Source organism: Kineococcus arenarius subsp. arenarius (assembly GCF_050871845.1).
Taxonomy (GTDB): domain Bacteria; phylum Actinomycetota; class Actinomycetes; order Actinomycetales; family Kineococcaceae; genus Kineococcus.
The window spans coordinates 1-43,321 of sequence record NZ_JBJLSE010000028.1 but is presented as its reverse complement, the minus strand read 5'-3'; the positions used below and the strand labels follow the sequence as shown (position 1 = coordinate 43,321).

The 43,321-nt window shown below is 77.1% G+C and carries 36 protein-coding genes and 1 tRNA gene; 24 read left to right on the top strand and 13 right to left on the bottom strand.

Annotation, left to right across the window (positions count from 1 at the left end; genetic code table 11):
- Positions 1 to 152 precede the first annotated feature (152 nt).
- The 5 genes from ACRYM0_RS09295 to ACRYM0_RS09275 all read left to right on the top strand — a co-directional run bounded on the left by ACRYM0_RS09295 (position 153) and on the right by ACRYM0_RS09275 (position 6,531).
- Positions 153 to 623 (top strand): 5-formyltetrahydrofolate cyclo-ligase, encoded by a 471-nt coding sequence (locus tag ACRYM0_RS09295; RefSeq protein ID WP_432504338.1) that lies wholly within the window; start codon positions 153 to 155, stop codon positions 621 to 623.
- A 35-nt stretch (positions 624 to 658) separates the two neighbouring features.
- Entirely contained in the window at positions 659 to 2,179 is a 1,521-nt protein-coding gene (locus ACRYM0_RS09290; protein ID WP_432504336.1) for a potassium/proton antiporter, read from the top strand.
- A 31-nt stretch (positions 2,180 to 2,210) separates the two neighbouring features.
- Positions 2,211 to 5,300 (top strand): phosphodiester glycosidase family protein, encoded by a 3,090-nt coding sequence (locus tag ACRYM0_RS09285; protein ID WP_432504334.1) that lies wholly within the window; start codon positions 2,211 to 2,213, stop codon positions 5,298 to 5,300.
- Positions 5,301 to 5,386: 86 nt separating this feature from the next.
- Positions 5,387 to 5,740, top strand: coding sequence for an FmdB family zinc ribbon protein (locus ACRYM0_RS09280; protein WP_432504332.1), 354 nt, complete (start codon positions 5,387 to 5,389; stop codon positions 5,738 to 5,740).
- A gap of 128 nt (positions 5,741 to 5,868) precedes the next feature.
- Entirely contained in the window at positions 5,869 to 6,531 is a 663-nt protein-coding gene (locus ACRYM0_RS09275; RefSeq protein WP_432504330.1) for an SAF domain-containing protein, read from the top strand.
- Positions 6,532 to 6,551: 20 nt separating this feature from the next.
- Here the strand turns inward: ACRYM0_RS09275 and ACRYM0_RS09270 are convergent, their stop codons facing one another.
- From ACRYM0_RS09270 to ACRYM0_RS09255, 4 genes are all read right to left on the bottom strand, one after another.
- Positions 6,552 to 8,093 carry a putative bifunctional diguanylate cyclase/phosphodiesterase gene (locus ACRYM0_RS09270; protein WP_432504328.1) on the bottom strand — a complete coding sequence of 514 codons (1,542 nt, stop codon included), beginning with the start codon at positions 8,091 to 8,093 and terminating at the stop codon, positions 6,552 to 6,554.
- A gap of 227 nt (positions 8,094 to 8,320) precedes the next feature.
- On the bottom strand, positions 8,321 to 8,521 hold the full coding sequence (locus tag ACRYM0_RS09265) for a hypothetical protein (protein WP_432504326.1): 201 nt from the start codon (positions 8,519 to 8,521) through the stop codon (positions 8,321 to 8,323).
- Positions 8,518 to 12,357 carry a hypothetical protein gene (locus tag ACRYM0_RS09260; protein WP_432504324.1) on the bottom strand — a complete coding sequence of 1,280 codons (3,840 nt, stop codon included), beginning with the start codon at positions 12,355 to 12,357 and terminating at the stop codon, positions 8,518 to 8,520. Before ACRYM0_RS09260 ends, ACRYM0_RS09265 begins: the two co-directional genes overlap by 4 nt.
- Positions 12,358 to 12,428: 71 nt before the next feature.
- Positions 12,429 to 14,084, bottom strand: coding sequence for a PP2C family protein-serine/threonine phosphatase (locus ACRYM0_RS09255; protein ID WP_432504322.1), 1,656 nt, complete (start codon positions 14,082 to 14,084; stop codon positions 12,429 to 12,431).
- 162 nt (positions 14,085 to 14,246) lie between these two features.
- Here ACRYM0_RS09255 and ACRYM0_RS09250 point away from each other — a divergent pair, with 162 nt between their 5' ends.
- Together ACRYM0_RS09250 and ACRYM0_RS09245 are read left to right on the top strand one after the other, a co-directional pair.
- A complete protein-coding gene (locus ACRYM0_RS09250) occupies positions 14,247 to 15,095 on the top strand; it encodes a histidine phosphatase family protein (RefSeq protein ID WP_432504320.1) in 849 nt (282 codons plus the stop codon).
- Positions 15,092 to 15,997 carry an NAD(P)H-hydrate dehydratase gene (locus ACRYM0_RS09245; protein WP_432504318.1) on the top strand — a complete coding sequence of 302 codons (906 nt, stop codon included), beginning with the start codon at positions 15,092 to 15,094 and terminating at the stop codon, positions 15,995 to 15,997. Before ACRYM0_RS09250 ends, ACRYM0_RS09245 begins: the two co-directional genes overlap by 4 nt.
- 48 nt (positions 15,998 to 16,045) lie before the next feature.
- On the opposite strand, the gene ACRYM0_RS09240 is transcribed toward ACRYM0_RS09245, so the two are convergent.
- The gene (locus ACRYM0_RS09240) at positions 16,046 to 16,459 is read right to left on the bottom strand and encodes a hypothetical protein (protein WP_432504316.1); all 414 of its coding nucleotides are present in this window, start codon (positions 16,457 to 16,459) and stop codon (positions 16,046 to 16,048) included.
- Positions 16,460 to 16,791: 332 nt separating this feature from the next.
- Between ACRYM0_RS09240 and ACRYM0_RS09235 the strand changes: the two genes are divergently transcribed.
- Entirely contained in the window at positions 16,792 to 18,018 is a 1,227-nt protein-coding gene (locus ACRYM0_RS09235; protein WP_432504314.1) for an acyltransferase family protein, read from the top strand.
- Between the two features lie 34 nt (positions 18,019 to 18,052).
- A tRNA-Arg gene (locus ACRYM0_RS09230) sits at positions 18,053 to 18,128 on the top strand.
- Between the two features lie 13 nt (positions 18,129 to 18,141).
- On the opposite strand, the gene ACRYM0_RS09225 is transcribed toward ACRYM0_RS09230, so the two are convergent.
- A complete protein-coding gene (locus ACRYM0_RS09225) occupies positions 18,142 to 19,320 on the bottom strand; it encodes a tyrosine-type recombinase/integrase (RefSeq protein WP_459115315.1) in 1,179 nt (392 codons plus the stop codon).
- Positions 19,265 to 19,885 carry a helix-turn-helix domain-containing protein gene (locus tag ACRYM0_RS09220; protein ID WP_432504309.1) on the bottom strand — a complete coding sequence of 207 codons (621 nt, stop codon included), beginning with the start codon at positions 19,883 to 19,885 and terminating at the stop codon, positions 19,265 to 19,267. The genes ACRYM0_RS09225 and ACRYM0_RS09220 overlap by 56 nt, the downstream gene beginning before the upstream one ends.
- A 112-nt stretch (positions 19,886 to 19,997) precedes the next feature.
- On the opposite strand from ACRYM0_RS09220, the gene ACRYM0_RS09215 reads away from it, so the two are divergent.
- The 6 genes from ACRYM0_RS09215 (at position 19,998) to ACRYM0_RS09190 (ending at position 24,876) form a co-directional block, all read left to right on the top strand.
- Complete coding sequence (locus ACRYM0_RS09215) at positions 19,998 to 20,225, top strand: helix-turn-helix transcriptional regulator (protein WP_432504307.1); 228 nt, start codon at positions 19,998 to 20,000, stop codon at positions 20,223 to 20,225.
- Positions 20,226 to 20,280: 55 nt separating this feature from the next.
- Positions 20,281 to 20,577 (top strand): hypothetical protein, encoded by a 297-nt coding sequence (locus tag ACRYM0_RS09210; RefSeq protein WP_432504305.1) that lies wholly within the window; start codon positions 20,281 to 20,283, stop codon positions 20,575 to 20,577.
- Positions 20,574 to 20,945, top strand: coding sequence for a hypothetical protein (locus ACRYM0_RS09205; protein WP_432504303.1), 372 nt, complete (start codon positions 20,574 to 20,576; stop codon positions 20,943 to 20,945). Before ACRYM0_RS09210 ends, ACRYM0_RS09205 begins: the two co-directional genes overlap by 4 nt.
- A complete protein-coding gene (locus ACRYM0_RS09200) occupies positions 20,942 to 23,218 on the top strand; it encodes an AAA family ATPase (RefSeq protein ID WP_432504301.1) in 2,277 nt (758 codons plus the stop codon). Before ACRYM0_RS09205 ends, ACRYM0_RS09200 begins: the two co-directional genes overlap by 4 nt.
- Positions 23,219 to 23,664: 446 nt before the next feature.
- Entirely contained in the window at positions 23,665 to 24,048 is a 384-nt protein-coding gene (locus ACRYM0_RS09195) for a hypothetical protein (RefSeq protein ID WP_432504299.1), read from the top strand.
- 330 nt (positions 24,049 to 24,378) lie between these two features.
- Positions 24,379 to 24,876 carry a phage terminase small subunit gene (locus ACRYM0_RS09190; RefSeq protein ID WP_459115314.1) on the top strand — a complete coding sequence of 166 codons (498 nt, stop codon included), beginning with the start codon at positions 24,379 to 24,381 and terminating at the stop codon, positions 24,874 to 24,876.
- Positions 24,877 to 24,921: 45 nt separating this feature from the next.
- Here the strand turns inward: ACRYM0_RS09190 and ACRYM0_RS09185 are convergent, their stop codons facing one another.
- Complete coding sequence (locus ACRYM0_RS09185; RefSeq protein ID WP_432504295.1) at positions 24,922 to 25,734, bottom strand: hypothetical protein; 813 nt, start codon at positions 25,732 to 25,734, stop codon at positions 24,922 to 24,924.
- 991 nt (positions 25,735 to 26,725) lie between these two features.
- Here ACRYM0_RS09185 and ACRYM0_RS09180 point away from each other — a divergent pair.
- Positions 26,726 to 27,898: a hypothetical protein gene (locus ACRYM0_RS09180; RefSeq protein WP_432504292.1), complete on the top strand. Its 1,173-nt coding sequence runs from the start codon at positions 26,726 to 26,728 to the stop codon at positions 27,896 to 27,898.
- A gap of 10 nt (positions 27,899 to 27,908) precedes the next feature.
- Here the strand turns inward: ACRYM0_RS09180 and ACRYM0_RS09175 are convergent, their stop codons facing one another.
- Positions 27,909 to 29,450: an LGFP repeat-containing protein gene (locus ACRYM0_RS09175; protein ID WP_432504289.1), complete on the bottom strand. Its 1,542-nt coding sequence runs from the start codon at positions 29,448 to 29,450 to the stop codon at positions 27,909 to 27,911.
- 272 nt (positions 29,451 to 29,722) lie between these two features.
- Here ACRYM0_RS09175 and ACRYM0_RS09170 point away from each other — a divergent pair, with 272 nt between their 5' ends.
- The 4 genes from ACRYM0_RS09170 (at position 29,723) to ACRYM0_RS09155 (ending at position 34,498) form a co-directional block, all read left to right on the top strand.
- A complete protein-coding gene (locus tag ACRYM0_RS09170; protein WP_432504287.1) occupies positions 29,723 to 30,610 on the top strand; it encodes a Gmad2 immunoglobulin-like domain-containing protein in 888 nt (295 codons plus the stop codon).
- Between the two features lie 105 nt (positions 30,611 to 30,715).
- Positions 30,716 to 31,867: a glycerophosphodiester phosphodiesterase gene (locus tag ACRYM0_RS09165; RefSeq protein ID WP_432504284.1), complete on the top strand. Its 1,152-nt coding sequence runs from the start codon at positions 30,716 to 30,718 to the stop codon at positions 31,865 to 31,867.
- Positions 31,868 to 32,225: 358 nt separating this feature from the next.
- Positions 32,226 to 34,100: an MMPL family transporter gene (locus ACRYM0_RS09160; RefSeq protein WP_432504283.1), complete on the top strand. Its 1,875-nt coding sequence runs from the start codon at positions 32,226 to 32,228 to the stop codon at positions 34,098 to 34,100.
- Entirely contained in the window at positions 34,100 to 34,498 is a 399-nt protein-coding gene (locus ACRYM0_RS09155) for a hypothetical protein (RefSeq protein WP_432504281.1), read from the top strand. The genes ACRYM0_RS09160 and ACRYM0_RS09155 overlap by 1 nt, the downstream gene beginning before the upstream one ends.
- A gap of 11 nt (positions 34,499 to 34,509) precedes the next feature.
- Here the strand turns inward: ACRYM0_RS09155 and ACRYM0_RS09150 are convergent, their stop codons facing one another.
- The gene (locus ACRYM0_RS09150) at positions 34,510 to 35,769 is read right to left on the bottom strand and encodes an APC family permease (RefSeq protein ID WP_432504279.1); all 1,260 of its coding nucleotides are present in this window, start codon (positions 35,767 to 35,769) and stop codon (positions 34,510 to 34,512) included.
- A gap of 72 nt (positions 35,770 to 35,841) precedes the next feature.
- Between ACRYM0_RS09150 and ACRYM0_RS09145 the strand changes: the two genes are divergently transcribed.
- Positions 35,842 to 36,420 (top strand): GNAT family N-acetyltransferase, encoded by a 579-nt coding sequence (locus ACRYM0_RS09145; protein ID WP_432504277.1) that lies wholly within the window; start codon positions 35,842 to 35,844, stop codon positions 36,418 to 36,420.
- Here the strand turns inward: ACRYM0_RS09145 and ACRYM0_RS09140 are convergent.
- Both ACRYM0_RS09140 and aztD read right to left on the bottom strand, forming a co-directional pair.
- A complete protein-coding gene (locus ACRYM0_RS09140; RefSeq protein ID WP_432504275.1) occupies positions 36,360 to 37,292 on the bottom strand; it encodes a metal ABC transporter substrate-binding protein in 933 nt (310 codons plus the stop codon). The two genes, ACRYM0_RS09145 and ACRYM0_RS09140, sit on opposite strands and share 61 nt — an antisense overlap.
- On the bottom strand, positions 37,289 to 38,599 hold the full coding sequence (aztD, locus tag ACRYM0_RS09135) for a zinc metallochaperone AztD (protein ID WP_432504273.1): 1,311 nt from the start codon (positions 38,597 to 38,599) through the stop codon (positions 37,289 to 37,291). Before aztD ends, ACRYM0_RS09140 begins: the two co-directional genes overlap by 4 nt.
- A gap of 83 nt (positions 38,600 to 38,682) precedes the next feature.
- Between aztD and ACRYM0_RS09130 the strand changes: the two genes are divergently transcribed.
- Together ACRYM0_RS09130 and ACRYM0_RS09125 are read left to right on the top strand one after the other, a co-directional pair.
- Positions 38,683 to 39,405 carry a metal ABC transporter ATP-binding protein gene (locus tag ACRYM0_RS09130; RefSeq protein WP_432504271.1) on the top strand — a complete coding sequence of 241 codons (723 nt, stop codon included), beginning with the start codon at positions 38,683 to 38,685 and terminating at the stop codon, positions 39,403 to 39,405.
- The gene (locus tag ACRYM0_RS09125; RefSeq protein ID WP_432504269.1) at positions 39,398 to 40,243 is read left to right on the top strand and encodes a metal ABC transporter permease; all 846 of its coding nucleotides are present in this window, start codon (positions 39,398 to 39,400) and stop codon (positions 40,241 to 40,243) included. The genes ACRYM0_RS09130 and ACRYM0_RS09125 overlap by 8 nt, the downstream gene beginning before the upstream one ends.
- A gap of 69 nt (positions 40,244 to 40,312) precedes the next feature.
- On the opposite strand, the gene ACRYM0_RS09120 is transcribed toward ACRYM0_RS09125, so the two are convergent.
- Complete coding sequence (locus ACRYM0_RS09120; RefSeq protein ID WP_432504266.1) at positions 40,313 to 42,601, bottom strand: peptidase M6; 2,289 nt, start codon at positions 42,599 to 42,601, stop codon at positions 40,313 to 40,315.
- 116 nt (positions 42,602 to 42,717) lie between these two features.
- Here ACRYM0_RS09120 and ACRYM0_RS09115 point away from each other — a divergent pair, with 116 nt between their 5' ends.
- Entirely contained in the window at positions 42,718 to 43,251 is a 534-nt protein-coding gene (locus ACRYM0_RS09115; RefSeq protein ID WP_432504264.1) for a low molecular weight protein-tyrosine-phosphatase, read from the top strand.
- Positions 43,252 to 43,321: the final 70 nt, after the last annotated feature.

The window sequence follows — 43,321 nt, the reverse complement described above, 5'->3', positions numbered from 1 at the left end:
CCCCCCCCCCCCCCCCCCCCCCCCCCCCCCCCCCCCCCCCCCCCCCCCCCCCCCCGCCCCCGCGCCCCCCCCCCCCGCGCCCCCCCCCCCCCCCCCCCCCCCCCCGCCGCCGCGGTCGCGCAGACTCCGAGGCCACCGACGTCGACGCCGCCCTGGCCCGCACCCTGCTCACCTGCCCCCTCGTCGCCGGCGCGCGGCGCGTGGCGTGCTACGCCTCCCGCCCCGGCGAGCCGGGCACCCGTTCGGTGCTGGCCGAGCTGCGGCGCCACGGCGTGGAGGTGCTGCTGCCCGTGCTGCTGCCCGACGACGACCTGGACTGGGAGGTGCGGGCCGTGCGGCCCGGCCCCGCCGGGTCGGGGCCGCTGGGGCCGGGCGCCATCGCCACCGCCGACGTCGTCGTGGTGCCCGCGCTCGCCGTGGACACCGCCGGGCGCCGGCTCGGGCAGGGCGGCGGCAGCTACGACCGCGCGCTGCAGCGGGTGCCGCGGCGCGTGCCGGTGATCGCGCTCGTGCACGACGACGAGCTGTTCGACGCCGCCGTCAGCCCGCTGCCGGTGCTGCCGCACGACCGGCCCGTGCACGCCGTCGTCACCCCCACGCACTGGATGCCGCTGCTGACCTGACGCGGCCCGCCCGGCGCGGCCCGGTACCGTGCCGCATGACCGTCGGGGAACTCAGCACCGTCCTGCTGGTCTCCTCCGCGGTGCTGCTGCTGGCGGTGCTGGCGGTGCGCCTGTCGGCCCGCACCGGGCTGCCCTCCCTGCTGCTGTACCTGGGCCTGGGGCTGCTGCTGGGCGAGGACGGCGTGGGCATCCACTTCTCCGACGCCGAGCTGGCGCAGGTGCTCGGCTACTGCGCGCTCGTGCTCATCCTCGCCGAGGGTGGCCTGACGACCCGCTGGGACACGATCCGGGGGGTGCTGGCCCCGGCGGCGGTGCTGTCGACCGTGGGCACCGCGGTGTCCACGGCGGTGGTGGGCGTGGGCGCGCACCTCCTGCTGGGGACGTCGTGGCCGGTCTCGCTGCTGATCGGCGCGGTGGTCTCCTCCACGGACGCGGCAGCGGTGTTCTCGGTGCTGCGCTCCCTGCCCCTGCCGCGACGGCTGACGGGACTGCTGGAGGCGGAGTCCGGGCTCAACGACGCGCCCGTGGTCATCGCGGTGCTGACGCTGACGGAGATCGCGGGCGGCGGGGACTCGCCGGCCTGGTGGGCCGCCGCGGGTGAGGCGGTGCTGCAGCTGGCCGTCGGCACCGCCGTCGGCGTCGGCGGCGGGCTCGCCGGCTCGTGGCTGCTGCGCCGCAGCGCGCTGCCGAGCTCGGGGCTGTACCCGGTGGCGGTGCTGGCCCTCACCGTGGGCGCCTACGCCGCGGCCGACCTGCTGCACGGCTCCGGGTTCCTGGCCACGTACCTGTGCGGCCTGGTGCTGGGCAACTCCCGGCTGCCGCACCGGCACGCCACCCGGGGCGTGGCCGAGTCCGCCGGCTGGCTGGCGCAGATCGGGCTGTTCGTCGCGCTGGGCCTGCTGGCGACCCCCTCGCGGCTGCCGGGGGTGGTGGTCGACGCGCTGCTGGTGGGGCTCGTGCTGACGGTGCTGGGGCGCCCGGCGTCCGTGCTGGTGAGCCTGCTGCCGTTCCGCGGGGCGCAGCGGGTGCGGCGGGCGGAGCTGGTGTTCCTGTCCTGGGCGGGGCTGCGCGGGGCGGTGCCCGTCGTGCTGGCGACCGTGCCGGCGGTGGCGGGGGTCAGCGGCACGGAGCGGCTCTTCGACGTGGTGCTCGTGCTGGTCGTCGTGTTCACCCTGGTCCAGGCGCCCACCCTGCAGCCGCTGGCGCGGGCGCTGCGGCTGGCGCCGGCCGCGGCGACCGCCGACCTGGACGCGGAGGTGTCGCCGCTGGGGACGCTGTCGGCGGACGTGGTGCGGGTGCGGGTGGGCACCGGTTCGCGGCTGCACGGGGTGGAGGTGTTCGAGCTGCGGCTGCCGGTGGGCGCGAAAGTGACGCTGGTGGCCCGCGACGGGGCGACGTTCGTGCCCGGGCCGCGCACCGCGCTGCGCCGCGGCGACGAGGTCCTGGTGGTCACCTCCACCGCGGAGCGGGCCGCGGTCGAGGAGCGGCTGCAGCAGGTGAGCCGGCACGGCAAGCTCGCGGACTGGCGGCACCCCCGGCCCGAGGGCCATCAGTAACAGCGCGTTACTCAGCAGGTACCGTGCGCTCATGCGCCGTCGCACGGTCCTCACCGGAGCCCTGGGCACCCTGCTCCTGCCCGCCGCGCTCCCCGCGCGCGCCGCCACGCCCGGCCCGCCGGGCGAGACGGGCCTGCCGGACCTGCGCGCGCTGGCCGCGGCCCCCGGCCGGGTCGAGCTGGAACGGACCCTGAGCACCGTCGCCCCCGGCCTCGTCCTCGAACGGCTCGCCACCCTGGACGCCGCCGGCTCCGTGCGCACCTCCCTGCTGCGCCTGGCGCCCGGCACCGGCACCCGTCCCGCGCTGCTGCAGCGCAGCCTGTCCGAACCGCGCACCCCCGCCGAGCTGGCCGCGGCGGCCGGCGCCGTGGCCGCCGTCAACGGCGACTTCTTCGACATCGACCGCACGGGCACCCCCGACGGCCCCGTCGTCGTCGCCGGGCGGCCTCTCAAGGCCGACGCCGGCGTGCAGCGCGCCGTCGGCGTGGACGACTCCCCCGCCGGGTGGACCGGCCGCCTCGGCGACGTGCAGCTCACCGGCACCGCCACCGTCGGCACCCGCACCTGGCCGCTGTCCGCCCTGGGCACCCGCACCGTCCCGGCCGACGCCGTGGCCCTGTTCACCCCCGACTGGGGACCGGGCGACCGGGCGCTGACCGCCCCCGGCGGGGTGGAGGTGGAGGTGCGCGCCGGGCGCGTCAGCGCGGTGCGCGCCCCCGGAGCCGCCCCCGTGCCCGCGGACGGCTTCGTCCTCGTCGCCACCGGCGCCCCCGCCGCCGCGCTGGCCGGCACCGCGCCCGGCACCGGCGCGAGCACGTCCGTGGACGTGCGGGTCGGCGCCCTGGACCCCGGCTCGGACGGCTTCGCGCTCGGCGCGCGCCTGGAGCTCGTGCGCGACGGCCGCGTCGCCGCCATCGACACCGCCGACCCCACCTGGGCGGCGCTGCGCGCCCGCACCGCGATCGGCTGGACCCGCACCGGCGAGCTGCTGCTGCTCACCGCCGACGGCGGCACCGCGCGCTCGCGCGGGCTGACCGCCGTGGAGACCGCGCAGCGGATGGTGCAGGCCGGCGCCGACGGCGCCGTGATGCTCGACGGCGGCGGCTCGGCGCAGCTGGTGGCGCGCCCGGCCGGGCAGGCGGCGGCGGTCGTCGTCGGCGAACCCTCCGACGGGGCGCCGCGGCCCGTCGCCCACGCGGTCGGGCTGCTGGCGCCGCCCTCCGACGGCCGTGCCACCGGGATCGCCTGGCACGGCCCGGGCGGGCGGGTCTTCCCCGGCCTGCACCTGGTCGTGACGGCCGTGGGCACCGACGCGGCGCTGGCGCCCGCGCCGCTGCCCGCGGCGACCGCGAGCACCGCGGAGCCCGCCGTGGCCGTCGTGGAGGGCAGCGCCGCGACCCCCGCGGGCGGCTCGCGGGTCGTCCTGCGCGGCGCGGCCCCCGGCCGCACCGCGCTGCGGGTGCGCTCCGGCGCCGCGGCCGGGGAGCTGGCCGTGGAGGTGCTCGGGCCGCTGCGCACCCTGGAGCTGGACCCGGCACCGGTCCTGACGGCCGCGGGCGCGACGGCCGACGTGCAGGTCGTGGGCCGCGACGGCGAGGGGTACCGCGCCCGCGTCGACGCCGGCGACGTGCAGCTGTCGGCCGACCCCGCGCAACTGGGCGTGCTCGCGCTGCCCGACGGGCGCGTGCGGCTGACGGCCGCAGCAGCCGGCCCCGCCGTCGCCGGGCTCGTCCTGCGCGCCGGGGCGGTGTCCAGCACCGCCCCCGTCGCGCTGGGGCTGAGCACCACCCCGGCCGACCCCGTCGCGGACCCCGCGCGCTGGAGCGCGGCCGCCACCCGCGCCACCGCGTCCCTGGCGCCCGTCCCCGTCGGCGACCTGCCGGGGGTGGGCGCGGCCCTGCGCCTGACCTACGACTTCCGCGGTCAGCCGGCCGGCACGTCCGTGGCCGCCGCCGTCGCCGACCCGCCCGTGGCGCTGCCGGCCGGCACCCGCCAGGTCGCCCTGCGGGTGCGCGGGGACGGCGCCGGCGGCTGGCTGCGGGCGGTGCTGCGCGTGGACGGGGCGGCCCGGCCGCTGACGTTCGCCGAGCGGGTCGACTTCACCGGCTGGCGGCGGCTGGTCGCCGAGGTCCCCGCCGGCGCCCGGCAGGTGGCGCTCGAGCGCGTGTACCTGGCGCAGACCGACGTGGCGCGGCGGACGGCCGGCGCCCTGGACCTGGCCGCGCTGGAGGCCGGCGCGGCACCGGCCCCGCCGGAGGCGGACGGCCCGCGCGACCCCGCCCTGGCCCCGGGCACCGCCACCGGCCCGCGCACCGGGCGGGTGGCGGTCCTCGCCGCCGTGCACGTCCGGGCGGACCGGGACGGCGGCGACGCGCTGCTGCGGCGGGCGCTGCGGCAGGCGGTCGCCGCCGGGGCGCAGCACGTCCTGCTCGCCGGGGACGCCGTGGGGGCGCCCGGCAGCGGCGGCACCGACGCCGACGTCGCGCTCGTCCTGCAGGCCCTGGCCGCCGAGCTGCCCACCGGCACGGGGTGGTCGTGGCTGCCCGGGGACGGGGAGGTGGGCACCGCGGCCGCCGCGGGGCCGTCCTCCTCCGGCGGCGCGGCCACGCACCGCCGCCTCGACCTGGCCGGCACGCGCCACCTGCTGCTGGACGCCGGCGGTGGTTCGCTGCGCGCGGCCGGCTTCGGCCAGCTGCCGTGGTTGCGCGCCGAGCTGGACGCGGCGGCGGGCGACGAGGGCGTCACCGGCGTCGTCGTGACCGCGTCGCGCGGCCCGGGCACGGGCGCCGGGGACCTGGCCGACCCCGACGAGAGCGCGCTGCTGCGCACCTGGGCGGCCGACTGGCGCACCACCACGGGCAAGCGGATCGCCCTGCTGGGCCGTGCCGGCGGCACCGCACCGCGCCTCACCCGCCGCGAGGGGGTGCTGGAGGTCGGCGCGGCCCGCGCGCTCGTGCCCGGCAGCGCCGCGGGCGCCTGGACGCTGCTCACCCTCGACGCGGACGCCGCGAGCGCGCCGGGGGCCGCCGGGGCGCTGCCCGCGGGCGACGACGGGTGGGTGCGGGTGCACGCCCACCCGCTGGGCGCCCCGGTGGCGCGGCGCCGGCGCCGGGTGCGCTGAGCGCGGCGCACGGCCGGGACGACGAGTACGATTGGCACTCGAACTCCCCGAGTGCCAGTCGGGGTCCGCAGCTCCCTGGAGACGACGTGCCCACCTACGCCTACGCGTGCCAGCAGTGCGACCACACCTTCGAGGTCCGCCAGTCCTTCAGCGACGACGCCCTGACCAGCTGCCCGGAGTGCTCCGGGCAGCTGCGCAAGCTCTTCAACAGCGTCGGCATCGTCTTCAAGGGCTCCGGCTTCTACCGCACCGACTCGCGCGGCACGGGCTCGGAGGGCAAGGGCTCCGAGAGCAAGGGCGCCGAGAAGAAGGGCTCCGGCGCGAGCACCGGGGCCGCGGCTCCCTCGGGGTCGTCCGGCACCGCGGCGGCGAGCTCGTCGTCGGGCTCCTCCAGCACCTCCTCGAGCTCCTCCACCGGCGGGTCCACCTCCGCCGCCTGACGACCGGGCGCGCGACGCCCCGGCCGCCGGGGCGTCGCGGTGTCCACCGGCGCCGGCGGCGGACGGCCGTCCACAGCGGCGCCGGCGGTCCCGGTGCACGCCGTCGCACCGCGGCCTACGGTCCCGGCGTGCTGCGCGAGACGACCCCCCGCCCTCCCGGGCCCCGCGACCGGCGCCGCCGCCGGCTGGCCCGCCGCTGGCTCAGCGCCGGCCTGAGCGCCGGCGCGGCCGGGGTGGCGGTGTGGGCGCTGTCGCCACCCGCCCCGCAGACCCGGGCGGTGCTCGTGGCCACCCGCGACCTGCCCGCCGGCGCCGCGCTGTCCGAGGCGGACGTGCACCGCGCGCAGCGGCCGGTGGCCACCGTGCCCGACGGGGCGCTGGACCCGGTCTCCGCGGCGGGGGCCGTGCTGGCCGGCGCGGTGCGCCGCGGCGAGGTCCTCACCGACACCCGCACCACCGGCGCGGGCCTGCTGGCCGGGCAGCCGCCCGGCACCCTGGCCACCACGGTCGCCGTGGACGACCCGGCCGTCCTGGACGGGCTGCGCCCCGGTGCCCGCGTGGACGTCCTGGCCCGCACCGACGACCCCGTCACCGGCCTGGCCACCGGCGCCGAGCGCGTGGCCACCGACGTCGTCGTGCTGGCCGTGCCGGCCGCCACCACCTCCGGCGGGCTGCTGGGCCCGGCCTCCGCCGGCGCGACGGGCAGCGTGCTGGTGGCGGTGGACGCGCCCACCGCCGCCGACCTCGCCGCCGCCGCCGGGCGGACCGTCCTCGCGCTGCGCGCGCCGTGACGCCGGCCCGGCGCCGGCCCTCAGAGCGCGCCGGAGGGGTGGCGCGGTGCAGCGGGCCGGGGCACCACGCCGGGCGTGCGCGCGGCGCGCTGCGCGGCCAGCACCCACAGGACGTCGTCCGGCGCCACCGGCTCACCCACGTGGCTGCCCTGGGCGACGTGGCAGCCCATCGCTGCCAGGGCCCGCAGCGTGTCGGCGTCCTCCACCCCCTCGGCGACCACGCGCAGCCCGAGGTCGCGCGCCATCTGCACGGTGGAGCGCACGATGACCGCCCGCGCGCGGTCGCCGGTCATCGCCGTGACGAAGCTGCGGTCGATCTTCAGCTCGTCCACGTCCAGGCCGGTGAGCTGGCGCAGCGAGGAGTGGCCGGTGCCGTAGTCGTCGACGGCCACGGAGCAGCCCAGCGCCCGCAGCCCGCGCACCACGGCGCCGGCGCGCTGCAGGTCGGACACCAGCCCCGTCTCGGTGATCTCCAGCACCAGCGCGCGCGCCGGCACCTCGTGGCGCCGCAGCGCGGCGTCGACCAGCGCGGGCAGCCCGGCGTCGTCCAGCGAGCGCGCGGACAGGTTCACCGAGACCGTGACGTCGCACCCGCACGCCCGCCAGTCCGCCACGTCGCCCAGGGCCTGCTCCAGCACCACGCGCGTCATCTCGTGCACCAGGCCGGAGCGCTCCGCCAGCGGCACGAAGCGGTCCGGCGCCACGGTGCCCAGCTGCGGGTGGCGCCAGCGCACCAGCGCCTCGGCACCCACGAGCACCCCCGTCGCCGGCTCGACCTGCGGCTGGTACTGCACGAACAGCTCACCGCACCGCACCGCGCGCGCCAGGTCCGCCTGCAGCAGCAGCCGTCCGGGCTCGCCGGCGGTGTCCCCACCGGTGTAGGTGCAGGCCCGCCCCCGCACCTCCTTGGCCTCGTGCAGGGCGGCGTCGGCGCTGCCGAGCAGCTGCGCCGCGCCGGCGCCGTGCCGGGGTGCCAGCGCCACCCCCACGCTCACCGGCACCAGCACGCCGGTCCCGCCGACGCGGTGGTCGCCCGCCTCGGCCACGACCCGGCGGGCGAGGTCCTCCGCGACCGCGCCGTCGGGGACGAGCAGCGCGAACTCGTCGCCCCCCAGGCGGGCGACCACCGCGCCCGCGGGCGCCAGCGCCCGCAGGCGCCCGGCCACCCGGCGCAGCACCTCGTCGCCCACGGGGTGCCCCAGGGCGTCGTTGACGTCCCGGAAGCGGTCGAGGTCCACCACCAGCATGCCGGGGCCGGCCACCCCGGAGGACGTGCGCAGGGCCCGGGCGGTGGCCGCGAGCAGCTCCTGCCGGCCCGGCAGCCCGGTCAGGGCGTCGCGCGAGGTGGCGGCCCGGTGCGACCGGGCGGCGCGGACGACGACCGGGACGGCCAGGGCGAGAGCCAGGACGAGGGCTGCGGGCGACGCCCGCCACGGCGGCGCGAACGGCAGCCGGACGCAGAGGAGCAGGAGAGCCACCAGCAGCAGCAGCACGAGCACGCCCGGGGAGCGGGGGCGCCGCGCCCTGGAGGTCGCGGTGCCCACGGTGCGCTTGCGGGGCACGCTCCACCTCCCACCGTCGTCCCGGCCGTCGCTGCGACCGGGGCGCTGGGGTGGCCCCGGTCCGCCGGCTGGCGCCCATCATGTGGGCCCGTGCCGCCGGGAGGAACCCCTGCGGCAGCAGTGATCCATCGACGTGGACCCGTAGTCACCGAACACCGACCAGCGGTCACCGAGAGGTGGCGGAGGGCTGATCCACTGAGCACGCTGAGTCGTCAGCGAGAGCGGCGTCAGTCCCAGTGCGGCGGTCGCTGGGAGAGGTACCACTCGTCGTCGAGACCACCCGCGGCGTCGCCCCACCCCTCGTCGCGGTCGTCGGCGGAGCGCTCGTCCTCCGGCGGCACCTCCCGGGCGGCGTCCTCCCCGCCACGGTCCGGCCCGTCGCGGTCGTCCCGCGCAGCGCGGGGGGCGGGACCGCCCGGCACGCTCACGACGCCTCCCCGCGCGGCAGCGGCACCTGCTGGGGCGGCTGGGCCGGCCGGGACTCGTCCCGGCCGGCCGTCGGCGCGTCGTGCCCCGCCCCCCGCGGTGGTGGAGGGGCCTGCGGCGGTGGAGGGGCCTGCGGCGGTGCGGCGAGCCCGCGCAGGTCCAGCACGAGCTCGGCGTCGGGCCCCAGCTCGTCGACCGCCTCGCGCCAGCGGCCGGCGATCCGGGCGGCCTCGGCCGCGGGGTCGGCGAGCACCTCGGTGGCCAGGGACCGCACGTAGCGCCAGCCGCAGCGCTCCAGCCGGGCGGGGCCGTCCACCTCCCGCTCCAGCACGTCGGCGGCCGCCCACGCGGGGCCGTCCAGCTCCACCGCGAGCGCCGGACCGCTGCCGTCGGGGCGGCGCACCGCCAGGGGCACCGCCCGCGAACGGCCCACCCGGAGCTGCACGGGCAGCCCGAGGTCGCGGCAGGCGGCGGCGAGGCGGCGCTCCAGCGCGCTCGACCGGAACCCCTCCGGCCCGGGCTCCCCCGGAGCGGCCCCGTCCACCGCGGCCTCCCACGCCAGGGCGACCCGCAGCAGGGGGTCCCGCCCGTCCCCGGCGGTTCCGCGCCCGTCCGCCCCGCCGCCGGGCGCGGCGTCGTCCCGGCGCGCGTCGTCCAGCACCACGGTGGTGCGCCGGCACGCGCGCGTCAGCGCGAGCACGACGTCCTGCGGCGGGGCCTGCCCGGCGCCCAGCCCCGCTCCGCCCAGGACGGGGTCGGCCAGGACGACGACGTGGTCGCGGCGCTCGCCCGTCCAGCGGGACGGCTCGGCCACCAGCACCTCCCCGTCGCCGCCGCCGGGCACCAGGCCCTCCTCGGTGACGCGGCGGCGCACGGCGTCCGCGAGCAGGTCGGCACCGGCGGCGTCCGGGACCACCACGCCCAGGGAGTGCCCGGGGTGCCGGCGCAGGGCGTCGACGACGACCTCGAGGACGAGGCCCACCAGCGCGTCGGGTCCGCGGCGGGCCGCGGGGGCGCGCAGCGAGGTGCGGTGCACGGCGCGCGGCTCCGGTCCGGCGCCGCGCAGCGAGTCCGGGGCGGGCAGGTCCCCGGCGACCGGCACGCCCTCCAGCAGGCGGTCGTCCAGGCAGGCGTGCTGGCGCTCCAGGCCCAGCCCGGGCAGCACGCCTGCGGTGTCGTCCAGCAGGTCGCCCAGCGGCTCGCCCAGCGGGTCGGCCGCCGGCAGCGCCCCGGCGGTGGCCAGGTCGGCGGGACCGGGCAGGGCCGGGTCGCCCACCACGACGACCTGACGGCCGCGGGCCAGCGCGGGCAGGACCCAGGAGGTGGCGCTGGACCGCGCGCCGAGGACCACCACGAGGTCCGCGGCGGGCAGGTCGGCGCCCAGGGCGGCGGCGCCGGCCGCCGACAGCGCCGTGCAGGGCAGCAGCGCGCCCGCCGCGGCCAGCTCGGGCGCCAGCGGCTCGGCGGGACCGGCGGCGGTGCGCAGCGGCGGGCGGGCGGGGCGCTCCGGCGGGACGGGCGCGGCGCCCGCGCGCGCGTCGACCGCGCCGCGCACCCGGCGCGCGTCGTGGGCGCGGGCCGCCGCCCGGGCGAGCTGCAGCGCGGCGCGCGCCCGCCGCAGCGCGGTGGTGTCCGGCGCCCCGACGAGGGGGTCGGCCAGGGACAGGGCGTCCAGGACGCCCGCCCACCACGCGCACTCCACCTCGGCGGTCAGGTCCACGCTGCCCGGGCCGTCCCAGCGCGCGCCCAGGTCGTCCAGCAGGGGCTGCCAGCCCGCCGCGGCGAGCTCGTCGAGCAGCACGGTGCGCTCGGGCAGGTCGTCCAGCGCACCGGCTGCCCGCACCAGGTCGCGCAGCAGCGCGGTCAGCTCGGGCAGCTGCACGTCCAGCAGGGAACCGTCCGGGGCCAGGTCGGCGAGCAGCCGCGCGGGCAGGACGCGCTGAAGCTCGAGCAGGTCCGCGCGCAGCGCCGCCACCGCCACGCACAGCTCGTCCAGCCCGTCCGGCACGTGCGGGGCGCCGTCGCGCACCGAGACCCGCTGCCACGCCAGGCGCTGGGCCCGGGCGAGCTGCAGCCACTCGTGCAGCTCGGCGGTGCCCTCGGGCGCCGCCACGGGCAGCAGCAGGGCGCGGGCCTGCCGCCGCAGCCGCCAGCGGGCCACGGCGCCCACGCGCACGCCGTTGTCGCGGCGCCACTGGGCGGTGGCGGTGGCGGCGGCCACGTCGCCCAGGGAGACGGCGAAGACGTCCGGGCCGAAGCGGGCGACGGTGGTGCGCACGCCCTCCAGCAGGTCGACGCGCTCGGCGGCCTCGGCGACCGACGCGGCTCCGCGCAGGCCCGCCGCGTCGCAGACGGTCGCCATGAGCGCCCGCGCGGCCGGCAGGGTGTCCTCCAGCGCGCTGCGCACCCGGGTCAGCGCGTCCGCGGCCGCCCGCGGGCTGCGCAGCTGCGCCCCGGCCCACGGGCCGCTGGTTCCGGCGGGGTCGAAGGCGCCCAGCTCCACGGCGCGGCGCAGCCGCCCGGCCCAGGCCGGCAGGTCCTCGCGGCGGCACGCGGCCAGGTCCTCGCCGCGCAGGCGGCGGGTCGTGGTCGCCGGCACGGGGCGCTCGGCCAGCTGCGCCAGCGCCTCCAGCGCGTCGTGGACGCTGACGCCCCAGGGCGCGCGCCGGCGGTGCAGGGCCTGGGCGTGCTCCTCCAGCAACGCCGCGTCCGCGGCCGGGTCCGGGCGCGTCCCGGTCGCCTCGGCACCGCGGCGCGCCTCGAGCTCGCCGCGGGCGGTGCGGGTCTGCTCGCGCACGTCGGCGAGCACGGCGGCGGGGTCCAGGTCGGCGGTCAGGTGCAGCACGAGCCGGCCCAGGCCGTGCTCGCGCAGCCGCTCGTCGACGGCGCGCCGCTCGGCGGCGGCGTCGGCCACCAGCAGGGTGGTGCGCCCGGCCGCGGCCCCCGCGGCCACCAGCGCCGCGGCGACCTGGGTGGCGCCGGTGCCGGCGGGGGCCTCCAGGCGCAGGTCCGCACCGGACAGGACGTGCTCGACGGCGCGCCGCTGCGCCGCGTCCAGCGGCAGGCCGACCCGGTCCGCGGTCGCCGGCGCGGTGGGGGGACCGGCGGTGCAGGGCTCGGCGGGGGCCACGGACCCGCCCTCGGCGAGGGCGCGCACGACCCGGTGCCCGCGCACGTCGGCGCCGTGCCGGCGCAGGTGGGTCAGCAGGTCCGAGCCGGGATCGGCGAACGTGGCCAGCAGCAGCCGTCGCTCCACCCGCAGGCCGGGCACGCCGGCGAGCTGGCGGCGCACCTCGTCCAGCGCCGGCTCGGGGTCGAAGCCGCGGTGCCTGCCCACGGCCCGCGCGACGCGCTCGTCGTCCAGCTCCACGCCCAGCTCGGCGCGGGCGGTGCGCACGAGGACGGGGTTGACGAGCACCCCGGGGTCCAGCCGCACCACGAAGTCCTCGCGGGCCTCGGCGGCGGGGGTCAGGGAGCAGCGGCGCAGCAGCAGGGGTGTGCGGCGCGCCGGGGCGCCGGTGGGCGGGGTCCACGTGACGGTGCCCACCGCGACGGCGAGGGCGCGCGTGCCGCGCTGGGCCAGCAGGACGGCGGCGCGGCGGTGGGTGGCACGCACGCGCCGGCGCGCGTCGGCCCGGGCACCGGGTTCGCGCACGAGGCTGGACAGCGGTGCCGGGCCGCCGGCGAGCAGCTGGGCCAGGCCGGAGGGGTGCGCGGTGGTCAGGTCCAGCCCCTCGTCGGGGGCGTCCAGCAGCGCGGACGTCCCGCCGAGCGCCTGCGCCTGCGCCCACCACCGCCGTCGGGTCGCGTCGGCGGTGCGGGGAGCGACGTCGTTCACGCCCTCCACAGTAGGCGCGCCGGGGACCGGTCCGGCCCGCTCGCCGCGCCGCTCACCCGGTGGGGCGCCGCTCACCCGGTGGGGCGCCCCGGCCCGGCGGCGGGGGCGGCGGCCGGGCGGGCGCCCGGTGGCGCGGCGGGGACGGTGCTGGCCGAGCGGGCCAGCGCGACGAGGGTGACGTCGTCGCGGGCGCGCCCGCCGCTGTGGCGGCGGGCGACCTCGAGGGCCTCGTCGACGAGGGCCTGCGGGGTCAGCTCCGGCAGCCGGGACAGCGCCGCCAGGACCCCTTCCACCCCGAGCTCGTCGGTGGTGCCGGTGGGGCGCGCCTCGGTGAGCCCGTCGGTGTAGACGACGAGCATCGAGCCGGGGGCCAGGGAGGCCGTGCCCGTGGTCCAGGCGCCGGGCACGTCCAGGTGCAGCCAGGACAGCAGCGGGCCGGTGGCCCCCAGCTCCGTGACCACGCGCACGACGCCGCCGTCGGAGCGCAGGACCAGCGGGGCGGGGTGCCCGGCGTTGGCGTACCGCACCAGACCGGAGTCGGGGTCGACGACGGCGACGACGCAGCTGGCGAAGCGCTCGGCCTCGTCGGTGAAGACCCGCGCGGCCATGGCCAGCGCCAGGTCGGGCTCGGGGGCCAGGTGCAGGGCGGCCTCCAGCAGCCGCTTGAGCTGGATGGCCACGATGCCGGCGCGGGCGCCGTGCCCGGAGACGTCGGCCACCACGACGGCGTAGCGGCCGTCCTCCAGGTGCAGCACGTCGTACCAGTCGCCGGCCAGCAGGCCCTCGGCCGGGCGCAGCGCGGCGGCGGAGGACCAGCCGGCGACGGTGGGGAGCTCGTGGGCGGCGAGCTGGTCGCGGACCTCGGCGACGAGGGGCTGCCCCTGGGCCAGGGCCTCGCGGGCGGAGACGGCGTCGGCGAGCTCGTCGAGGATGCGCCGGCGCATCGTCTCGGCCGAGTGCGCCACGGCGGCCAGCTCGGGGGGGCCGGCCAGCCCCACGGGGGTCTGCAGGTCGCCGCCGCCGACGCGCAGCATCTGCTGCGAGAGCAGGTCCAGGGGGCGCAGCACCCAGCGGCGCACGAGGTGCAGCACGCTGGGGACCATGAGCAGGGCGACGGCGAGGACGCCGACCTGCACGAGCTGGAACCGGCCGAGGTCCTGCTCGGCCTGGAGCGCGTCAGCGGTGCGCTCCTCCTGCAGGTCCCGCGCCAGGACCTCCATGTCGAGGTAGGCGTTGCGGAACTCCCGGCTCGCGGGCGCGTTGGCGAGGGCCCTGCGCAGGCCCTCCTCGTCCCCGCTGGCCTTGACGAGCGCCTGGCTGTCGGCGACGGTCCGCCACTCGTCGACGTCCTGCAACGACTCCTCCAGCTCACCGCTGAGCACGGGGGACCCCAGGGCGGCGAACTCCTCGCGGAGCGACGCCTCGTGCTCGGCGAGCTGCTGGGCCAACTGCTCGCGCTCCCGGGCGAGGCGCGGCGTCTGGGTGGGGTCGGCCGACAGCACGTACTGCTGGTGCACGGCGTGCAGCTCGACGAAGTCCCCGCGGAGCTTCCGCAGGCCCTCACCGACGGTCTCCCACTGCTCCTGGGCCGCTCGGCGTTCCTCCTCCTCCCCGCCTCCCTCCGTGTGCCACAGGCTCTGGGCGAGGACGACGGTCAGCGCGAGGGAGATGAGCAGGAAGACGCCGGCCATGACGGACACGCGCCGCTGCAGGGTGGTGCGCAGCATCAGGCGGTGCCAGCGCCGTGCGAGCCGCTTCAGCGTCCACCTCCTCCTCGGCCGGTGGGCGCGTCGGCCCGCCGGGGTGCGTCGTCACACCTTGTCACCTCCCGGTGCGGGCGAGCAGCAGCTCAGCGCGCACGGGCGGGCCCGCTGGGATAGACGTGGGGGGTGGTCCACTCCCCCGCCCCCACCGGCTCCACCGCCACCACCGGTCCGCGCTGGCCCGCGTCCCTGACGCTGGTGCGCCACGGGCAGAGCACCGGCAACCTCGCCGACGCCCGGGCGCGCGAGCAGGACGCCGAGGTGGTGGACGTGGGCGAGCGCGACGCGGACGTGCCCTTGTCCGACCTGGGTCGGCGGCAGGCGGCGGCCGTGGGCCGGTGGCTGGCGACGGACCCGGACGCTCCTCCGGTGCCGCAGGTGGTGATCAGCTCCCCGTACGTGCGGGCGCTGCGGACCGCGGAGGCGGTGGTGCGCGGCGCGCGCGAGACGGGGCTGGACGTGCCGGACCCGCGCACGGACGAGCGGCTGCGCGAGCGGGACCTGGGCTGGTGGGACGGGCTGACGGGCGCGGGGGTGCGGGCCCGCTTCCCGGAGGAGTCCGCGCGGCGGGCGCGGCTGGGGAAGTTCTACTACCGCCCGCCGGGCGGGGAGAGCTGGTGCGACGTGGCGCTGCGGGTGCGCAGCGTGGTGGCCTCGCTGCGCGAGGAGCACCCCGGCCGGGACGTGCTGGTGGTCTCCCACCAGGCCGTGATCACCAACTTCCGGCTGGTGCTGGAGGGCCTGGACGAGCGCTCGGTGCTGGAGCTGGACGCGCACGAGCCGCTGGCGAACTGCTCGGTGACCTCCTACGCGTGCGGGGACGGCGGCGTGCAGCTGCGGCTGGCCGGGGACACCAGGGCGGTGGAGGGGGTGCGGGTCACGGACGACCCCGCCGACGACCCCACCGACGAACCCGCGCAGGACCGCGACGTCGACCGCGCCGGCGGCCGCCGGGGTGCGCAGGTGGCGCGGTGAGCGCGCGCGACGCGGCGGCGGACGCGGTGACGGTGACGTCGGCGGTGCTGCGCGAGTGGCCGCTGCCCCCGCCGGGCGTCGGCAAGGAGGCGCGCGGGCGCACGTGCGTGGTGGGCGGCAGCGAGCGCACGCCGGGCGCGGCGCTGCTGGCCGCGGAGTCGGCGCTGCGCTGCGGCGCGGGCAAGCTGCAGGTGGCCACGACGTCGGCGACGGCGCCGGCGCTGGGGGTCGCGCTGCCGGAGGCGCTGGTGCTGGGGCTGCCGGCGAACGCGGAGGGGGGCATCGACCCCTCGTGCGGTGCGCAGGGCTCGGAGCTGGCGGAGCTGGTGCAGGGGGCGCACGCGGTGTGCCTGGGCGTGGGCACGGTCGGGGAACCGGCGGTGGTGGCGCTGCTGGAGGCGCTGGTGCCGCCGCTGCGCGAGACGGTGGTGCTGGACGCGCTGGGCCTGGCGCCGGTGACGCGCGACGCCACGTTCCTGCACCACCTGCAAGGGCGGGCGGTGCTCACGCCGAACCTGACGGAGCTGGCGATCGTGCTGGGCGCCGACGAGGACGAGGTGGGCCGCGACACGGCGGCGGCGGCGCGGGAGCTGGCGCGCCGCAGCCGGTGCGTGGTGGCCGCCGGCGGCGGGGAGTCGTGGATCGCCGCCCCGGACGGGCGGTTGTGGCTGGACGTGTCCGGCGGGGCGGGGCTGGGGGTCTCCGGGTCCGGCGACGTGCTGTCGGGGATCGTCACGGGCCTGTGCGCGCGGGGCGCGGACCCGGTGCAGGCGGCGGTGTGGGCGTGCCACCTGCACGGGCGGGCCGGGGACCGGCTGGCCAGCTCGGTGGGGCGGCTGGGCTTCCTGGCCCGGGAGCTGCCCGCGGAGGTGCCGCGGGTGCTCGCCGAGATCGAGGTGTGACCCCGGGACCGCCCCGGGATCAGCGCGGGGCGGCCGCCGGCGGGGCCGTCAGGACAGCAGGGCCGCGGCGGCGGGCACGACGTCGGCCAGGGGGACCTGCAGGTTCCAGGTGGTGGAGGAGCGCTGCCCGGCGGTGTGCGGGTCGCCGTCGGGGCCGGCCCAGGACTGCGGCTCGGCGGTGACCTTCCAGGCGCCGGCGCCGTGCTGGCGGGCGCGGGCGGCGAGGGCCTCGTCGCCGGAGCCGGCGGCGGCGGAGGCGATGACGTCGACGGCGCGGCTGAGCGAGCGGGCGTCGTAGAAGGCGATGCTGCACCCGGTGTCGGTGGCGCTGGTGGCCACGAGGATGCAGCCGGACTCGGCCAGGGCGGCGTCGATGGCGGCGAGGGCGGCGCTCTGGCGGGGTGCGCGGCGGGGGCCGGGCACGCTCGCGCTGGAGGCGGTGCGCAGGGTCTGAACGGACATCCGGAGTTCTCCTCGGGAGACGACGTCGGCCGGGTGTCGGAGTCCCCCTCGACTCGGCCCGACACCCAGGAGACGGCATCGGTCGGCGTGTCTTGCGGCTTGAGTGTAGGCACCCGTCCGGACCCGCCCGGACCACGGGGGTCGGTGTTCGCCTGGGGCGCAACACATCCCAACGACACAGCGTCGTAGTTCGGCTGGGCCGAACGCCCCGGGCGCGGGCCGTCGATTCTTCCGTAACGTGAGGGTAGGGTTCCGGTCGAAGCGGTCCGGGGTCGCCGCGCCCGCGCGGCGGGGCGCGGGGCACCGGACCGGCGACGGCGAGCGGGGGGCGCGTGGACCGGGACACCAGCACGAGCGCAGGGGCCGCGTCGGCCCGTCGAGGGCGCGACCGGCTCGCCGTCGAGCACCTGCCCCGACCGCGGCCGGCGTCCCCGGACGGGTCGCGACGGCCGACGCTGGCGGCCCTGTTCGACCCCCGCGACAACTCCCTGGACGTCCTGCGGCTGGCGCTGGCCGGCTTCGTGGCCGTCGTGCACGGCACGGCGAACGGCTTCGGCCGGCAGCCGCACGTGGGCACCACCGACCTGGGCAGCGTCGCGGTGGACGGCTTCTTCGTCGTCAGCGGCTTCCTGGTGACCCGCAGCTTCCTGCGGCTGGGTTCGCTGCGCCGCTACGCCTGGCACCGCTTCCTGCGCATCGCGCCGGCCTTCTGGGTCTGCCTGGTCGTGACCGCCGCCGCGGTGGCGCCCCTGGCCGCCGTCCTGGGCGGGCAGTCGGCCGCGGTGGTGCTCGAAGGGCCGGACTCGGCGCCGTCCTACGTGAGCTCCAACGCCCTGCTGCTCATGCGCCAGTTCGGCGTCACCGGGGTCGGCGATCCCGTCAGGGGCGGGCAGGCGGTCCTGGACGGCTCGCTGTGGACGCTCTTCTTCGAGGCGTGCTGCTACGGGGCTGTCGCCGCCCTGGGCGTGGTGGGGGTGCTGCGCCGACGCGCCTGGCTGCTGGCGGCGTGCGCGGTGCTGTGGGCGGCCACGATCGCCGCGGCCGCCGGGGTGGACCTCGGCACCGAACTGATGCTGCGGTTCCTCTTCATCTTCCTGCTGGGGGCCGCCGGGTACGTCTTCGCCGACCGCGTCCCCGTCAGCGGCGCCCTGGCCGCCGCGAGCACGGCCCTGGTCGTCGCGGGGCTGCACCTGCTGCCGGACCACCGCGCCCTGGCCGGGCCGGCCTTCGCCTACGTCGTCCTGTGGGCCGCGGTCCGGCTGCCGCTGCGGTGGAGGCCCCGCTGGGACCTGTCGTACGGCCTGTACATCTACCACTGGCCGGTCCAGCTGCTGCTGGCCCTGGCGGGTGCCGCCGTGCTGGGCGCCGTGCCGTTCGTGGCGCTGAGCCTGCTGCTGGCCTGCGCGGCGGCGGCGCTGTCCTGGCTGCTGGTGGAGCGCCCCTGCCTGCGCATGAAGGACGCCTCGTGGGTGCAGGCCCCCCTCCCCCGCCGCCGGCGCGGCGCCGGCGGCTCCCCCGGCACCGGGCGGGGCGACCGGCCGCACGAGGAGTCCCGCTAGACTCCGACGGCCTGCGGCGACGGCCGGCGGGCGTGCCCCCGTAGCTCAGGGGATAGAGCATCGGTTTCCTAAACCGTGTGTCGCAGGTTCGAATCCTGCCGGGGGCACCAGCAGCACCGCAGGTCAGAGGCTCTGCGCACGCTCCGTGAGCACCGTCACGGAGCCCGGAGGGCACACAGAGGGCACACCAGGGGCACGGGCGGCCGCGTCGAGGCGCTCCGCGACGGCGTCCAGCTCATCGCCGAACAGGTGCCCGTAGCGGTCCAGGGTGAGTGTCGCGGAGGCGTGCCCGAGCATCGCCTGGACGCCCTTGACCGACGCCCCCGCCGAGATCGCCAGGGAAGCCGCCGTGTGGCGAAGCTCGTGCGGCACCAGACGCGGGAGCCCCACCTCACAAACCGCGCGGTCGAAGACCGCCCGCCGGAAGTTCTGCACCCGCAGCGTCCCGCCACGGGGAGCGCAGAAGACGAGGTCGTCGACGCCCTTGCCGGCCATCGCCGCGCCCAGGTCCTCGCGCAGGAAGCGCGGGATGGGCACGGCCCGGTGCTGGTGGGACTTCGGCGCCCCGAAGATCGCCCGACCGTTGACGTCGACGACGGCCTCGACGACCTGGAGGCGGCCGCGCAGGAGGTCCACGCGCCCGACCCGCAGGGCCGTCGCCTCGCCCCAGCGAAGGCCCGTGTGGGCCAGCACCCGCACTAGGAGGCCGTACTCCCCGCACGCCTCCGCCAGGGCCCCGACCTGTTCGTGGGTGAGGTATCGGCGCTCGACGACTCGCAGCCGCGGCAGGTCCACGCCGGCCGCCGGGTTGCGCGCGAGGCGAGCGTCGCGGACCGCGGAGTCGAGCATGGAGGTGAGGAGGTGGTACGCCTGACGGACCCGGGAGGCCGACAGGCCCTCCGCCTGCATCCCGGCCACCCAGGCCACGACGGCCCCGTGGGTGATCCGCGACAGGGGCACCGTTTCCCAGGTCGGCAGGACTCTGGTCTTCAACAGGGAGTGGTAGCCGGCCAGCGTCTTCGGCTTCAAGTGGGCCCGGCCCGCCAGCCACTCCGCGGCGAACTCCTCCACCAGGACCCGGCCGCGGGCGTCGTCGACGTAGGAGCCGGACGCCTTGGCCGCCTCGACGCCAATGAGGTGGCGCTCCGCGTCGGACTTCCTGGGGAACACCCGCTTGTGCTGCACTCCGGCCGGATCACGCCACCGCGCCCGCCACCCCGACGTCTTCCCGTCGCGGACGACGCGCTCAACGCTCGCCACGGCGGCCCCCCTTCGGGCTCTGAGGATTCCCGGGGTGGGCATACCGGATCTTCTGCACCGCGAGGACCGGGCCGAGGTACACCTCGACTTCCGCGGGCGGAACTCCGCCGTCCTCGACGGCATGGGCGATCGCCGCGCCGATGGGCGCGAGAGCCTCGACGTGCGCGGCTAGATCGACCGTCGACCACGAGGGACCCGGGTCGTGCGGGCGGTTCTCCGCCCGGAACGCCTCCTCGTCCGCGTCAAGGTCGGCATGGGTACCCGGCGGCGGCAACGGAGCCTCCCCGGCGGCCCACTTCCACGCGAGGTGGGCCGTGCTCACTCGCGCAGGGGTGAGGTCAAGCGGGGAGTGGTCGGCCTTCGCCGGGAGCAGGAGTCGAGACGGCGTCACGTCGAGGGCGAGGGCTAGGGCGACGAGGTCGTCGACGTCGACCCGCCGGTCTCCGTTCTCCAGCTTGGACAGGATGCCGAGGCTCATGGGCTGCCCCAGGGCCGTCACCCGGTCCGCCAGCTCCGCGAGCCCCATCCCCCGGGCGGTCCGGATGGCCTCGACGTTGGCAGCGACCCGGCGGGCGGTGGGGCCGCGGTCGCGTGAGATGTTCGGCATAAATCGAGAATCTACGGTGTCTGTTGTCGAAAGTCCACTAGGGGTGGCAGAGTGACCGACGCGACAGCAATCGAGCGTCGCGTCGCCCAAAATCTCGATTTTTGGAGCCCTGATGCCCAGGACCCTCACCGCCTACCCCGACGTCCGGACTGAGAACCCTCCCCCGTTGTGGACCGTGGACGACGTCGCCGCCTACCTGGGCGTGCCGACCGGAACGCTCTACCAGTGGTCGAGCCGCGGCATCGGCCCTCGGACACGGAAGGTCGGCCGCCACTTGCGCTACCGCCCCCAGGACGTCGAGGCGTGGCTGGACGGGCGCGAGCGCGGAGGCGCCGCGTGACCCGACCTGCCCCAGCCTCGTCCACTCACTCGACCTGGAAGGCCCAGCCGCACCGATGAACAGCATGCAGAAGGCCGGCCCCGCGGTGGTTGCGGAACCGGCCTCCCAGAGCATCGCCCAGACCCATCCGGACACCCCGATTGTCCTACTTCCGGCCGTCGACGCGAAGGCGTGGCCGACCGAGTTCCTGCCCGCCTACCTCGTCCTCGTGCGCACGCCGCGCGGCGTGCGCCGCCGCCCGTTCCTCGCCCTGGGCGCCGCGGAGAAGGCCGTCGAGCGGGCCCGCGCCCGCGGCGACCTCGCCGACGCCGTCCTGTGCGAGGTTCGCCCCATCGGCGGTGGTGCGCTGTGAACGAGCGCCTGGGCGACGTCCTGCGCCTGGACATCGGCGACGTCCTGGCGCAAACCCTCGACCTGCGAGCCGCGGGCGCCGGCGAGGCTGCCGCGATGCCCCTGGTGGAGCCGGGCCTAGCCGCGCTGGCGCGAACCGCCGCGACGCACCGGGGCACGATCTCCCGGGCGCTGGTCACCTTCGACGGGCGCGAGGTCGCCCTGGCCTGCACCGAAGCGGACGGCTGGGTCGTCCCGGCGGCGTCCCTGCGCCACGGACTCGCCGCCTACTTCGTCCCCCGCGCCGGCTCCCCGCTCTACCTGGCCGCCGCGATCGTCGAGGCCGTCCTCGAACGCCGCGCCGCCGCCGCAGCGGAGGTGGCCGCATGAGCGTCCCCCTCGTCCCCGTCCTGCCCGACGACGTCGACGCCTTGACCGCGGCGACGGCCTACGCCGCGGGCGGCTTGTGCGTCCTGCCGCTCGCCGCCGGCTCGAAGTCGCCCGGGTCGGTGGTCGGCACCGGCTGGCCGCGCAAGTCCAGTCGCAGCGCCGACCAGCTCGCCGCCTGGTACGCCGGGACCTGCCACGGCGTCGGCATCGACACCGGAGCCTCCGGCCTGGTCGTCTTCGACGTCGACCACCCGGCCGTGGTGCCCGAGGCGCTGCGCCGGGCCGTCGCCGAACTCGACCCACCGCGGCAGTCCACCCGCCGCGACGACCTCGAACGCGGTCACGTCCTGTTCACCCAGCCGCCGGGGCGCCTGATCGGGAACTCCCCCGGCCACCTGGGCTCTGGGTGGGGCGACGTGCGCGGCGTGGGCGGGTTCATCGTGGCGGCCCCCTCGACGCACCCCGACGCCCGCGGCCGTTACCGCTGGCAGCGCACCGGGCCCGTTCCGCCGCTGCCGGACTACCTCGCCGATCTGCTGCCCGACGCCGGAGGCGTTGGCGCACAAAGCCTCCAGGAGGTCACCAGCGCCCCGCAGGAGGCCGCAGGAGCCGACCGGAGCGAACCCCTCGACCACGACCGCGCGGACGCCTACGTCTCCGCCGTGCGCGCCGGAGAGCTCGCCCGCCTGGACCGCTGCCAGCGCGAGGGGTGGGGAACCCACTGGGACGCGACGACCTTCGAGGTCGCGTGCAACCTGATCGAACTGGCGAACGGGCCCTGGAACTCCTACACCCTTCAGGCCGCCCACGCCGACGTCCTGGCGCACGCCCCGCACGACGGCGCCGGGTTCGGACCGCGCGAGCACGCGGCGAAGTGGCGCAGCGCCCTCCGGCGCGTCGGCGAGCGGGCCCGCGCGCTGCCGGCGGGTGAGTACCTCGCCCCGGCGCTGCCGGACTTCGACCCGAGCACCGGAGAGGTCCTCGACGCTCCGGGCCCGCCGGCTCCGCGTGCCCGGCGGCTGCGCCTGACCCCGGCCTCCGCGATCCCCGTGCACCCGGTCTACTGGCTGTGGTCGGGCCGCCTCGCCGTGGGCACCCTTGCCCTGATCGCCGGTCCCGAGGGCCTGGGCAAGTCCACCCTGGCCTACTACCTCGTCGCCCGCGTCACCCGCGGGGAACTGGAGGGGGCGTTCCACGGGCGCCCGCGCGGGGTGCTGGTGTGCGCGACGGAGGATTCCTGGTCGCACACCGTCGTCCCCCGCCTGATTGCCGCTGGAGCCGACCTCGACCGCGTCTTCCGGGTGGAGGTCCGCAGCGCCGACGAGGTCGACGTGGGCCTGTCCCTGCCCCGGGACCTGGACGAGGTCGAGGAGGCCGCCCACCAGACCGACGCCGCGCTTCTGCTCCTGGACCCGCTGATGTCCCGGCTCGCCTCCACCCTGGACACGCACCGCGACGCGGAGACGCGCCGGGCCCTGGAACCGCTCGCAGCCCTCGCCGACCGCGCCGGGGTCGTCGTCGCCGGCCTCATCCACCACAACAAGGGCGGCAGCGCCGACCCCCTGACCGCCGTCATGGGCTCGAAGGCATTCACCGCCGTCGCCCGCTCCGTTCACACCGTCGTGCGCGACCCCGACGACGAGACGGAGGCCCGTCGTCTGTTCGGCACCCCGAAGAACAACCTCGGCCGCACCGACCTACCCGTCCTCGCCTTCACCATCACCGGCCACCGCGTCGTGATCGACGACGAGCACACCGTCGAGACCTCCCGGCTGGACTGGCAGGGCGAGGCCGTAGGCACCATCCGCGAGGCGATGAGCCGCGCGGCCACCGTCGATGAGGACCGCAGCGTCACCACCGAAGCCGCGGAGTGGCTAGAGGACTACCTCGCCTCCCAGGGCGGGGAGGCGGACAAAGCCGACGTCCTGCGAGCTGGACGAGCATCCGGCCACAGCGAAGCCGCGCTCCGTCGCGCCCGCGAGCGCGTCGGCGTCATCCACCGCCGACGCCCCGGCTTCCAGGCCGGCACCGTCTGGCGCCTGCCCGTGCCAACCACCTCACCTCAGGCCCCCCACTCGCGCACCCCCGTCAGGGGAGAGGACACAAGTAGCACCACTAGCACTACTGGCTTTGACCTGCGGGAACGTGGCCGGCCACTCATGCCCACTAATGCCACTCGTGCCACTCCCGAGACCTCCCAGGCACAGGGTGACGCGAGTGCGAGCCCAGGTCCCGACGACCTGGTCCTCCTGCTCGGCGACCACCCCCAGTGAGCCGCCTCGTGATCCCCGAAGCCGGGCGCCGGGAGTGGCGGGCCCTCGCCGCTGCCCTCGACGAGGTCGCCGGCCCTAGGCGCCTCCGCGCGCGGGGCGGGCGGTCCGCATGAGCGCCCGGGCTCCACCGCTACCCCCTCCCTCAACTCGCTTCCCTCCCTCTGCGACTCCCAGGAGCCCATCATGAGCAAGATCCGTCAGCAGTACCGCGATCGTGCCGGCGAGCTGCACGCCGCCGCCCAGGCCGCCAGCGAGCGCGTGCGCCGCGACCCGACCCTGTCCACCGCCGCCAAGCGCCAGCAGCTCGCCGCCATCCACGTCGGCCTCCGAGACGCCCTCACCGGTCTCCACGAGGAGTCCGCCCGCCGCACCACCGAGCGCGTTCGCCGCCTAGACCGGGAACTGTTCGGCACCGCCCCCGGGGCCGCCGCGACCCCGGGGAGGCCGTGTCCTACCGGGACGCCCAAGACCGCGCCGCCCGCCTCAGCGACCCCCGCGAGGCCCTGGAAGCCCTCGCGAGGGCCCACCGCGGCGGCGACGATCTGCTGGCCCGGGCGGTGGCCGGCCACGCCGTCGTCAACGGCTGGAGCGACGTCGTGCAGGCGTGGGCCGCCGACCGGCCCGGCGCCGCGGAGCAGCTTGCCGAACTCGACGCCCTGCTGATCACCGGCTCCGCCGGCATCACCGAGCAGCTCGCCGACGGGGCGGCGTTCTACGCCCCTAGGCCGCCGGAGCTGGCCGACGTCATGGAGCACCAGCTCGCCCAGGTCGCTGACCCGGCGAGCCTGGCGCCCACGCCGGCCGCGGCCTACGGCGTGCCCAGCCGCTAGGTCAAGGCGATGAGGTCGAGATGATCCACGCCCCGGCGCGGCCTCTCGACGGCCGGCCGGCGGCCCGTGGGCGCTCCCGGGTCGCCGGCCGGTCCTCCGCGCTCCAAGGCCTCGCTGAGACCGGGCTCCTCGACGAGGCCCTGGAGCAGCCCTGTGCGGCCCCCAGGGCCGTCGAGGACCTCGCGTGACCTAGAGGGCAGGCCCGTGGGCCCCCTCCCCCCTCCCACCAGCACGGAGGGCGATTCGCATAGCAGCCGCCTGGTTTCCCGCTGTGTCACCTCATGGGCCTCGCGGCGGCCCCGTCCCACATTCCCGACCTGGAGGTCCCCCATGCCTAGCGTCCCCGGCCGTGGTGGTCGCGTCCCGAAGCGGCCGGAGCAGCGGTCCGGCCATCGCACGAAGGGGGAGCTCCAGGAGTGGAGCCGGGTGGAGGCGTCGGGGCCCGTGGAGGCCCCGCCCCTGGGATGGGAGCCGCGCCACTTCCTCGTTGCCGACCTGTACCGGGCCGCGGTTGACTCTGCCCAGGCCGTCTACTTCGAGCCCTCGGACTGGGCGACCCTCCGCCTCATCCTCTTCCAGGCCGACGCCTACCTCGCGGGCCTGGAGGCCGGTGGCCGGCTCTCCTCGACGATGCTGGAGACGATCACCCGGGCCCTGGGCTCGCTCCTCTTCACGGAGAGCGACCGCCGCCGGGTCCGGGTCGAGGTCGCGCGCACCGGGGCAGGGGCGAGCGAGGACGCCTCCGTGACGGCCCTCGCCGGCTACCGGAAGGCCCTAGGGCTAGAGCCTCCCACTCGGAGGGGCGAACATTCAGAGAGTGGAGAATGAGCACCCAAGGATGATCCCCAAGTCGAGTTTCACGCCAGCAACCCCTCAGTCAACGGGCGGATTCACGGCATAGTGGAAACTAGCCGAGTCATCCCACCTCTGATGCCTGTGAAATCTTCCCGAACTCGTCAGCATGATGTCCAACTGGAACCCCTCCCCTACGTGTGTCTCGTCCACCGTGGCGAGCATCCGCACCTCAGATCCGACGGCCGAGGCAAGGAGGGCCCTGCCCTTGAGGGCGCGCTCCACAGTCCAGTGAAGCTCTCGCCCTTGCGGATCCCATGCCTTGCAATGGAACTCGATGACTTGGCCTACCTCCAACCGTGCTCCCGTGTGCACGCCCATGTGGTGGGGTTGAGGAATGAACTCATTTCCGAGCGAGTCGCGAACCGACTCGATGGCGGGATAATAGTTTCCACTCGGGTCCATGCTGCTCCTGTACAGAGTGACGATGTTTCGAATTTCACCAGTGATCCCTTGGACGAGGAGGCGTTCAAATGGAAGTAGTTCGCGACCATGGGCGGGAGCATTACGGAAACTTTCCAGCTTATCGAGGTAGACTTCAAACTTCTTCTTGTCTCCGAAGATTGGCTTGAAGAATGCCCACTGCTTTGTAATGATTATCTTGAGTTCAAAGAATTGCGAATAGCGGAGTGGTGACTGATCGACGACGACACCAATCCGCCGCTTCGCTTCTTCGATTTTGCGTTCCTCAATTTGAGCGATGCGTTCGGCGGTCAGTCCGGACTGTTCCAGCCATGTAGGACCCAACTCCTTCGACAGGACGAGTTCCACCAGCGACCTAACGTCCTGCTCCATGGCGGCGATCAGGCCGAATACGTCGGTGTCTTGACTCACGACCACGACCGTAGCGACGGTCGTGGCTGTCATGAAGGGGTGTCCGACACGCCGCGGCCGGTGGCCGTCCACGTCCCGCACTGTGTCGGGCCCCGGGAGCACGATGGAACCGGCACGGGGTCGGGGCAGGCGGCAGCCCTCCGACCCCGCCGGCCCGTCTGGTGTCGGAGTCGACCGCCACCGTGGGGTCGTGGTCGACGCACCAGACCCGGACGACCCCCGCCATGAGCACCTCTTCGCCCCCTGGGACGTCCAGGCCGCGGCGGAGAGGGCCCCGAGCCTCTCTGGGGCAGGACGGAGTCCCTCGCCCGCTCCTGTGCCCTCTGCGGGGCTCCTGTGGACCTTGTGGACGCCGCCCGACGTCGAGCCGGCCACTCCGCCACTCTGGACCCATATCCCAAGCCGATGCCGTCCGCGACTGGCGGGCCGACCTCGATGAGGTCGACCGTGGCCGGGCCCTCCGCCTGACCGGTGAGGACCTCTTGCCGGAGGACCTCGCCGTGGGCCTGTCGATGGCCGGGGTGACGGTGGTCCCCTTCGACGTCTCCCCGGTCGACGGCCGCCCCGTCGGCTACCTCGTCTCCAACGTCCTCCTTGACCTCCTCGCGAGGAGCCAGGTCGGCACTGACGTCCACCCACACCGAAGGCCCGGCCCTCGTGGAAGCGAGGGCCGGGCCTTCGTGTCGGGGCACGCGAGGGCACACCAGAGGCACAAGAGCGCGACAAAGAGCGTCAACCAGCGTCATGCACTGTCAGTGACTTCGATTGTCTCGCAAGCCTTGCCCGGCATCGCCCCAGGTGGCAGGCCTCCCGGTAGCCGATTCCTAAACCGTGTGTCGCAGGTTCGAATCCTGCCGGGGGCACCAGCAGCACCGCGGGGCGGTCGGCCCCGAAGGCGTGCCGGCGATCCCCCGGGTCCCGGACGCGAACAGCAGGCGAACGCCCACGCAGAACCGCCCTGCGGCACGCCGGGCGCCCGTAGCGTGGCGCCATGCGCCGGCTGAGCACAGCGAGCACGAGCACGACGGCGAGCGCAGCGATCGGTGCGGCGGCCCTGGTGGGCGGTGCCTGGGCCTGGGCGCTGGCGGCCACGGCCACGTCGGCCGTGCAGGCCGCCGAAGCGCGCGCCCTGGGGCCCGGGCACACCGCGGCGATGCCCGGCGAGGACGAGCTGGTGCTGCTCGCGCACGACGTGCGCCTGGCCGCGATGGCCGCGCTGTGGTGCGCCCTGCCGCTGCTCCTGACGCACCCGCCCGTGCTCCCCCGGCGTCCCGGTGCCGGTCCGGGTGGGCGCCGCACGAGGCCGCCGTTCGCCGCCTGGGTGGGGGCGGGGGTGGCGATCGTGCTGGCCAACGCGCTGCTCGGCCCGGTCGTCGACGCCGGCCCCCCGGCCCTGGCCGCGGTGCTGCTGCTCGCCGCCGTCGCCGCCGGGACCGCGGCCGGAGCCGCGGCGGGGACCGGGCTGCGCTCCGGCGCCGCACCGTCGACGGGTGCGCGCTGGTGGTGGCTCACCGGCAGCGGCGCGCTGGCCGCCGGCACCGCCTGGACCGCCCTCGCGCAGGACCTGGACGGCGAGCGCTACGCCCCCTTCCTGCCCCAGCAGGTGGCCGGCGCCAACGCGCTGGCGGTGCTGGTGCTGCTGGCCACCTCCGCTGCCGCCGCGCTCGCCGCAGCGCGAGCAGCGCCGCCCCGCACCGACCCCGTCCCCCGCCGCGCAGCGCTCCCCCACCCGGCGCTCGCGGTGGTCCCGACCGCACTGGCGGCCGTGCTGCTGCTGGACCCGGCGGGGGTCCTGCCGAACGCCTGGAGCGATCCCTGGCGGATGGGTCCGGCGCTGGTGGCGGCGCTGGCCCCGTTCCCCCTGGTCGCCGGGCCGGGCCTGCGCGCCCCGTCCCGGCGCAGGGTGGGCACCACCGCGCTCGTCCTGGTCGCGGTGGCGGCCCTGTCGACGGTGGCGCTGCCGGTGCTCGCAGCGGTGGTCGTCGTCGGCGGGATGCTCGGGCTGCTGATCACCGCACCGGCCGGGGCGTACGTGAACTACGACGGGTTGCCCATGACCGGCGCCGGCGGGCTGGTGGCGCTCGGTGCGCTGGTGGTCCTGGTCGTCCTCACCGGCGAGCGCGGCGAGCGGGGGACGCCCGCCGCGCAGCGCTCGCCGGTGTGAGCCGGGTCCCTCAGCTCGCCGTCACCTGCCCGGTGGCCCACGTGTAGGTCAGCGAGCCGTGCTCGAAGTCCTGCCGGACCCCGCCGGGCACCGGGACCTCCTCGCCCGTGGGGTAGCCGAAGCGGCTGTTCTCCCAGCCGGCGGAGGCCCAGTGGTCGCGGATGGCGCCCTTGACGAGCAGCACCGGCCTCGGGTCGTCCACGTAGCTGCGGGTGTACAGCGACCCGCGCTCGAAGTGCTGCGCCGACCAGCCGTCCCTCAGCTGGATGAACGGGTCCGAGGTGGGGTAGCCGATGCCCCGCTCCCAGCCCAGCTCCCCCCAGCGGTCCAGGACCCCCCGGGCCTCGAGGACGTAGTGCGCACCGGTGCGCGGCCCGCGGTAGATCGAGCCGTACTCGAAGCGCTGGAAGGCACCGCCGTCGGGCAGGGCCACCTCACCGGCCACCGGCATGACGAGGTAGCCGCTCTCGCGCCCGGCGCGGTCGTAGGCGTCGCGGATCGCACCGCGCACCGCGTGCGCGCCGCTGCGGGCGCTGGAGTAGATCGACCCGCCCTGGAAGTGCTGGACCTGCGCGAACCCCCCGCGCCCGGCGTCGTCCTCGTCGCTGACCGGGTAGCCCAGCACCGAGCGGTCCCAGCCGAGGCGGGCGTACTCGTCGCGGATCGCTCCCCGCACCCGCCACACCCCGCTGTCCGGGCTCCAGAACAGCGACCCGCCGGTGAAGTGCTGGCCGAAGCCGCCGCGCAGCAGCGGGCCGAACTCGTCGGTCAGCGGCAGGCCGGTGCCGCGCTCGTAGTCGCGGGCGGCGTAGCCGGCGGCGATCGCCCCGCGCACCGCGTGCGCACCGGCGAACGCCGACCAGTAGACCGTCCCGCCCTCGAAGCGCGTGTAGAGCCCGTCGAGGGTGCTGACGCCGAACTCGCTGGTCAGCGGGTGCCCCAGCCAGCCGCTCGTGCCGCCGGCGGCGAGGTGGAGGTCGTGGATCGCACCGCGCACGACGTGCCCGCCGGAGCGCGGGTCGAGGTAGAAGGCGCCGTCGGCGGCGCGGTGCACCAGCACCCCCCGGGCGGTGGTCGCCGACGGGGCCGTCGACAGGCGGGTCAGCGCCTGCGGCGCCCCCGGCAGGTCGTCCCCCTCGGCGAGGTAGCGCTCGACGCTGGGCCAGCCGTCGCAGCCGTAGCTGCCCACCGGTGCGCTGGCCGCCACGACACCCCCGGTCGCGTCCAGCAGCTGGAACACCCCGCCCTGGCCGTCGGTGAGGCGGAAGTTCACCGCCCGGGGGCCCCTGCCCGGCTCGACGGCGGACAGCTCCCCGCTGGGCAGCCGCACGTCGGTCACCGTCCCGTCCGAGGTGAAGGTCACCAGGTGCCCCGGCAGCCCCTGCACGCAACTGGCCCGCACGTCCAGGTCCCGCACCGCCGCGCTCGCCGGCGGCGCTCCCAGCACCGTCGCCGCGACCGCCGCCCCCAGCACGGTCGTCACGGCCGCGCCGCCCCTGCGGGTGCCTGCCCGCGCCCTCTCCCCCGTGGTGCTGCGTGTGCTCGTGCGCACGTCGTCCTCCCCCTGCGCGGGCGCCGTCGCCCGCCTCGCCCCCCCGCGCTCCTCCCGAGCGCGGCCGGCCGCCGACGCCCCCGCCGCGGTCCGTGGCAGACGTTCTACACCTGCGCGCCGCTGCGGGGGCGGGGTTCTCGCAACCACCGGCGGTGACGTGCCGGGGTGGGCCGAGCCGTGCGGCACCGGGACACGGGCTCGCGCCGGGGGTAGCGTCGGTGCTCGTGGAACGGGCGAGCGAGGACCACCCGGCGACGACGAGGTGCGCGGGGGTGACGCGGTCCACGAGCGCGGTCCTGGCGCTGTGCGGTGCGCTGCTGCTCGGCGCGTGCGGAGCCCCTCCCGCCACCACCGACCCCGCCGCCACCACACCCAGGGGCACGGGCGAGCCCTCGGCGACGAGCAGCGGCACGGCCTCCTCCCCCGCGGAGACGATCACCGTCCCCGCCTACTACGCCGGCCGCACCGGCATGGAGGGCGGCCTGGAGGTGGCGCTCTACCGCGAGTTCCACGACGTGCCCTCGGCGGGCGACCCGGTCACCACCGCGCTGCGCGAGGCGCTGCAGCCACCGCGCGACCCCGACTACTCCGTGCCGTGGCCGGAGGGCACGCAGGTGCTGGGCGTGGAGCGGGTGCAGGACCTCGTCACCGTGGACCTGTCCGCGGAGGCCGCCACCGCCCCGCCGGGTGCGGACGAGGACCTCGCGCAGGCAGCGGTGCAGCAGGTCGTGCACACGGTCACCGCGGCCGACCCCTCGGTGGCCGGGGTGCAGCTGCTCATCGACGGCTCGCGCGTGCCGGACCTGTGGGGCCTGGGCGCCCACGCCGGGGAGGCGCTGGCGCGGGCGCAGGCGTCCGAGGTGCTGGGGCCGGTGTGGGTGCTGGAGCCGGTGCAGGGCGCCGAGGTGACGTCCCCGGTGACGTTGAGCGGTGAGGCGACGGTGTTCGAGGCGACGGTCGGCTGGGACGTGACCGACGCCTCGGGCGCGGTCGTGGCCGAGGGGTTCGCGACCGCCACCGAGGGGGCGCCGGGCCGCGGGACCTGGTCGGCTCAGGTGGACCTGGAACCGGGTGAGCACGTCGTCCGCGCGTTCTCGGTGTCCGCGCGCGACGGGTCGGTCGTGGCCGTGGACTCCAAGGCGGTCACCGTCACGGGGTGAGGCACCGGGCGGAGCGGCCACCGGGACCCGGCGTCGGCCCGTCGTCACCCGGTGTTCGCTGTGGGTTCGTTGAGCGCGCGCGCGGTCGTCGCCAGACTCCGCCGGGTGAGATCGCGCACCGTCGCCGCCGCCACCCTGGCCGCCGCCACGTTCCTGACCCCCCTGACCGCCGCCACCGCCTCGTCGGGCACCCACCCCGGCGAGGGCCACGGCCACGAGGAGGCCGTCCCGCTGGTCGTGGGCCACCGGGGCGCCTCGGCGTACCGGCCCGAGCACACGCTGGCCGCCTACGAGCTGGCCGCGGACCTGGGCGCCGACGTCATCGAGCCGGACCTGGTCTCCACGAAGGACGGCGTCCTCGTGGTGCGCCACGAGAACGAGATCTCCGGCACCACCGACGTCGAGGAGCGCCCCGAGTTCGCCGACCGGCAGGCGACGAAGACCATCGACGGCGTCGAGCTGACCGGCTGGTTCACCGAGGACTTCACGCTGGCGGAGCTGAAGACGCTGCGCGCCGAGGAGCGCCTGCCGGAGCTGCGCCAGGAGAGCACCATCTTCGACGGCGCCTACGAGGTCCCCACGTTCGAGGAGGTCCTCGACGAGCGCGAGCGCCTGTCCGAGGAGCTGGACCGCGAGATCGGGATCATCCCCGAGATCAAGCACTCCACGTACTTCCAGTCCATCGGGCTGCCGATGGAGGCGAAGGTCGTCCAGGCGCTGGCCGAGCACGACCTGAACCACCCCCGCTCGGGCGCGACCGTGCAGTCGTTCGAGCTGACGAACCTGATCGAGCTGCGCACCGAGCTGGGCCTGCGGGCGGACTCGGTGTTCCTGACCTCCGGTTCCGGCGCACCGGCGGACCTGGTCGCGGCGGGTGACCCCCGCCAGTACGCGGACCTGCTGGTGCCCTCCGCGCTGCGCGACATCGCCCGCTACGTGGACGCCGTCGGCCCGTCCCTGGACCAGGTCGTCGCGCTGGAGGAGGACGGCACGCTGGGCGAGGCGACCCGCCTGGTCGGCGACGCGCACGCCGCCGGCCTGCAGGTCGTCCCCTACACCCTGCGCCCGGAGAACCAGTTCCTGCCGGTGGACTACCGCAGCAGCGAGGACCCGGCGGAGTTCGGCCGCGTCCTGGACCTGGCGCAGGTGTACTTCGAGGCCGGGATCGACGGCCTCTTCACCGACGCCCCGGACCTGGGCGTCGTGGCTCGCGACCGCTTCCTCGACGAGCGCGACGGCGAGCAGCCCGCCGCCTGACCACCGGGCCCGGCACCGGCCCGCGCACCCCGCGCGGGCCGGTGCCGGGCCGTTCGGGGTGCGTGGGCCGGGGCCGTCCCCGGCACCGCAGTCGTGGGCACCTCCGGGAGTCGCCGCCGCAGCGCCGCGGGGCGGTGAGCCCGCGTGCCCGGCGAGCGGCTGGACCTCAGCGGCCAGGGCCCCCGGGCGCGTCCGGGCCGCCTGCTGCGGGCCTCCTCCCGCGCGGTGGTGCGCGGCCGGTACGCCGTCCTGCTGTGGGCGGCACTGACGGCGCTGGCCGTGTGGGCGCCGTCGACGGGCGACGGCGCTGACGCGGGGCGAGTACGGCGACGCCGGCCCGATCGTCGGCGCGCTGCCGGTGACGAACACCCTGGCGGCGTTCCCGGGTTCCACCCGGGCCGGCACCACGGCCCTGACCTTCCTGCTCATGGACCCCGACGAGGGCCTGGGGGACCAGACGCGCGCGGCGCGGCGCTGGGCCGCGGAGCACCTGGACGCCGAGGACTCCCTCGTCGGGGTGAGCGGGTCGGTGCCGGCGCGCGTGCAGCAGGCGCGCACCCTGCGCGAGGACCTGTCCCTGGTGGAGGTGACGACCCTCGGCGCCATCGCCGTGGTCGTCGGCCTGCACTTCCGCTCCGTCGTGGCCCCCGTCCTGGCGATCGTCACGGCGGGCACCGCGTTCTTCGTCGCCCTCCGGCTCGCCGAGCTGCTCGCCGGCGCCCTGGGCACGAGCGTGCCCGAGGAGCTGCGCCCGCTCGTCCTGGCCCTGCTGCTGGGGGTCGTCACCGACTACGTGATCTTCTACCTGACGGGGATGCGCCGGGCGCTGGGCGAGGGCGCGGACCGCCTGACGGCCGCGCGCACGGCCGCGGAGCAGTACGGGCCGATCGTCGGCGTGGCCGGCGTGACGGTGGCCGCGGGCACCGCCGCCCTGGTGGTGGCGGAGTCGCCCTTCTTCGCGGCCGTCGGGCCGGCCATGGCGATGTCCGTGCTCGTCGGGGTGGTCGTCTCGGTCACGTTCGTGCCGGCGGTGATGGCCGTGCTGGGCCAGGCCCTGTTCTGGCCCTCACCCCGGCCGGTGCGGACCCCGGAGCCCGCCGCCGCGGGCGGCGGGGACCGCCGCGCCGTCGCCCGCCGCGAGCGCGGGGTGCGGCTGCTCACCCGCCGCCCGGTCGCCCTCGCCGTCGTCCTGGGCTGCACGGCGCTGCTGGTCGCGGCGTCCCTGCCGCTGCAGCAGCTGCGCCTGGGGGTGGGGTTCGTGCCCTCCCTGCCGGCCGACGCACCGGTGCGCGTGGCCGCGGAGGCCGCTGCGGAGGGCTTCGCGCCCGGCGCCGTCTCCCCCACGGTGCTGCTGGTGCAGGGCGAGGGCGTGGCCGGGCAGCGGCAGCAGCTGGCCGCGCTGGGCGCCGCCCTGGAGCGGCAGCCGGGTGTGGCCGGGGTGCTCGGCCCCGGTGACCTGCCCGAGGAGCTGGCGCGGCGGGCGCTGCTGGCCCCGGCCGGCGATGCGGCCCGGTTCCTGGTGGTGCTGGCCGAGGACCCGACGGGCGGCACCGCCATCGCCGACCTGCGCGCGCTGCGCGAGCGACTGCCCGCAGCCCTGGCCGGCGCCGGGCTGGGCGGGGCGCAGTGGGGGGTGGGTGGGGACACCGCCCTGGCCTCGGCGCTGGTGGCGCTGACGGAGGACGACGTGGAGCGCATCGCGCTGGCCGCGCTCGGGGTCAACCTCCTCGTGCTGGTGCTGTTCCTGCGCGCCCTGGTGGCTCCGCTGTACCTGCTGGCCACCAGCGTGCTGGCCCTGACGGCGTCGCTGGGCCTGGCCACGTGGCTCTTCCAGGACCTGCTGGGCCACGACGGGCTCACCTTCTACGTGCCCTTCGCGGCCGCGGTGCTGCTGGTGGCGCTCGGCTCGGACTACAACGTCTTCGGGGTGGGCACCATCTGGGCGCAGGCGCGCACCGCCCCGCTGCAGCAGGCGGTCGTGCGGGCGGTGCCGCAGTCCTCCCGGGCCATCACCGCCGCCGCGGTGACGCTGGCGCTCAGCTTCGGGCTGCTGGCGCTGGTGCCGCTGCGCTCGTTCCTGGAGCTGGCCGTCGTCATGGCCCTGGGCATCGTGCTGGACGCGATCGTGGTGCGTTCGCTGCTGGTGCCCACCCTGCTCGTCCTCGTCGGGCCGGTCAGCGGCTGGCCCGGCCACGCCCTGTCCCGCACCGCCGCACCTCCCGGGAGCCCGTGATGCCGCGAACGCCCCCGACCGCGCCCTCCCGGGAGCGCGCCGTCCCGCACCGGCGGGTCCCGGTCGCCGCGCTGGTCCTGGGCGCCGTCCTGGGCGCCGCGGCCACCGCCGGGCTGTGCGAGCTGGGGGTCCTGCCCCTCGGGACCCCCACCGCGCAGGAGCCCGGGGCGGTGCGGGACGCCGCACCGCCGACGGGTGCGCTCGAGGTCCCCGAGGCCTGCTGGGAGCTGGCCGGGGTGTCGGTGGAGGCCGTGGACCTCGCCCGGCGCACCGCGGAGTCGATCGCGCAGGCCCGCGCCCGCGACCTGGTGCCGGTGCTCGAGCGGCTGGAGGAGCTGGACCCGCGGGTGCGGGAGCTGGCCGCCTCGTGCGACCCGCCGCGGGCGGTCCGGCCGTAGGAGCGGGCCCCTCAGCGGGCGCCCCGCCGGGCGGCGGCCCGGCTGAGCACCCGGACGGCGGCCCCGGCCGCGAGCACCGCGGTGCCGGTGAGCACCGACGCCACCGGCAGCGTGGCCACCAGCACCACGCACCCGGCGGCCCCCAACACCTGCAGGCCCCTCGGGAAGCGACGCTGCCCGGGCGGCTGGCCGACCGCGGCGAGGTTCGTGACCAGGTAGTAGAGCAGCACCCCGAACGACGAGAAGCCGATGGCGCCGCGCAGGTCCACGGTGAGCACGAGCACCACCACGACCAGCGCCACAGCCGCCTCCGCGCGGTGCGGCACGCGGAACCGCGGGTGCACGGCGGCCAGCGGGCGGGGCAGGTCCCCCTCGCGGGCCATCGCCAGGCTGGTGCGCCCCACCCCCGCGACCAGCGCCAGCAGGGCACCGGTGGCCGCGGCGGCGGCGCCGACGCGCACCAGCGGCGCGGCCCACCCCCAGCCGCTGGCCTCGACGGCCGCGAGCACGGGCGCCGCGGTGCCGGCGGCGCCCTCGGCGCCGAGCACGGCCAGCACCGCCACGGCCACCGCCGCGTACAGGGCGACGGCCGCGCCCAGGGCGAGGACCACCGCGCGCGGGATCGTGCGGGCCGGGTCGCGCACCTCCTCGGCGAGGGTGGCGATGCGCGCGTACCCGGCGAACGCGAAGAACAGCAGCCCGGCGGACTGCAGCACCCCGTACCCGCCGCCGGGCGCCTCCCACGCCAGCCGCGCGGCGTCCGCCCGCCCGCCGGCGGCGGCCGCGGCCAGCACGAGCGCCAGCGCCGCGAGCGCCACGCCGAGCAGGACGCGGGTGGCGGCCGCGGTGCGGGTGATGCCGCGCAGGTTGACCGCGGCGAGCACGACGACGACCGCCGCGGCGACGGGCCGCTGCCACGGCGCGGGCACCAGGTGCGCGGCCACGACCAGGGCCATCGCGGCGCAGCTGGCGGTCTTGCCGATGACGAAGCCCCACCCAGCGAGGAAGCCCCACCACGGGCCCAGCCGCTCGCGGCCGTAGACGTAGGTGCCCCCGGCGGACGGGTACGTGGCGGCCAGCTGCGCGGAGGCGGCGGCGTTGCAGAACGCGACCACCGCGGCGACGCCCAGGCCGAGCAGCAGCGCGGTGCCGGCCGCGGCGGCCGCCGGGCCGACGGCGGAGAACACGCCCGCGCCCACCATGGAGCCCAGGCCGATCGCGACGGCGTCGCCGGTGCCGAGTCGTCGGGCGAGGGCCGGGGAGGTGCTCACGCGCGGGACCGTAGCCCCGGCGGGTGAACGCGCGGTGCCGGCGCCGCCGCGGCGGTGGCAGGGTCCTCGTTCGTGACCTCCGCACCCCGCCCCTGGTCCGCGCAGCTCCTCTCGCCCGCGACGCTCGCCGGCGCGCAGGAGGTGATGCGCACCTGCATCGCGCGCGACTTCGGCGACGCGCACGACCCGGTGGTGCACGCCGACGTCGACGACCCGCTGGGCCGGTACCCGGGCACCGCGGAGGCGTTCCTGCTCCTGGCGGTGGACGGGGTGAGCGGCGAGGTGCTCGGCACCGCGGGGCTGCGCGACGGGCGGCTGCGTCCGGGCGCGAGCCCGCAGCACCTGCTCGAGCGCTACGCCGACGGCCGCACCGGCCAGCTCGTGCGGGTGTACGTGGCGTCCGGCGCCCGCCGGCGGGGCATCGCCCGCGGCCTGGTGGCGGCGGTGCGCGAGCGCGCCGCGGCGGACGGCCGCTACGCGCGCCTGGCCCTGCACACCTACCGCCACTCCCCCGGCGCGGTGGCGTTCTGGGAGGCGCTGGGCGCCCGCGTCGTCGCGGACGACTCCGCGGGCGCCTCGCGCAGCGTGTTCTACGAGTTCGCGGTCCTGCCCGCGTCGCCGTCCTCGCCGCCGTCCTCGCCGCCGTCCTGAGCGGCGCCGTCGCAGACGAGCCCGGAGGTGAGCGCCTCCAGGTTGCGGCGCACCACCGCGGGGTAGTCCTCGCCCTCCTCCGCGCGCTCGAAGGGGTTCAGCACCCCGGTGCCCACGCCGAGCTCGCGCGCCAGGGTCTCGGTGACCTCCGGGCTGGTGGAGGACTCGAAGAAGATAGTGCGCACCCCCGCGTCGCGGACGACGTCGACGACCCGGCGCACGCGGGCCGGGGAGGGCTCCACGTGCGGGTCGATGCCGGCGATGCCGACCTGCCGCAGCCCGTAGCGCTCGGCCAGGTACCCGAACGCCTCGTGGGAGGTCACGAGGGTGGCGCCGCGGCAGGGCGCCAGGGCCTGCGCGTGCTCGGCGTCCAGGGCGGCGGCCTGTTCCGCGAGCGCCTGCGCGCCCGCGGCGTAGTCGGCGGCGGCGGCCGGGTCGAGCTCGGCGAGGGCGTCGGCGACGAGCTCGCCCGCCTCGGCCAGGCGCAGCGGGTCGAGCCAGAAGTGCGGGTCGGCGTCCAGGTCGGCGAGCCCGGCGGTGTCGACCACGCGCCCGGGGGCGGAGACCTCCAGGGCGTCGTCGGTGGACGGCTGCAGGCCGGACTGGTGCACGAGGAGGTCGGCCTCGCCGAGCGCGCCGACCTGCGCGGCGGTCAACTCCACGTCGTGGCTGTCACCGCCGGGCGGCACCAGGCCCGACACGTCGACGTGCTCGCCGCCGACGACCTCGGCGACGTGCTGCAGCGGGGGCGAGGAGGCCAGGACGTCGAGGCGGCCGTCGTCGCCGCCCCCCGCCGCCCCGGTGGAGCAGGCGGCGGGGGTCAGGGCCGTGAGCGCGAGGGCGGCGGCGGCCCAGCGGTGCGCGGGGTTCACGCGGTCCCGGCCCCCTCGTGCTCGTGCTCGTCCTCGTGGGCGTGCTCGTGGCCGGCGTCGCCGGTCACGCCGTTCAGCTCGTTGGGCACGACGTCCAGCTGCGCGGTCCCGAAGACCTCGCCGGTGGCGACGTCGACGGCGTGCAGCTCCTTCGTGGCCGGCTCGGTGACGTAGGCGGTGCCGTCCAGGACGTGCAGGGTCGGGCGCGGCTCCTGCCACTGCAGCGGTTCCTCCCACGGCGCGACGACGGGGATCGAGCGCACGAGCGCCCCCGACTCGGGGTCGACGACGTGCAGGGCGCCGTCGGTGCCCAGGACGAGGGCCTCGCCGTCCTCGCCGCGCCCCAGGGAGCGGAAGGAGTAGGAGGCGGGCAGGTCCACCAGGCGCAGGGAGGCGTCGCGGGTGTCGATGAGGGAGACGCGGGTGGGGCGCTCCAGCTCGGCGTCGGGGTCGGTCTTGTAGTCGCCCAGGACGATCGGGGAGGCCTCCGAGCCGGCCTGGTTGCCGATGCGCCCGTACGGGTCGGGGGCGGTGACCTTCGTGATGGTGCCGTCGTCGTGGACGAGGGCGCCGTCCTCGCAGCCGATGACGACGGCCTCGCCGGCGGCGACGGCCTCGCCGTGCACGCCGGGGCAGCCGGAGCCCGCGGCGATCTCGGTGCCGTCGGCGTCGAGCCAGCGGGTGCCGGTGCGTTCCTCCTCGGTGCCCTCGGAGACGACCAGGCTGCCGTCGGACAGCTCGACCGCGACGCCGTGGTGGGCGGCGGGCGTGGTCAGCTCGCGCTGGGTGCGGTCGGGATCGGCGACGTCGGCGGAGTCGAAGACGGTGACGTCCCCGGTGCCGTCGTCGAACAGGGCGGTGCGGCCCTCGTGCACGACGACGTGGCCGGGCGTGACCGCCTCGAACGCCACGTCGGTCAGCTCGGGCTCGGCGGTGTAGTAGTGCGAGTGGTCGCCGTGCGGCTCGGCCCAGGTGCCGGCGTCGAGCACCTGGAAGGCGCCGGTGGTGGACAGCAGCAGGTGCCGGCCGTCGCCGGCGGGGTTGAGGCGGTTGAAGCCCTCGACGGGCAGGTCGGCGAGGACCTCGAAGGTGGCGGCGTCGAGCACCTGCACCCCGCCGTCGTGCGTCAGGGCCAGGCGCGGGGTGGCGGCGGCGACCTCGGTGGCGGCAGCGGCGGGCTCGGGGGTGTCCTCGGCGCCGGCGGCGGGCTCGGAGGCCCCGCTCCCGCAGCCGGTGAGCAGCAGGAGCGAGAGCAGCGAGCCGGCGGCGAGCGGGCGGGTGGGCGGGTGGGCGAGCGGGTGGTGCACGGCGGTCCTCGGTTCCGTGGGGGGTCGCGCCCCGAGCGGGGCGGTCCGGAAGCTAGCAAACGATTGTGATTATCATCAACACCGTGCTGGCCCCCCCTCCCGGTCCCCCGCCCGCCCTCGCCTACCGCGGCTGCTGCGCCGGCTACGCCGACGGACCCGTCGTGCGCGACGTGGACCTGGAGGTCGCCCCCGGCGAGTGCGTCGCCCTGCTCGGGCCGAACGGCGCCGGCAAGACCACCCTGGTGCGCGCCGCGCTCGGCCTGGCCCGCGTGCACTCCGGGCACCTCGACGTGCTGGGCCACCCGCACGACCGCCTGCCCGCCGGCGCGGGCCTGGGCTACGTGCCCCAGCGGCACACCGTGGCCACCGCCGTGCCCGCCACCGTCGCCGAGGTCGTCGCCGGGGGCCGCCTCGGCGGCACCGGTCCGCTGCGGCGCCTGCTGCCGGCCCGGCGCCGCCGCGACCGCGCCGCCGTCCTCGACGCCCTCGACCGCGTCGGCCTGCGCGGCCGCGCCCGCACGCCGCTGGCGGAGCTGTCCGGCGGCCAGCAGCGGCGGGTGCTGCTGGCCCGGGCCCTGGCCGGTGCCCCGCGCCTGCTGCTGCTCGACGAGCCCACCGCCGGCGTCGACACCGCCGCGGCCCGCTCCGTCGCCGCCGTGCTGCGCGAGTCGCTCGACGCCGGCACCGCCGTCGTCCTCGTCACCCACGAGGCCGAGGCCCTGGCCGGCGTGCTGGACCGCGCGGTGCGCGTCGAGGGCGGCTGCGCGTGCGAGTTGCGCCGCCGGGAGGTGGTCGCCGGTGGCTGAGCTGCTCCAACTGCTGTCGTACGACTTCCTGCGCCGGGCCCTGCTGGCCGCCGCGATGGTCGGGCTGGCCGCCCCGCTCGTCGGCGCGTTCCTCGTCCAGCGCGGCCTCTCCCTCGTCGGGGACGGGCTGGGTCACGTCGCGCTCGCCGGGGTGGGGGTGGGCGTGCTGACCGGGCGGGCGCCGGTGTGGACGGCGCTGGTGGCCGCGGTCGGCGCCGCCGTGCTCATCGAGGTCGTCCGCCACCGCGGCCGCACCGGCGGCGACGTGGCGCTGGCGCTGCTGTTCTACGGCGGCATCGCCGGCGGGGCGGTGCTGCTGAGCCTGGCACCGGCCGGCGGGGCGAACCTGGAGAGCTACCTGTTCGGGGCGATCACCACGACCAGCGCCGCGGACGTGCGCGCCTTCGCCGCGCTCACCGTCGTCGTCGTCGCCGCGGTGCTCGTGCTGCGGCCGTGGTTCTTCGCCGCCGGCAGCGACGAGGAGCACGCCCGCGCGGTGCGGCTGCCGGTGTTCCGGCTGAACTGCGCGCTGGCCGTGCTGACCGCCGTGACGGTCGTGCTCTCGATGCGCACCGTGGGGCTGCTGCTGGTCAGCGCCCTGCTCGTGGTGCCCGTGGCCACGGCCCAGCGGCTGTGCCGGGGCTTCGGGGCCCTGCTGCTGCTCGCGAGCGCCCTGGGCGCCGCCGTCGGCGTGGGCGGGGTGGCGGTCTCCGCCGTGGTGGGCACGCCCTCCGGCGGCACGATCGTCCTGCTGGCGCTGGCCGTGTTCGGGCTCGCGGCCGGGGTCCGGGCCGGGTCCGGGCGCGCGCGCCGGGCCCGGGCGGTCCCGGCGCCCTGAGCGGCGCCCCGGCGCGACGACGCCGCTGCGACCGGTCGGTCGCAGCGGCGTCGCGGGCGCGCGGAACGCTCAGGCGGTGCCGCCGCCCGGCTGCAGCACGCCGTTCACGCACAGCTCGTACGTGGGGTAGGCGGTGATGCTCTCGGTCGGGTCGTCGGCGGTGACCAGGACGGCGGCCACCTCCGGGGTGAACCCGAGCGCGTGCTTGACGCTGGTCACCGTGGTGAAGCCCCACGGGGTGCGCACGACCGGCAGCTCCACGACGGAGACCCTCTTCCCGGAGGTGCCCACCACCTGCACGGTCCAGCCGGCCACCTCGGTGGGGTGCGCCTCGCTCAGCGAGCTCCAGGTGGACAGGTCGGTGGCGTCGGCCACCGGCTGCCCGCCGACCCGGACGCCGCCGACCCGCACGCCGGGCTCGGCCACGCCGCCGTCGGTGAGGTAGCGGATCGCCACGTCCACGGTCTGCCCGGCGTAGGCGGAGGCGTCGAAGGTCTGCGTGCCGGAGACCTCACCGGTCAGGCCGGGCAGTTCCGCGGTGATGCGCGGGTCGGCGCCGGGGTCGGCCTCGGTGGTCGTGGCCTCGCTGGACAGCGACACCCAGCCGCCGGCGGCCTCGTCCCACACCTGCACGACCGCGAAGTCCCAGCCCGCCTCGGCGTCCACCTGCAGGTCCACGCCGATGGTCGGGTCCTGCGCCGGGATCGCGAACTCGCGCACGATGCCGCGGTCGAACCCGTTGCCGCTGCCGGAGTACAGCTCGCCGCCGTCCTGCTCCCACTCCACCGGGGTGGTCGGGTAGGTGTTCGAGCCCTTGAACGTGACCAGGCCGCCGTCCACGTACCCGGCGCCGTCGCGCAGCCGCACGAAGTCGGCGCCGTTCACCGGCGCACCCGGGGAGTCGTGGGACTGCGGCGAGTCCCAGTTCACCCGGGCGGTCAGCCCCTCCGTCTGCAGCGCCCCGGCGTCCCCGCGCTTGACCTTCGCGCCGGCGTCGAGGGCGGCGTCCACGGCCATCGAGGCGAGGAAGTCGTGCAGGACGTCCTGCGAGCGCACGTCGTGCCCGAGCCGGCGCAGCACCGCGTCCAGGCCGGCCAGGCCGCCCTCGGGTTCGTTGTGCAGGGCGGTCATGAACTCGTCACCGCCGAAGCGGTCGTGCAGGTAGATCATGAATGCGTAGGCGCTGCCGTAGTCGGCGAGGATCTCCGGGTCGCCCTGGTCGCCCCACAGGGTGATCGCCTGCTCCGGGCCGCCGTACTCCTGCTGCTCGTTGAACCCGAGGAACGTGGCGATGTAGTTGTCCGCCTCCTCGGTGTTCGGGGCCGGGGTGGGGTCGGAGAACCCGAGCAGGTCCTCGGACCACATCGACAGGCCCTCGTTCACCCACGACACCTCGTCGGGGTCGGCGTAGTGCTCCAGCAGGTGCTGGTACTCGTGGGCGAAGGTCGCCTCGTAGGTGCGCCCGGCCGGTTCCCCCAGGCCGGGGCGCTGCAGGTAGTCCGCGCAGGCCAGGTAGTCGGGGTCCTGCGAGTCGTCCGGCGGGTTCTCGCCGGTGCGGTGCAGCCAGTCGAAACCGTCGATCGTCATGACGTTGCGGTCGACGAGGTCGTTGAACAGCGAGTAGAAGAACCCGGCGATGTAGGTGCGCCCGTTCTCGTTCGTCGGGTCGTAGTAGTTCTGGTCGCGGACGTTGTCGATGAGCGCGACGGTGCGCTCCCCGTCGCCGGACCAGTACCCCTGCGGGTAGGCGCCGCCGTCGGGCTGCTCGATCAGCTCGCCGAGCACCGCGGCCGAGCCGTCGCGCGGCGGCGCCACGGAGAACACCTCCGACTCCGCCGGCAGGATCGTCTCGTCGAACTCCTGGACGAAGCCGGCGACCTGCTCGTCGGTGACGACGGTGAGCTCACCGCCGCCGGTGGTGTTGCGGCAGTCGCCCTCGGGGAAGGAGAGGTCGTCGGAGACCCACACCTCGATGTTCTCCCCGAGCCCGCGCAGCGTGTAGCCCTGCACGGTCACGACGCTCTCGACGACCTCGCCCTCGGGGGTGACGCCGCCGTCGACCAGGGTGGGCCAGTCCCGCTGGTCGCCGACCTGCACCTGGCCGTCGCCGGCGCCGCCGTCGGCGGGCGCCGCCAGCGTGGTGCGCGCTCCGGCGGCGCCCGACCCGGCGGCGTCGGGGGCCAGCACGGGCAGCGGCGCGCCGTCGCGGTAATCGCCGCCGAGGAGCCGGACGTCGGAGGCCGGGGCCTGCTGGGGGGTGGCGGCGGGCGACGCCGCCGCGGCGGCCGGGACGGCCAGCGCCGTCGCCGAGAGCGCGGCGACCGCGATGCGACCGCCGCGCGAGGGGTCCAGACCCATGCGTGTCCTCCTGGGGATCTTCCGGCGCCTGGTGCAGCACCGGTGCGCTGAAGCATCCACTGCGTCACAGTCCGTGCACAAGGCCCCACGCGCGGGCACCGGACGGGGGCGGCAGGATGAACCCCGTGCCCTACCGCGTGATGACCGTGTGCACCGGCAACATCTGCCGCTCCCCCATGGCCGAGTCCGTGCTGCGCCGCCGGTTCGCCGAGGCGGGCCTGGACGGCGAGGTGGTCGTGGACTCCTCCGGGATCAGCGACGAGGAGGAGGGCAACCCCGTGGACCGCCGGGCGCGGGCGGTGCTGGCCGACGCCGGCTACGACGTCCCCGAGCACCGCGCCCACCAGGTGACGGCGGAGGAGATCGCCTCCCGCGACCTGCTGCTGGCCATGACGGCGCGGCACGCGCGCCGGCTGCGCACGCTGGCCCCCGACGAGGCCGCGGCGGGACGGGTCGCGATGTACCGCTCCTTCGACCCGGCCGCCCCGGCGGTGGCGGGACCGGGCGCGGTGGCCGACGAGTCCGCCCTCGACATCGCCGACCCCTGGTACGGCGACCGCAGCGACTTCGTCGAGGCCCTGGCGCAGATCGAGGCGGCCGCCGACGGGATCGTCGAGCACGTGCGCCGAGCCCTCGCCCCCCGCCCCTGACCTCCCCTCCCCGCCCCTCCCCACGCCACGCCACGGGGGGGGCCGGGTGTTGCCGAGGAGGTGTATCTTT

Bases quoted from the DNA above. Each gene is read 5' to 3' on its own strand.
- ACRYM0_RS09290 (WP_432504336.1), top strand. From the start codon at position 659: ATGACCGTCGGGGAACTCAGCACCGTCCTGCTGGTCTCCTCCGCGGTG.
- ACRYM0_RS09285 (WP_432504334.1), top strand. From the start codon at position 2,211: ATGCGCCGTCGCACGGTCCTCACCGGAGCCCTGGGCACCCTGCTCCTG.
- ACRYM0_RS09255 (WP_432504322.1), bottom strand. From the start codon at position 14,084: ATGCTGCGCACCACCCTGCAGCGGCGCGTGTCCGTCATGGCCGGCGTC.
- ACRYM0_RS09240 (WP_432504316.1), bottom strand. From the start codon at position 16,459: ATGTCCGTTCAGACCCTGCGCACCGCCTCCAGCGCGAGCGTGCCCGGC.
- ACRYM0_RS09225 (WP_459115315.1), bottom strand. From the start codon at position 19,320: ATGCCCACCCCGGGAATCCTCAGAGCCCGAAGGGGGGCCGCCGTGGCG.
- ACRYM0_RS09220 (WP_432504309.1), bottom strand. From the start codon at position 19,885: ATGCCGAACATCTCACGCGACCGCGGCCCCACCGCCCGCCGGGTCGCT.
- ACRYM0_RS09215 (WP_432504307.1), top strand. From the start codon at position 19,998: ATGCCCAGGACCCTCACCGCCTACCCCGACGTCCGGACTGAGAACCCT.
- ACRYM0_RS09210 (WP_432504305.1), top strand. From the start codon at position 20,281: ATGAACAGCATGCAGAAGGCCGGCCCCGCGGTGGTTGCGGAACCGGCC.
- ACRYM0_RS09200 (WP_432504301.1), top strand. From the start codon at position 20,942: ATGAGCGTCCCCCTCGTCCCCGTCCTGCCCGACGACGTCGACGCCTTG.
- ACRYM0_RS09190 (WP_459115314.1), top strand. From the start codon at position 24,379: ATGCCTAGCGTCCCCGGCCGTGGTGGTCGCGTCCCGAAGCGGCCGGAG.
- ACRYM0_RS09180 (WP_432504292.1), top strand. From the start codon at position 26,726: ATGCGCCGGCTGAGCACAGCGAGCACGAGCACGACGGCGAGCGCAGCG.
- ACRYM0_RS09155 (WP_432504281.1), top strand. From the start codon at position 34,100: ATGCCGCGAACGCCCCCGACCGCGCCCTCCCGGGAGCGCGCCGTCCCG.
- ACRYM0_RS09120 (WP_432504266.1), bottom strand. From the start codon at position 42,601: ATGGGTCTGGACCCCTCGCGCGGCGGTCGCATCGCGGTCGCCGCGCTC.
- ACRYM0_RS09115 (WP_432504264.1), top strand. From the start codon at position 42,718: ATGAACCCCGTGCCCTACCGCGTGATGACCGTGTGCACCGGCAACATC.